Source organism: Oceanobacillus sp. CF4.6, assembly GCF_051262635.1.
Lineage (GTDB): Bacteria > Bacillota > Bacilli > Bacillales > Amphibacillaceae > Oceanobacillus.
Map to the genome: position 1 here is coordinate 1 of NZ_JBIMEX010000005.1, position 57,671 is coordinate 57,671.

The following is a 57,671-nucleotide window of genomic DNA, read 5'->3' on the forward strand; positions in this document are numbered from 1 at the left end:
CTTTCTTCCCGTTGGAGTCTCCGTATATTTCCCAGAGCTAGTTAGAAGATTGTTGACGATTACTACATTAACGGGGGGGGGGAGCTAAAATATCGTCATACAGCCTTACCAGTCCGGGTGAGCGGCGGGCGGTGACTCCTGCGGGAACAGCACGTGTCCGAAGACCAGAAGAGTGGTTTTCTCTTCGGGGCTGAGGCCGTGCCCGCGGAAAGCATCCGCCCAGAGCGATCCCGGACGGCGATAGAAGCACACGATTTTGGATAACAGCTAGTAGTTAGTTCGCAGTTATCTCAACTGCGAGAGTTCTATAGCAACAACCATCGCGTTAAGAGCCTTGCCTTAAATGCGCAGGCGACTCAAACAAAAAAACCTTTGAGAATCCATTTTCGATTCACAAAGGTTTAAATACCCATTTTATAATCATATTGCTTCGCTTTGTCAGGTTTAGCATTTTCAAAGTCAGTACGTATAAAAGGTTTATAGGATCTCTCAATTTTGGAAACAAAAGAATGCTTCATCATTTTCATTTCAACTTCCTCTATTTCTGCTTGATCTACATAAATGATTGCATATCTTAGTTTCTTGGAAGTATAAATTAAGTTTCCATATCTTTTCAATTGTTTTATGTTTTTCATATGTTGAAACCATACGACGATTCCCTGTCGATTCGTGTTCATCGCAATCCCCCGTTTCTTTTGGAATTTTAGTTCATACGTGAAAAAGCATCTACCTTCAGAAGCTTTCTGAAGGCATTTACTCTTCTTTTAATGCTATCAAGCACATCCGCAGGCTCCACCACTGCCACAACCGCAACCACTATCATTAAGAGCAGCTCCGTCTTTAGGTGATTTAATCTGTACGCTCACACTGTTAGCAACAAACTGACTTATTTCATCTAGTAATTTTTGGAGATTTCGCTCTGCTATTTTGAATGCAGCTACTTTATCGTTCATATCCATGTCCCTTTTCGTGGAACGGACATTTTTCATAATGTCATAGTAATCCGGGTGATACCTGCCAAATCGCTGTACATCATCATATTTGTCTTTCATATCTGAAAAAGCTTTGATAAGCTTTTGTGCTTCTTTATTTTCATCGAGTTCAACACGGGTTTTCTGATAAGCTTCCATAACGTCAGAATCCATAACCATCTTCCCTAGCTGCTCTGATTTATCTAGAATATCTACATATTCCAATGTAGCTATCATTTATAACACCTCCACTATTATATATACTATCATTTAATTACCGGAAAGAAAATATATTGTATTTAATCCTTCATTGCTTTTGCTACTTGAGCAAGCATGTTAATCATTTGGATTTGGCTATTTAAATTTCCGATTCTTTGTGGAAATGTTTTGCCATAAAAAAATTTGGCTTCCTTTTCCATCTCCTCTATTCTTCCCGGATTTCTTGATAAATAACGATACCAGACCGGATTATACCTCACAAATTCAGCAAGCTTTGGGTTTTCTGTTAAATATTCCTTAACGATTGGGTCCAATTATAATCACCTCAATCCCTCATCCAACTAAAAGGATCTTTCGGAAGCTGTTCCTTTTTTTGAGAACCTTTGAACTGTTCCATCATTTCCTGAATAGAAGCAATTGCTTTGCTTAATTGATCGACCTGTCCTTGTACTTTATTCATATCTAAATTGGATGTATATTTCAGCAGCTGACTAACCAACTCAGAATCCTTTACAGTACTCTTATCTACTTTTTCATTTATTGGTTCATCTTTGTATTTTTCCCAATGTGGATCGTCTTCTCCAAGTAGTGCCCATTGTTCATAATACTCCTGCCATGATCTTCCACTCTTTCTAACTTCTCTTAGCAAAAGTGGGTGTTTATTTATGAACTTTTTAAATGCAATTACTGTCGGATGTAATTCCTCCAATTTTTTCACCCCTTTTATTAGTCATTTATACGATTTAATTTATGCGAGATACCTACGAATGTGCAGAAGTACAATCACGTTAGAAAACTTGGCATCCGCCAAGCCTTTTCGGCGAATGCCTTAGTTGCACTTCTGCAAGTAAGAAAGTTTATACTTTCTTACTTGCAAAAAAACTCACTTGGTAAGATCACCAAGTGAGTACGTATTTCTTATAATGGTTTTCCAAGGAAATTCTGGGTGTAGTAAAAACGATATACACCTACTCCTATATGTGTGTATTCATCATTGAAAAGTGCTTCACGATGCCCTTCACTATTTAACCAGCCTTCCATAGCAGCAGGAGCATCAGGGTATTGTGCAGCAATATTTTCTCCGGCGGCGGTATAAAATACACTTTCCACTTCTAAACGTTCTTTAAGTCCGTTTCCATTCAAGCTATAATGGGAAAAGTAATTATTTTCTGCCATATCTTTACTATGTTGATAGGCAACATTGCTTACACTCTCTTCCCAATCGAGTTTATCTATTCCATGCTGATTCCGCATTACATTGGTAATATCAACTATTTGTTGCTCCATGCCCTTTTCTATCTTATCCCATTTATCTTCCGTTAGATCTGGCTCATTTGGCAGTTTTCCACGATATTCTATCTCATATGGTCGATGTTTTAACAACGTATTCGCCGAAAGAATTCGGAGCGAGGATAATTTACTTGTAAACGTATCGAAATAGAATTGAATAAAGGTATTATCATCAATTTTGACTAGTGGTCTCATCCTTAAATCCTCTTCAGTAAGACGAAAGGTATAGGATGATATTCCTTCATTGTATGTTACTTCGTTCGTAAAGTTGAAATGATGACGGATATCTTCATACGATTGGCCTACATGGACCGGTTTTGTTTCCAACTCTTCTCCAGTCCCATAAATTGTAATTATCTTATTATCTTCTATACCAAATTGAATATATTGGGTAGCTGTATCCCTGTAAACCCACCATTCATAGTCATAGGCACTTGGATCAACTCTACTAGGCTCCCCTAGATGACCTGCTAACTCCTGTTGTGTTTTACCTATCCAACTAAAAATATTTCCTTCCAGTGGAATGGATGACACCGTTTCTTCTGGTGCTATTTTTGATTGTAAAACATTTCTCTTCTCTTTAGCTACATTCGTTACATTGCTGACTAATTCTTTAGGAGAATTCTCTGCACTTTCGATAAAGTAAAAAACGACTAATGCGATCACTGTTAAAAATATTATATTCCGGATTATACGCATCGAATACTTTCCCCTTATCTTTTTTATTAGTATAATTTATACTATGAAATCTAACTGCATATATTCTCTTTTCCCTATTAATTAATATATCATCTCTTTACTAGGAGAATTAAAATGATAGTTTTACTGTTTTTAATTGCATATTAAGCGTTTTCGTACTATTATTAAAGTAATCAGGACTAATACATGAGGTGAATAAAATGAGATTGGAAAATACCGGTATTGAAGATTCGGTTGTTGAATTAAAACCTTTGGACCATTTAACTGGGAAACATGCTTTTATTCGTGCAGGACAATGGGATTATGAAAGGGTTACTTACGATTATAAGATTGGTTCAAAAGAAAAAAATATTACATATTACATCCGTATTCAAGGTTACGCTATCGAAGGAAATGTAGATACTGGCACTGCGGTTATTAAATTAATGACTCCACTATTAGGTAAGCATTATTATCCACATGGCGTTGAGTATGGCGAAGGCGAGAAATTCCCGGAGACATTGATTGAACGTGCTCAAACGATTCTTTTAAAAGTTGCTGAGGAAATACATCAGTATAAAAGATAAACAACCTTATATGTAAAAACCAACTGTCTGGTATCATCTTGTACAGTTGGTTTTTTTAAAAAGGCATTTAACCAACCACATTTTAAATAAAGTAACGAAAGGAGACAAGCTTCCCCTTGTTTCGGAATATAACCAAACGTCATTGGACCCTTATCTTTTTAGTAATCTTATTATTAATTTTTATCTTCTTTATCCTACCTATTTCAATTCCATTAGTAATTGCATTGATTACTGCCCTTATATTGAATCCTACCATTCGATTCATTCAACAGAGGTTAAGAATAAGTCGAAGGACATCTGTCATTTTCGTTTTCCTCTTATTTCTGATTTCAGTGGGGACTGTTGGTACATTTATTGTAACGAAGTCTGCTACTCAACTAGTAATTTTTGCAGAATCAGTACCTAGTTATGTCAACCAACTTAATAACATATACAGTAAATGGGAAGCTGATTTGTATCGGTATTCGAGCACTCTGCCGATCGAATTTGTTAACGAGATATCTGCAAGTATTGAGGGTAGTATAGCTTCCGTGAGTACTACCATTAGAGAAATAATCACACTGGACAACATTGCCAAGATTTTTGCTAAAATACCAGACTTTCTAATCAGTTTTATTGTTTACATGATTGCATTATTCCTATTCATGCTTGAATTGCCAATTATAAAATCCAATTTATACGGCTTACTTAGAAACGAGACAGCCGAAAAGGTATCGTTCATGAATACAAGATTAACTAGTGTGTTATTTGGATTCTTCAAGGCACAGCTTTTAGTTAGTATTGTCATTTTGGCAGCTTCGCTCATCGGTTTGTACTTAATTGTACCTGAGGTAGCATTAATCATGTCACTGATCATCTGGCTGGTTGATTTAATACCTATCATTGGTTCTATTATCATACTTGGGCCTTGGTCTCTATTTATGCTATTGACTGGTGACACTTCGACTGGGATTCAATTAGCTATTTTGGCTATCATATTACTAGCTATCAGGCGTACAGTAGAACCAAAGGTAATGGGTCAGCATATAGGGCTATCACCACTTGCAACATTGATATCGATGTTTATTGGACTTCAACTTTTCGGGATTCTTGGTTTCATTATTGGACCTGTACTTGTAATTGCATTTACGACAGCTAAAGAAGCCGGAATTATTAAATGGAATATAAAAATATAAAAAGGTGAGAGCAATATTTATTGCTCTCACCTTTTTATTGTAATCTTAAAAACCAAAAATTGCTTTCAACATACTAGTTGTTCCTCCGCCATCATAAATAACATAAAGCAGAAGATAAACCATAACACCGGTTATCGCTGTAAAGAACCAAATGACGCTTGTAACAGGGCCGATTTTTCTATGTTTTGCTATATTTCTTTTAAGTGCCAATGTTATTGTTACAATCCCAAAAACAGCACCAGTTGTTGCTAAAATAATATGAAAGACTAGGAAAATTGTATAGTAAATTTCAATATTATCTGGCCCACCAAAACTTGTATTCCCAACAAAAATGGTACGGGACACATATATAATAAAGAATAATATAGCACTTACAGCAGCAGAAAGCATCACCTTTTTATGTGCTTTCTTTTTCCCCTTAGTAATTAACACCCACCCTATCGCAACAAGAATTGCACTCAAAGCAATAAAGAAAGTACTAATTGTCGGTAAAAAAGGCATAATGTAAACAAATCCTTTCTAGGAAGTATCAACTTCCCCTCAAAATATTAGTTATTCAACTGATTCAGGAGCCGGATCAATTTTAAGACTCTCCTCGGAGAACCATCTAAAGAAAATGGATGCTAATACTACACCATACGTTATTTCCTGCATAATTTTCATGATAATACCACCCAATTGCTGGTCCTCAACAGTATCCATTGATGTAAACATTTCAGGACCTGATAGAGCCGAGGTCAACCCTTGAAGGACGTCACCAGGAACACACAAACTCAAGGCCTGAATCCAGGATCCATCCTGAGAATATGCAGCATACATCGGTTCTGATGCAAAAATAATCAGAACGCATGCAGGTGTAATCAATACACTATTTGCAAAAATATAACCAATTTTCAATAGCGGCTGTATTTTATCCAATTCTTTGATCGGCGCAATTAATGGAAACCAAACGATAAAGGAAGCAATAAATAAAATAATTGAAATAGATGTATGTGCAACTATCGATGATTTTGCGAAATCGAAAACAACTGGTATATGATACAGTGAGAAAAGTGTGTTGAACAGCAACAATGCAATAAGCGGCTTTGTCAGTAATTTAAAAACAGGCTTGATTACAGGAGCATTAACCACTTTCCTCCAAACCCATTCAGGAATACCCTTCAACATTAAAATAGGGACTACTAATAAATAAATGGCCATTTGAATCATGTGCGCAGTTAGTGTGATATGGGTGAGCAAATCAATTGGTGACCCTTTCACGAGATACAATAATAATAGGGATACATAAAACAGAACCTGTTGATTAGCCGTTGGTTTTTCCTCGCCACCAAATTTAGAACGATATGGCCCGGTAATGAAATAATACAATACTGCCAAAGCTAAGATAAAAACAAAGTAAAACGGACTCCATAAAGCACGAAAGCCAAAAATTTGTAATTCTAACCACATAATATTATCACTCCATATACCTGACTATCCTCACATTATACATTAAAATTTACTTGTTACTAACATAGAATGTGACGATTTAGCAAAAAAAGACCAGGAAACAAATCCTGATCTTTTTTCATAATTAACTTTTTAAAATCTTACCACCACGTAATTGCTACAAATGTAAGAATCACTAGGAAGCCAACAAAGATACCACCATACAACAACGATGCAGCTATTTCATGTCCTTTATCTTTCATATGCATAAAGTAGTAGAATTGAAATCCTACTTGTACAAGAGCCAATACAAGAATCAATGGGATCACAAAAGTAGAGCTGACTCCCATCATGACTGCAAAAAATGCAATCATCGTAAAGAAGATCATTAACGCAAAAGTAACAATTTGCTTTCTCATTTCATCTTTGTTCTTTTCTTTTTGGAACGAATTAATTTTGCTGGTATTCGTATTATCCGTCATAAATTAACTCACCATCCCCATCAAGTAAACAACTGTAAAGATAAATACCCAAACAACGTCGATAAAGTGCCAATACAATCCGAAAGTATTATATTTCGGAGCATTGTAAAGACTTAAACCTCGTTTCGCATTGCGTACCATAATCGCAATCAGCCAACTGAGACCAAAAACTACGTGACCTCCGTGGAACCCGACTAATGCATAAAAGGCTGAACCAAAAGCAGAAGATCGGAAAGTAAATCCATACTCATGAATATAATGAGCAAACTCATAAATTTCACAAGCTAGGAAAGAGATACCGAGTAATGCAGTAATACCAAACCATAGTTGCATCTTTTTAAAGTCATTATTTTTCATATGGTAAATTGCGTAAACACTAGTTAATGAACTAGTCAATAACAGAATGGTCATTAGAAAAACAAGTTCAAGTCCGAATAAATCCTGTGTAGATGGACCGCCTGCAGTTGAATTTCTTAAGGCAAGGTAAGTACCGAATAAACAGGCGAAAAGAACTGTTTCTCCTCCAAGGAAAATCCATAAACCTAAAAATTTATGTTTTCCTTCCATTGTTGCTTTGGAAGGATCCTGTGGCATTGTTTCCGGATTCAAGGAGTGATCATGACTCATATCAATCATCCTCCCTTTCAAGTTCTTCTTTTGTAATATGATGGCCGTGATCATCTTTCAATGATCTGATTAGCATCGTACCCAATGCGATAGCCATACCAACATAAACAACTAGTAACCATGCTTTATGATCAGACTGATAAATGAAACCTAAAGATGCGATAAAGAAACCAAATGTCATTATCAATGGAAGTATGGAACCGTTCGGCATATGGATTTCGTCCAATGGCTCTGCTGGTATCATTTTTCCATTTCCTTCTGTTTTTTCAATCCATAATGGATCAAGACCACGAACTAATGGCAATTGTTTGAAATTGTAATGGGCAGGTGGTGAAGAAATCGTCCATTCCAATGTACGGGCATCCCACGGATCAGCAGGAGCCTTTTCACCTTTGACAGCAGTGTAAACAACATTAATTAAGAATACAAGGACACCAAAAGTCATAAAGAACGCCCCAATTGTACTAATCAAGTTACCTGTATCCAACCCTTGATTTTCGAGGAATACCCAGTAACGACGTGGCATACCCATTAAACCAAGAAAATGCTGAATAAAGAATGTTAAATGGAAACCGATAAAGAATGTCCAGAATGCTAGTTTACCCATTCCTTCATGAAGCATTCTTCCAAACATTTTTGGCCACCAATAATGCATTGCAGCTAATATTGCAAATACTACCCCACCAACAATAACGTAGTGGAAGTGAGCAACAACAAAATAAGTATCATGATATTGATAATCCGCTACAGATGAGCCAAGCATTACCCCAGTCATTCCACCAATTGTAAATGAAGGAATAAAAGCAAGTGTCCAAAGCATAGCAGAGTTAATTGTAATACTCCCTCCCCATAAGGTTAAGAGCCAGTTAAATATCTTGATACCTGTTGGAACAGCAATAGCCATCGTAGCTACAGCGAAAATCGAGTTTGCTACAGGTCCGAGTCCAACCGTAAACATATGGTGAGCCCATACCATGAAACCAAGAAATGCAATGAGGAATGTCGCAAATACCATTGCAGTGTATCCAAATAATCGCTTTCTTGCAAATGTTGGTATGATTTCACTGAAAATACCGAATGCCGGCAGAATCAATATGTAAACTTCAGGATGTCCAAATATCCAGAATAAGTGTTGCCATATAATTGAATTTCCACCAAGCGCTACATCAAAGAAGGCTGTACCAAACATACGATCAAACATCATTAAAAATAGACCGACAGTCAGTGCTGGAAAAGCAAATAATGTAAGAATACTTGTCACGAACGTAGTCCATGAAAATAATGGCATGCGCATATAGGTCATACCGGGTGCACGCATTGTAACGATTGTTACCAGGAAGTTAATCCCACTCATTAATGTCCCTGCACCGGACAATTGGAGACCCATCACATAGTAATCTATACCATGTCCTGGTGATTGTAGTGAAAGTGGTGCATAGTTAGTCCACCCAGCATCTGGTGCGCCAGTAAACCAACTAAGGTTTAAAAGAACCCCACCAGAGAAAAATAGCCAAAAGCCAAGTGAGTTTAAAAATGGAAAAGCAACGTCACGTGCTCCTATTTGCAATGGCATAACATAGTTCATTAAACCAAATAATATTGGTGTTGCCGCAAAAAATATCATTGTAGTTCCATGCATTGTAATCATTTCATTGTACAAACCTGCACTGATAAAATCATTTTCAGGTTTTATTAACTGAATTCGTATAATAAGAGCTTCCAATCCGCCGAGCAGGAAAAAGAATCCACCACCAATTAAGTATAAAATACCGACCTTTTTATGGTCTACAGTAGTTAGATAATCCCATAGCACTGCGCCGAATCCTCTCTTTTGAGTAGTTGCAATACTCAAAGCATAAACCTCCCTTTTGTGTCTTTCATCCCATATATAATTTAGTTCCCAGCACTCTCAGGTGTTATTTCAGAGGGCTTTAATTGCATTAAGTATTCAGCAATACTATTAGCTTCTTCTTCCGAAATGCTAGGATAAGCGCCTGTCATTTTGTTACCAGGTTTAATGGACTCAGGGTCCATAATCCAATCGACAAGATTTTCTTTTGTTGGTTCAAGAATACCCGCTACAGTTGACCGATCACCGAAGTTTGTAAGGTTTGGTCCTGTTGCTGCAGGTGAAGATCCAATCGCATGACATGCCACACAACTGTTTGCTTCAAATAGTTCTTGACCTTCCTGTGCTACAGCATCTTCCGGAACTGCTTCCGGATCAACGCTTTGCATATCGGAAACCCATTGATCATACTCTTCAGGGCTTACGACGACTACTTTAAAGTCCATCAGAGAGTGTGAAGGACCACAAAGTTCAGCACATTTCCCCCAATAAACCCCTTCTTCATTCGCCTCAATATACATCGTGTTTACATTTTCTGGATTAACATCCATCTTACCAGCAATCGAAGGAATCCAGAATGAATGAATAACATCTGAAGATAGCATATTTAAGTAAACTCTTTCGCCAGTTGGAATATATAAGTCCTGACTAGTAACAATTTCTTCACCAGCATAATTAAAATGCCACCAGTATTGATTACCCGTAACTTCAACATTAATATGCTCACTTGCCTGTGAATCATCTGCTAGATCAAATGTAGCAAACACAGTTGGTACAGCAATGATCAAAACAAGAATAATAGGTATTACAGTCCAAATTGTCTCCAATTTGTGATTTCCTTCTACTTGTTTAGGGATGAAATCCTCCTGTCCCTTCTTCTTACGAAATCGCACTAGAGCAATCACATAAATAAGCATTACGACTATAAAGACTCCAATCATAATCAGTAATGGGAACACAATTAGATCCATCGAAACTTCTGCACCATATCCCTTTGGTTCAAGTGCGGTTAGATTTTCTTTACCACAACCAGCTAAAAACAATGCCAGCATTGTAAAGAGTAATAATGCTTTAGATTTTCCCATCCAACCTTTCATGTATTAATACCTCTCTTTCTTCATGTTGTTTCCTTATATATATATATTTTAAGGACAATAGTTAATTAAATATTGGCAATGTCACGATAATCATTAGTGGAAATAAAAGGATTAAATAGTTTAAAGAGTAAATGAATATCAAATTTGCCCATTTCAGATCATCTTTTATAAAGAACCCTCTAAAACCTAATACGAGCCATCCTATATTAAGCAAAGTTGCTATTACAGTAAACGTAATACCCAAAAATGGGGTTAATAATAATGGTAAAGGCAGTAAACATGCTATATATACAACAATTTGACGTTTTGTAAAGTCAAATCCATGTACAACTGGCAACATAGGGATTCCAGCCTCACGATAATCCTCTGTTTTTTTCATAGCTAATGCCAGAAAATGAGGTGTTTGCCATACAAACATAATCAGGAACATTACGATTGGAACGGTATGTATTGACGGACTTACAGCTGCCCAGCCAATAAGTGGTGGCATTGCACCTGAGAAGCTTCCAATTACAGTATTTAATGTATATCTCCGTTTTGACCATATCGTATATAAAACTACATAAACAAACCAACCGAGAAACGCAAAAAGTGCAGCTTGTATGGTTGTAAACATTAATAGAATAATTCCAGCAATCGTCGTTGCCAATCCAAATACTAAAACCATTTTAAGTGAGAAGAACCCCGTTACGGTGGGACGGTTTTTTGTTCTTTCCATTTTAGGATCGATATCGACATCGTACCAGTTATTAAGTATACATCCGCCGGCGATAACCATCGCACTCCCAATAATTGTTAGCAAGAACGTACCCCAATGATTTATAAAGGAAGTATTCGTAAAATGAACGGCTAACAAGAACCCTGCTATGGTTGTTATTAGATTAGAGTTCACAATTCCTATTTTTATAAGTGCTTTTATTTCTGAGATGATCATGGAATATTTTTGCTTATTGGAAATAGTAGTATCTCCTATCATTTCAGAATATGGCGTTTCCACTTTATTCATTTTATCCCCCCTTTAAACCCAGGCAAAAAGACATGATAATAAACAGAATACCACTTATTATTTAGTATTCTGATATCCATTCTAATTGTATCACGGATCTAATTTACAATCTAATTAATTTACTTGTAATATTTTAAAACATATTCACCATTTATATATGTCTAAAATGTGAAAGAATAACAAGCTTTAATAGAATGTACTAATATGTATTATTATCCAATAAGATCGGACATGCATGGAATATCATAGTCGTCCCATATACTATTTCTAGCAAACAAAGTACATTATTGCAAGCTTTTTTTTAATTTGCATAGTGAAAACATGAATAAAACATGATACTATTACAATTATGTGTCCAAACGTATTTTTGGAGCTAGTTTCATTGCATTCGGTATCGCACTAATACTATTATTAAACTATTGAAAAGAAATCATGAAATTTTAATCATCAAAAGTGAGGCTATATGGAATGATAAAATACTTAAAAATCCTTTCCGTTATTTCAACGATTGGGATGTTGCTGATCCTGCTAGGCGGGGCATTAGTTACAAAAACCGGTTCAGAGGATGGCTGCGGAGATAGTTGGCCATTGTGCGAAGGGGAAGTTGTACCTTCTGAATTCACTTTCGAAATGGTAATAGAATTAAGTCACAGAGCAGTAACAGGTGTCGTTGGTATTGTTGTGGTAATACTTGCGATCTTGGCTTGGGTTAAAATCGGGCATGTGCGTGAAGTGAAATTTCTATCATTCTCTTCCGTATTTTTCATTGCACTGCAGGCTTTGATAGGAGCTGCAGCTGTTATGTGGGGACAATCAGACTTTGTACTGGCTGCCCATTTCGGAATTTCACTCGTATCCTTTGCTGCTGTATTTTTACTTATGCTCCTAATTTTTGAAGTGGATAAGAAATTGGATACGGAAGTGCTACATATTAGAAAACCCCACCGTATTGAGATTTATGCAATATCCATTTACACAATGATAGTCGTATATACAGGAGCATTAGTACGACATACGGAATCAAACCTCGTATGCCGTGATTGGCCTTTTTGTACGAATACATCGCCATTGGCCCTTGCTGATTACAGTTTTAATCAGTGGATTCAAATGGGACATCGTTTATCCGCAGGAATCCTGTTTATTTGGACACTGCTGCTTACAATTAGAATGATTAAAAACTATCATCATAATAAAGTGATGTACTGGGGTTGGATCGTTACTTTCTCACTTATCTTATTGCAAGTTTTCTTCGGGGCAATGATTATTTTTACATTATTAAATCTTGGTGTAGCATTAATGCATGCGTTAGTTATATCGTTATATTTCGGTATGCTTAGCTATTTTATCCTCTTATCCACCAGAAGTTCAAAACATGAAAAAACAGGAAGCAATATATAATTGCCTCCTGTTTTTTTATTTTATTCAAATTCGATTAATAAATCATTTACTTCTATCGTATCTCCGCTGCCAACATGAATTTCCTTGATTACGCCAGCGTATGGAGCTTGAACAGTGGTCTCCATTTTCATAGCCTCATTCGTCAACAAATGCTCGCCCTTTTTAACAGAATCACCTTTAGAGCAATTTACTGATAGTACGGTCCCCGGCATTGTCGCACCAATATGCTTTTCATTAGACTTATCTACTTTCGGTCGTACTGAAATCAGTGACTTTATGCTTTCATCTTTCACAGTAATTTCACGTGTTTGACCATTCAAATCAAAGTAGAAAACGCGTGTACCATCTTCTTTTGGCTCGGATATGGATACGAGTTTAACGATAAGTGTTTTCCCTTTTTCAATTTCCACTTCTATCTGTTCTTCCAGTTTCATTCCATAGAAGAAAGTTGGTGTATCCAGTACAGACATATCGCCGTATGATTCACAGAACTCGGTGTAATCCATAAACACTTTTGGATACAGTGCATGAGAAATCAAATCGAAACTAGTAATTTGACGGTTCAAGGTCTCATATAATGAATTTCTCAATTCTTTGAAATCGATTGGATCCAACAGTTCTCCTGGACGTACTGTAATTGCTTCCTTGTCTTTAAGTATTACTTTTTGCAGTTTTTCAGGGAACCCTTGATATGGTTGTCCAATATATCCTTGCGCAAATTCAATAACCGAGTCAGGAAAATCTATAGATTCTCCTTTTTCGTAAATCGCTTCTTCTGTTAAATCATTTTGGACCATAAACAATGTCATGTCACCGATTACTTTTGAAGATGGTGTCACTTTCACAATGTCTCCGAACATATCATTTACTTGACGGAACATGGTTTTAACTTCATTCCATCTACTTTCGAGTCCTACTGCTTTCGCCTGCTGTTTTAGATTACTGTATTGGCCACCCGGCATCTCATGGAAGTAAATTTCCGTATGAGGTGCTTTCATTCCACTTTCAAAATCCTGATAATATTCTCTAATACCTTCCCAATAATGGGAAATCTCTTCATACGCATCGATATTAACCTTAGGTTGTCGACTCTTCCCTTCAAGTGCATGGAACAAAGTTTGTGCACTTGGCTGAGAAGTCAAACCGGCCATTGGGCCAGCAGCCACGTCAACGACATCGACTCCGGCATCTATCGCTCTTGCATACGTAAAGATACCATTTCCGCTTGTATCATGCGTATGAAGATGAATTGGTAAATCCGTTGATTCCTTCAAGGTGGAAATCAATTGATAGGCAGCTTCAGGTTTTAACAATCCAGCCATATCTTTAATACCTAAAATGTGTGCACCGGATGTTTCCAGTTCCTGTGCCATATTCTTATAGTATTTCAAATCATATTTTTGGCGACCTACATCAAGAATATCGCCGGTATAACATATCGTAGCCTCAGCAATCTTATTATTTTCACGTACTGACTCAATCGCAAGTTTCATTCCTTCAACCCAATTTAAACTATCGAAAATCCTAAAAACATCTATACCAGCATTGGAACTTTTTTCAACGAATTCTTGAATTAAGTTATCCGGATAGTTTTTATACCCAACCGCATTACTTGAACGCAACAGCATTTGAAATAGAACATTTGGCATTTTATTTCGTAACTTTAAAAGCCTTTCCCAAGGATCCTCTTTTAGAAATCTATACGCTACATCAAATGTTGCTCCGCCCCACATTTCTACAGAAAATAAATTAGGCAACATGTGTGCTGTCGGTTCAGCGATTTGAAGCAGGTCATTTGTTCTTACACGGGTAGCAAGTAACGATTGATGAGCGTCTCGGAAGGTTGTATCTGTTAGCATGACTTCTTTCTGATCCTTTAACCATTTTGCTAACCCATCCGGACCTTTCTCATCTAATATTTGCTTTGTACCTGACTGCAGCTTCTGACTATGATCCACTTCAGGAATCAACAACGGCGAAAACGACGGCTTGTCCTTACTAGGCATTCCTTCTCCACCATTAAGTGTTGTCTGTGCGATATAAGTAAGCATTTTTGTTCCACGGTCTTTTCTTTTTGGAAAAACAAAAAGTTCGGGAGTTTTATCTATAAAGGTTGTATCATACTGACCTGATAGGAACTTTTCATGCAAAATTACATTTTCCAGGAAATGAATATTGGTTTTAATGCCTCTTATTCTAAATTCCTTCAAATTTCTAACCATTTTGATTGCAGCTTGCTCAAATGTCAGAGCCCATGTTGAAACTTTAACGAGTAGGGAATCGTAATGTGGGGAGATTACGGCTCCTTGATAGCCATTCCCTGCATCAAGTCGAACTCCAAAACCTCCACCAGTACGATATGCATTAATTTTACCAGTATCTGGCATAAAATTATTCAACGGATCCTCAGTGGTAACCCTTGACTGAATTGCGTAACCGTTGATTTTAATATCTTCTTGTTGTGGAATACCAACTGACTCACTATGCAAATTGAAACCATCAGCTATCTTCAATTGAGACTGTACGATATCTATACCAGTAATCATCTCTGTAATGGTATGTTCTACTTGTACTCGCGGATTCACTTCAATAAAATAAAATTCATCTTTGGTAACTAAAAATTCAACAGTTCCTGCATTTATGTACTCCACATTTTCCATTAACGTAACTGCAGCAGTACAAATTTCTTCACGAAGTTCATCTGTCAACGATAGACTTGGTGCAACTTCAATTACTTTTTGATGCCTGCGTTGAACAGAACAGTCTCTTTCATGTAAGTGAACGATGTTTCCATGCTTGTCACCAAGAATCTGTACTTCCACATGTTTTGGATTTTCGATGAATTTTTCTAAATAGATTTCATCATTTCCAAAAGCTGCTTTTGCTTCTGATTTTGCTCGATTGTATGCTTCAGATACCTCTTCTTCCGCTCGTACAATCCGCATTCCACGTCCGCCGCCACCCAAAGATGCTTTAATAATAATTGGGTATCCATTTTCTATACCAAATGCTTCAACTTCTTCAATCGTTGTTACAGCTCCGCCGCTACCTGGAATAATAGGCAGGTTCGCTTTAACAGCCTGTTCTCTCGCCTTAACTTTATCCCCAAACATATTTAAATGTTCACTAGTCGGTCCAATAAATATAATACCTTCTTCTTCACAACGTTTTGCAAAGTTTATATTTTCGGACAAAAATCCATAACCTGGATGGATGGCATCGACATTTACTTCTTTAGCAAGTTCGATGATTCCTTCAATATCCAAATATGCATCGATAGGTTTTTTACCTTTCCCTATTAAGTAAGCCTCATCAGCTTTAAACCGATGAAATGACACCGTATCTTCACTTGAATATACTGCAACTGTTCGGATATTTAATTCTGTACATGCGCGAAATACCCGTATAGCGATTTCCCCACGATTTGCTACTAGTACTTTATTAATGTTGTTTAATTTTGCCATCTTTTTCCACCCCTATTATTATAAATAGTATTGCTATTGTTGCTGTTTTCATATGGCTTTGTTTCTACAGTTTCATTTTCCCGTTTTTTAACTGTCATAGCTATATTATTCAGTATACCCATTGAAATGAGCATAATGAGCAGTGATGAACCTCCATAGCTGACAAACGGAAGCGGAACCCCAGTTATCGGTAAGATACCACTAATAGCACCTAGGTTTATAAATGCTTGTATACCTACCATGGAAGATATACCAATCGCTAGTAAAGCTCCAAAACTATCATTACATTTTCTAGCTATAAAAATACCGCGCAATACAATGATTGCGAGCATCCCTAATATAAGGATTACACCTATAAAGCCTAATTCTTCTGCTATTACTGCCATAATAAAATCGGTATGGCCTTCCATCAGATAACCAAGCTTCTGGACACTTTGACCAAGGCCTTCACCAGTCAATCCCCCAGCCCCAATTGCCACGTAGGATTGGATTAACTGATATCCATCTGAATCGGGTGTCTCAAAAGGCTGATAAGCTCCAGTAAAACGTGAAAGCCTTTCATCCGTAATCATATAAGGAACTACTAGCAAAACCAGCACAACTCCAATACCGATTAAGACAGATAAATGCTTTATGCGAATTCCTGAGCTGAAGATTACTGAACATGCAATCAGAAAAATGATCGAAGCAGTACCGATATCTGGTTGCAACATGATCAATGCCAATATAATTGCTGTTAAAACTAATGGAGGTAATACACCTTTATTGAATTCATTAATATATGCCTGCTTTTTAGAATAAACAGAAGCAAGATACATAATCAGACCAAGCTTTGCAAACTCTGCTGGTTGCATCGTTAGGGGACCAATTTGAAACCATGATTTGGCATTATTTACTGAATTACCAAAAGCCAAAACTGCTATTAGAAGCACAACGATTGCTAGGATAATATACTTCATAAACTTTTGATAATATTTATAGGGAAACAGACTGCAAAAAATAAACCCTATCAATCCTATGCCAAACCAGGTTAATTGCCTAAACAAATAATGTGTACTCTCATTTCCTTCAACAACAGCGGTTACCATACTGGCGCTATATATCATTACGATTCCAAAGCCAGCTAAAAGTAAAGGTGTGATGATTAAAGTAAAATCATAATCTTTTAATTTTTGTATCATCATGTTTCTCCCTACCATATGTAATAATTAGTGTACCATATTTTTTAGCTCATTTCAGAATATTCTTCTAGTTAATTATTCAAAATATTGAACCGCTGTAAATAAAAAAACCTCGCCAAGTGTATGCTGGCAAAGTTTTTGCTCCATAGTACTATAACGCCAAAACAGAAGCCCTAATCATAAAGTATTTTGAGATGCTTCATGTAATATATTAAGCTTCTTCTCCAAATTCTCAAGAAGTGCTTTACCATCATTTTCGCTGATTAAGTTCAGACGTACAGCAAAATCAATTTCCCTTGACAGACCGAACATTTGAGTATCCAGCACATCTTCATAAACTGGACATTGCGGCATCGTTAGATTTTCTATTTGAACTTCAATGAGTCGTAAAATGTTGTCAGCGTCAGCCTTAAGAAGGGCATGGGCTTTTTCACGATGATCTATGGTCACCTCAGGCATCAATTGAATCCCCTCCACTAAAAGACTTTCTTTTATATTATATTATCGTTAGCCATTGAAAAATGCAAATAAAACCGAAAAAAATTTATAAAATTTAATTCATTAGATGAAATAATAATTAATGTCTGATATTCTAAGTTAAGATACATACATAATTAGGGGTGAAAAAATGATTGTACCAATTACCGGAAAAGTTTCCTATTCTATAACATTGGATCCAACAGTATGGATTTTTGATGATAGAAAAATTTTATTAAACGATGCGTTTTCTAAAAAGGTAGAGGAAATAGAAGAAATGGATGACTTGGAAAAAGTTTCCGAGCGCTTTAATAGAGAGGTTTTAGAAACAAAAATGAATCGACCTCCTGTTAACAAGAGTATTTCCAAGATCGAAGGAGAAGAAATACTAAAAAATTCTTATGTGATGCCGCTACATGATTTCATAACCAATGCAGAGATTAAATCGGATGCTAAGAATGCAACATTTATTACAGATGGTGAAGAAGATGTAACCGTTACATTGTCCGAACTTGAAGATGGATATTTCCTATTCTCCCTCAACGGCAAGCCATTAAGAGAAGATGGACCCGTACATTACTTTTATAGAGACGGTTCCAATAAAGATAATCCTGTTAAAAATATTAAAAAAATAGTTATTAACTAATCAAAGTCTGCTAATAGCAGACTTTTCTTTTTCCCAATATCCTGTATATTTTTACGTAAACTATCCAAAATAGGTTTATCAGCTACTATAATTAGGAGGAATGCTGAATGAACTTGCAATTAAATATATTAATACTGGCTGTAATTCTATCCTTAGCAGCATGCGGTCAAGAAGAAGAAACTCCTTTAGCTGGAGAAGAAAAGGATTCAGATCGAATTGTTCAAGTGAAAAATTCAGATCCGACAGAACTGGAAGATCTGGATAACGAACAAATTGCTAAACGTCTGGCAAACCTTGCAACAGACATTCCAAATGTAAATGACGCTTCGGCAATCGTCGCTGGACCGTACACCGTAGTTGCTATTGATGTAGATAAGGATCTCGATCGCTCACGTGTTGGCACAATTAAATACTCTGTAACAGAGGCTTTATATCATGATCCCTATGGTAAAACTGCAGTTGTTGTAGCAGATGCGGATGTTGTGGAGAGGATAAGAGGAATGGGTAACAAAATCAGTCAGGGGCATCCGGTTCAAGGAGTTGTAGATGAACTAGCAGCTATCGTCGGACGATTCATGCCTGAATTCCCAATCGATGATGACCGCGCTGAAGAACCAGACCAAAATAAAGAAACAATTGATGAAGAAGATCAGCAGAAGTTAGATGATATCGAAGGCGATCAATCATACCAGCATGATGAACGCCAGAAATAGGATGGAATTGGTAAATATCGTTCATTTTAAGTAAAAAGGTTTCTGAATCAATCAGAAACCTTTTTTACATTAATCTTGTTGATTTGCTAACTTATTTTCGTCTTTCTTATCATTGTAATATTGAACGCCGAATTGTGATCCTTCAGAAACCATTTTAGAATTTTCTAGTTGAGCAATGTCACTTGTTTCTGATGATTGATCAGGTACACCTGCATTTTCAAAAGTACTATCTGTTTTCCCTTTTATCTTACCAGTTACCCCATTTGAAACCTCTTTAATCTTGTTGCGATTTTTTTCATCCTTTAAGTAATATCCAGCAACACTTGCTCCCATGACTCCTACTGCAGACAATAAATATCTTTTTTTCATCGAATCGTCCTTTCATAGCTTTAAAGTGTATTGTATATACCTTATTCCCCTCTATTTTTTTATCAAACATGTAGCAACACCTTCTAATCGCTACCATTATTATGATATACTATTACATAGTAATAAATTATTTATTCCCATGTTGAGGTGATATTATGCAAGTTAAATGTACTCTTTGCGACAAAATTGAAGATATAGAGGATTATTCTTTAAAAGCAAAAAGATTGAGAAATAGAAGAATTTATATGTATCTATGCACTCCTTGTTATGAACGAGTCGAGCATAAAACCAAAAAACGCCTAGATACAGGGAAATTTAGATTATACCGTGAAAATAAAAAAGTCGATCAATACTTATAATATCAAATAAAAAACGCCTCCTGGGCGTTTTTTATTTGATTCCCTATTTGATTGCTTTCCGTTGCCTATGAAGTCTGATTCTGTATATGGCAAGAACCAAGATAATTACTAGAAGACTTTCCACCGTTGGCATCCTCATCACTGTGGTAAAGATGGTTAAAATATATGTACCAATCAACAACATCAAATATACAAAAATTGCTTTCCCTATTGGGAGTTTCCTCGCAAATCCCAATTCATATGCAACGGCACATAAAACGAAATTCATTACAAAGAATATCCAAAATATGTTCTCAATACCATTTATCTCTACTACCAAATCAAACACAAATCTAAAGCCATCCATATCTATAAGTCCCCCATTATTTAAATAAAACTTTCTACTATCATACTAAAACTTAAAGGTTCTTGCCAGTACGATGAATAATCTTTTAAATGGTTATTTTTGTAGATTTCCAGATTTTGATTTATACTATATCTTGATGGAAATAGAGGTGCTTTTATGAAAAATGTGAATTTCCCAATGCTTTTGTTAGCCATTCTTGTAATTATTTTGTTCGCACTTGTTGGAATAGCTATTGCATTCCGTAATTTATGGCTCATTTTATTATTTCTAATTTTGGGATTCGGAACTTTTGCCTACGGAATAACATTAAAGAAAAGAAGAAAGTGACATAGAAACATGTCACTTTCTTCCTTTTTTTAAGTATTTGAGAATATCTTTTTGAAATGATGTGTTACACGTAAGTATAGCTGATTTTTCAAGCATATTTACTGGTCTACCATCAATGTCTGTTGTACTTCCTCCGACCTCATTGACAATGATAATACCTGCTGCAACATCCCAGGGAGATAACCCCATGGAAATGTATCCATCTACAATTCCCTCAGCAGTAAAGGCAAATTCAAGTGCTGCAGAACCATATGTTCTCGTTCCACGAATATCCTTAACAAAACTTTGCATTACCTGCTCATCTATGAATCTGTTTTCACATAGCCAGAAATGATTCATTCCTACGATTGCTTCGTTTATATTTTTCTTCTTTGGCAATGGTTGTAATTTTACATCATCCTTGTAAGCACCTTGACCCTTTTTTGCATGATAAAGCGTATTGGCCATTACATCATAAATTAATCCAATTTCGCCAACACCGTCATGATAAATCCCAACTGAAATAGCGAAATTTCTTTTTTGGTGCACAAAATTCATCGTGCCATCGATCGGATCAATAATCCAAATGGTTCCATCTAAAGATGTAGGATTATCACCATATCCTTCTTCACCATGAATGAAATGGTCTTTGTATTTTTCTTTAATTTTAGCGACGAAAAACTGTTCTGTTTCTTTGTCCAACTTCGTTACAAGATCATTTGCATTGGATTTAGTTTCGATATCCAATGGATCATTCATTTTATCTCTAATCGTATTCCCGGCTTCCATTACCCATTTTATTGCCTGTTTAAATATATCTTCCCGAAGTAATGAATCCATATATATTTACCTCCATTTTTCATCGACTGTATATATGATTGTATCAAAATGGAGTATATACGTCATTGTATTTGAATGACCCCAATATGTATTCGAATATTATGTTAATGCTCCAATACATATTGGGGTCAGCTATTATACTTGTTCATTGTCTATTTGAAGCATCTGCTTTCTTAAGACCTCTAATCGTTCTTTAGCTTTGATTATCATTACTTTATCATCTGCTTTCATTGCATCAAAGAGGGTTACTAATTCATAATCGATTTCCATACGAATCACAGGTAATTTTTCCTGGGCCTCTTTTCTTCTTAATGCCTCCACAACGTATTTCATCTTTTCACTCCCTTTCCAAGAGCTTGTTTAGCCAATTCCATCTTTTTCTTTATTCTATGACTTTGTTCGTTTTTGTGTTCTTTACATTCTTGTCTTATTTGATTTATTTTATAATCATTTCCCAAATTGTATCCTTTTTAAACATAACCAAAGAATTAGAAGTCAATTTCTCATAAATCCATGACTTGACTTCCATTCAATTTTACTTAATAATAATTATTATAATCTAATCTTTTAAGAAAGGATGAATCCCTTGGCATTTCGAGGATTTGATCAGAAGGATTTTCATACATTTACCATAGAGGGTTTGGATGCAAGAATGGAAGCTATCCAAACTAGAATACAGCCTAAATTCCAGGAAATAGGATCTGATATTGTTGATTATTTGGCAGCAAAATTAGGAAATGAAGTTTATTTACATATTGCTAAACATGCAAGAAGAACAGTAAATCCACCAAAAGATACATGGATGGCAATTGCTGACAACAAACGAGGGTACAAGAAACATCCCCATTTTCAGTTAGGATTATTCGATGATCATGTTTTTATCTGGCTTGCGCTCATATATGAATTACCAAATAAAAAGGAGATTGCCGAAACATTTATAACTAAATATGACGATATAAAGCAGCTTCCAAATAATTTTGTTGTCTCCCTGGACCATATGGAAAAAAATTCCATACAGATGAACGACTTGGAATTGAAAGATTTAGAACGATTTAGAGATGTAAAAAAGGCTGAATTTCTAATTGGTCGCCACTTTAGTTCAGAAGACCAATTATTGGCTGACGGAGATAAGTTTTTAGATACAGTCAAAGAAACCTACGATAAACTCATCCCATTTTATCAACTGGCATTACATTCGAGGAATTATAGGTAAGCTATTTTATCCATAAAATAAAGGCAGCACGATTTCGTACTGCCCCTCTTTTTTACATCTTAATAACGTCCTCTTTGGTTTCTTTTGCCTTTTTAACGGTTTTATAACTTGAGTAGCCTGAAACAGTTTCAAATTGAGCAAACAAGGTCTTTTCCTCACTTTTTGATGGCACAATTTGTTTAAAACGATTATATAGCATAAGAATTTCCTGTCTTTGAACCTGCTTTTCGTGTGCCTTTTCTACAAGGCTAAAGAAATTGACGACATCAATTATTTCCTCCGTACTCCAAGTTTCATCAATCGGATATTCATAACTCATCTTTTTTAGTACACCTCATTTATTCCATTTTTCTTTTATTTCCTCTGCTTCAATTACAATATTTTGAATCAAATCACGAACCATCGGTATATCTTTAATTCTAGCAGCTGATTGTCCTGCCCAACCATATCCTTCATTGGGGTCGCCATTTTCAATGTAATGTTTATTGACTTTTCCGCTTATGTAAGCTTTCAACGATTCGTATCCTGCTTTCTCTTGTTCCATTTCCAAAATACGTGCTGTCCATGGTCCTCGTAAGGCTCTTGCAGGTGCTCCAATAGATCGTTTGATGACTACGGTGCTATCTTCAGTTGCATCAAGTATTGCCTGTTTATAATTCATATGAACCTGTGCTTCCTTTGTCGCAATAAATCTGGTTCCCATCTCAATTCCTTCGGCTCCAAGACTTAAGGCAGCCATGAGACCACGCCCATCAACAATACCTCCTGAAGCAATAACTGGAATGGATACATGGTCAACAACTTCAGGAGTTAATACAAATGTACCGACATCCCCTCTTCCAAGGTGACCTCCACCTTCCTGGCCAACAACCATTACCGCATCTGCCCCTAATTCCTCCGCTTTTTCAGCCTGTCTGGTCGCAGCGACAAGAACGAGCTTTTTAATATTATATCCTTCTACGCGGTCCATTACTCCTTTTGGATTTCCTCCTGTAACCGATATCACCGGCACACTTTCTTCAATTGCTATATCAACCATATGTTCAAATGGTCTCCCATGTTGACCGATTGCAAAGTTGACTCCAAAAGGTTTATCCGTCATTGATTTCACACGCCTAATTTCATTCCTCAGTTCTTCTGGAGTTTCTAAACTCATTGCCGTAATTTGACCAAGTCCGCCAGCATTGGAAACTGCTGCAGCCAAATCTGAATATGCCAGGTGTGCAAGCCCCCCCTGAATAATTGGATAATCAATATTTAAAAGTTCCGTAATACGAGTCTGTAGTCCCATACACGCTCATCCCCTTTTATGATTCTTATAATAAGCGTAGCATTTTTCCGTGAATAATACTATAATTGAAATCCCTTACATACTTTAAAGTGAATGCGGAGAATAAGTAAAAAAACAAAAAATAGAGCTGCATCAGCGTATGCAGCTCATCGTAAATTATTTATTTTTCATTACAACTAGGACATGTACCGTAAAGAGTTGTTACTTTCTCTTCTTCATAATGTTCAATAACGTGCTGACAATCCTGACAAATTATTGTACCCATTAAGCCATCTCCTTTTGATTGATTATGATAACGTATTCATATTATAATATGTAACATTAAAAGAATCAACCCCTAAATAGTATAACACATTAAAAAAATATATTTTTTTAATGAACTAATAAAACAGCCTGCTAAGAATTATTTAGCAGGCTGTTTTCTAAAAGATTGGGACTGTGGTCGTCCCACCGAAATGAATTGTTATTATAAACTGAGAAGTAACTGCTAGCCCGCCGTCCGGGATCGCTGCGCGCGAACCGCAAGTATATGTCCCGGAGCGGTTGCTGAAGTAACTTACCCTATTTCGCAATGTATCTCAAATCTGCGAGATTTAAAAGCAACAAACATTACGAGAATAGCCTGATTTAATTCGTTTCGATTAAGCTAGGATCAAGCATTTCATACCCTTTATCTCTTAAGCCCTCAACGATGCCAGGAAGTGCTTCTGCAGTCCATTCCCTGTCATGCATCAAAAGGTTAGCACCTGGTTTAAGTAATGAGTATGGTACATCCACTTCCGGGCCTTCCCCAGTAACCATTGCATTTGTTAGTTTTTCGGCATCCATATACGGCTTAAAATAGTCATAACCATAACTCCAGTTCATTACTGTCATACCTTCCTCTTCGGCTACTTGGGTCGCATAGTCTGTATTTGCCCCATGTGGCGCACGAAAGAATAATGGTCGTACTCCTATAATTTCCTCAATGCGATCGTTTAGGCTTACAATCTCTTCTTTTTGTTCCTCCTCGGATACTTCGGGGATGGTGACATGATTAAATGTATGATTCCCTATGAAGAAGCCCATATCGTGAATTTCTTTTAACATTTCCTCTTCCTCAGGTGTATCAAGAAAATGACCATTCACAAAAAAAATAGCGTTGGCATCCAATTGTTTTAGTTTTTTTGCCATTTCTACGGCATGCTGATCGGGAGCGTCATCGATTGTCAATAATACCACGTTTTCATTCGTTCCTTTCTCAATGGGCGCAAGTGACCAATCTTCTGCTACTATGTATTTGGCTTCTTGTTCTTGTGCTTCTTTTTCTTCCTCAAAGTTATTGTCAATTTCATCCGCTTCGTCGTCTGCATTATTTTGAACGTCTACTTCTTCCGATTTTGTATTACTAGATTCTGATTTTCCTTGACTTGTAGATTCAGTATCACTTGAACACGCTGATAAAACGAAAACACAAATCAAAAGAAAGCTAAAGAAAACGCTTTTCATATCTTAATTCCCTCCCTGATGACTTAAATAGATTACTAGATTTATTATAGGGGAATATGTTACTGTGGGCAATGTTGTACGATGGCGCAATCTTAGTATGTATACCTTTTTCATGGTAAAACTACACATATTAGTCCAAAAATTAACGCTGTGCCTTTAAACAAATTCTAACTTGTACGATTCGTGAAATAACAAAAGGGAGGAATTATCTTGGAAAAAGCAAGTAAAGTATTTTATATCTCTGTTTCAATTGTACTTTTATTTATTCTATGGGGATTGATTCCCGAGACTATCTTGCCAAATGGAAATTTAGACAGTGTTACTGCAATTATTCAGGCATTCATTGTAGATAACCTGGGATGGTTTTATTTAATAAGCAGTACCGTATTCTTATTTTTTGCACTGTATCTGATATTTTCTAAATACGGGAAGATTAAACTAGGGAAACCTAATGATAAACCTGATTTTTCCTATTTAACATGGTTTGCAATGCTGTTCAGCGCTGGAATGGGAATTGGTTTAGTATTTTGGGGAGCTGCAGAACCATTATCCCATTTTAATAACCCACCATATGGAGAAGCCGGTACCCCAGAAGCAGCAAAAACAGCTATGCAGTATAGTTTCTTTCATTGGGGATTACATCCTTGGGCAATATATGCCATTGTTGGCCTTGCATTAGCATATTTTAAATTCCGCAAACAATCTCCCGGCCTCGTAAGCTCCATTTTGGAACCATTGTTTGGCGATCATGTTAAAGGGAAATGGGGGACTGCCATAGATAGTCTTGTTGTTTTTGCTACGATATTTGGCGTAGCAACTTCACTGGGATTTGGAGCAATTCAAATTAGTGGTGGACTTTCCTTTGTTTTTGGTATTGAACAATCTATTTCATTACAGCTAACAATCATTGCAGTAGTGACGATATTGTTTATGATTTCTGCTATGACAGGATTGAACAAAGGAATTAAGTATCTTAGTAATACTAATCTAATATTGGCAATTGTGTTAATGTTGTTTGTGCTATTCTTAGGACCGACAAACTTTATTATGAGTCTATTTACAAATACCATTGGCAGCTATGTTCAAAATCTGCCGAGTATGAGTTTTAGAATGGCGCCATTCCATGATGAGAACGCTACATGGATTAATGACTGGACAATATTCTATTGGGCTTGGTGGATCGCTTGGGCGCCATTTGTAGGTACCTTTATTGCACGTGTTTCCAGAGGTAGAACAATTAGAGAATTTGTATCAGGCGTATTATTGGTACCTACCATTTTCGGTGCCTTATGGTTTACCATTTTTGGTGGCACTGCAATACACATGGATCTATTCCAAGGCACAAATATAATGGAACACGTAAGTAATTCAGGCGAGGAAGTTGCATTGTTTGCATTACTGGAAAATTTTCCTGGCGGCACACTATTATCGATTGTTTCCATTTTACTAATTAGTACGTTCTTTATTACCTCTGCAGACTCTGCCACCTTTGTTTTAGGGATGCAAACCAGTGGAGGAAGCTTATACCCTACAAATCGAATTAAATTTATATGGGGAGTAATACAATCTGCAACCGCAGCAGTTCTCTTATGGCAAGGTGGACTGGCTGCATTGCAGACGGCTTCCATTATTGCTGCTTTACCATTTACAATAATAATGATATTGATAATTATATCCTTAATGAAATCATTGAAGCTAGAAGTTAAGTTAATAGAAAAAAACAGAAAATAATTTTAAAAGGTTAGATCCCAATTGTCGGTGTCTAACCTTTTTTTTGCACATTTATCCGGTAAGAAACCGAAAAAAGAAATTATCGAAAAATTGCAATTTACTTTAGATCATAATAAAAAGGATGTCCCGAATGAAGGAGCATCCTTTTTATTATATAGAATATTATTTCATCATATGAATTGGTGTACCGATTGCAACTTCTGCTGCTTCCATTGTAATTTCTCCCAAAGTAGGATGTGCATGAATTGTTAAAGCAATATCCTCAGCAGTCATGCCAGATTCAACAGCAAGTCCAATTTCAGAGATCATGTCACTTGCATTAGGTCCGGCAATTTGACCACCGATTACTAATCCATCTTCTTTGCGAGTAATTAGTTTAAGGAATCCGTCGCTATTATTCAATGATAGTGCACGGCCATTTGCCGCGAATGGGAATTTACCAACTTTCACATCATAACCTGCATCTTTAGCTTCTTTCTCGGTTAATCCAACAGTTGCAAGCTCTGGTTCAGTAAATGCTACTGCTGGGATACCGATATAATCCACTTCAGATTTTTCTCCACTAATTACTTCAGCAGCAATTTTACCTTCATAAGATGCTTTGTGTGCAAGTGGTGGTCCTGCAACGATATCCCCGATTGCATAAATATTTTCTATATTTGTACGGCTTTGTTTATCAACCTTGACCAAACCTCTGTCATCAAGTTCAATCCCAACTTGTTCAAGACCAATTTCACTTGTGTTCGGACGACGGCCAACAGTCACCAATACATAATCTGCTTCGACAGTTTCTTCTTTCCCGCCTGCCTCATAAGTTACTTTCACACCATCTTTTGTTTCTTCTACACCTTTAGCCATTGCTTCCGTAACGATGGTTGCGCCTTTGTTTTTCAAACGTTTCTTAACTAATTGAGTCATTTGTTTTTCAAATCCACTTAAAATATCTTTAGCACCTTCTACGAATACAACCTCAGTACCGAAGTTTGCATAAGCTGATCCTAATTCACTACCAACATAACCTGCACCAATAACTACGAGTTTCTTAGGAATTTCTTTCAAATTCAATGCTCCAGTAGAGTCTAGAACACGATCAGAAAATTTAAATGTTGGAATTTCAATAGGTGTTGATCCTGTTGCAATAATACAGTTATTAAACTTGTAAGTTTGGGAAGATTTCTCATCCATAACTTTAGCAGTGTTTTTATCAACAAAGTAAGCTTCACCTTTTACAATGTCCACTTTATTACCTTTAAGAAGGCTTTCTACGCCTGAAGTTAATTTGTTAACGACAGTGCCTTTCCATTCCTGAACTTTGGCAAAATCAACAGTTACATTTTCTGATTTTATACCAAGATCTTCAGAACCATGAGCACTTTCAGCTAAATGTCCAGCCTGGATTAGTGCTTTGGAAGGAATACATCCAACATTAAGACATACACCACCCAATGTTCCTTTATCTACGATTGTTACCTTTTGCCCTAATTGTGCTGCTCGGATTGCAGCAACATATCCACCTGGGCCTGCCCCAACGACTAGTGTATCTACTTCTACCGGAAAATCTCCTACTACCATTACCTACGCCTCCATCATAATTAGTTGTGGATCATTCAGCAATCGTTTAATTTGGTTTAATGCTAGTTGCGCAGTGGCGCCATCAACGATACGATGATCAAAGCTTAAAGATAAAGCGAGAACAGGTGCAACTACAATTTCTCCATCACGAACAATCGGTTTTTCAGCTATTCGACCAATTCCTAGGATTATAGCTTCAGGATAATTCAATACAGGTGTAAACCATTGTCCACCAGCTGAACCAATGTTTGAAATTGTATTTGAAGCTCCTTTCATCTCGTCTGGTTTTAGTTTACCATCACGAGCTTTTCCTGCCAATTCATTGATTTCCTGAGAAATTTCAAAGATGGATTTTTGATCTGCATTCTTAACTACAGGAACCAATAGACCCTTATCTGTATCAGCAGCTATACCTATATTATAATAATGTTTTTGTACAACCTCGTCTGATTTCTCATCAATATAAGAGTTGATGATTGGGAATTTCTTGGATGCCGATACAAGTGCTTTAACTACATACGGCAAATAAGTAAGCTTGATTTCCTGCTCTGCAGCAATAACTTTAAATTTCTTGCGGTGTGCGACAAGCTCTGTTACATCGATTTCATCGTGCAATGTAACATGCGGTGCCTTCGTTTTAGAGTTAACCATTGCTTTAGCAATTGACTTACGGATATTAGTCATTTTTTCACGTGTTTCTGGATACTGCCCTTGTGGAGCTGCAGTTGGTTGTGACTGAGTTTCAGCAGACTCATTCGTCGTTTCCACTTGTTCAACTGGCTGATCGCCATTCATATAGTTTTCAATATCTTCTTTTAAAACACGTCCATTTTTACCAGAACCTGACACAGATTCAATCTTCACATCGTTTTCTCTTGCAAATTTCCGAACGGACGGCATAGCAATAATACGACTACCGTCTGTCTGTGTCTCGGGCTCAGTTTGTGATGCTTCTTCTTTTGTACTCTCAGCAGTTTTTTCTTCTTCTTTGGGAGCTGATGCTTCTTTTTTCTCTTCAGCAGGTTCGTCATCAGATTCATAACCTTCTGCATCGAATGAAATTAGAGTATCACCAACGATTGCTACTGTTCCCTCTTCAACATGGATTTTTGTAACCGTACCATCCACTTGAGATGGGATTTCTACAACCGATTTATCATTTTGAACTTCACACAGTACGTCGTCCTCTTTTACTACATCGCCTTCTTTTACGAACCACTTAACTATTTCACCTTCGTGGATTCCTTCACCAATATCGGGCAGTTTAAAATTAAATGCCATAGTTAGAAAACCTCCTTGTCTTTTTTTAGAAATTAATTACATCATTTACCTTTTCAACGATATCATTATGGTTTGGCAACCAAACTTCTTCAGCATCCGAAAATGCATAAACTGTGTCTGGTGCAGTTACGCGTAATACAGGTGCTTCAAGATGAAGAATTGCTCTCTCCTGAATCTCTGCAACAACGTTGGCTGCTACACCAGCTTGACGTTGTGCTTCCTGTACAACCACAACACGACTTGTTTTCTTCACTGACTCTATAATTGTTTCATAATCGATTGGTGATACAGTGCGAAGATCGATAACCTCTGCATCGATACCATCTTTTTCAAGCTCTTCAGCAGCTTTTAATGATGCATGCACCATAGCTCCATAAGAAATTAGGGTTACATCTTTACCTTCTCTTTTGATATCAGCTTTCCCAATTTCAACTGTATAACTTTCCTCTGGAACCTCACCACGGAAGGAACGATATAGTTTCATATGTTCTAAAAATACAACCGGGTCGTTGTCTCGGATTGCTGAAATCAAAAGCCCTTTTGCTTCATATGGTGTTGAAGGAATTATAACTTTGATACCTGGTTGTTGTGCAATTAGCCCTTCAAGAGAATCTGCATGAAGCTCAGGTGTATGCACACCCCCACCAAACGGTGCTCGAATTGTAATTGGTGCAGTATGATGCCCACCAGAACGGTAACGCAAACGTGCCATTTGTCCACTAATGGAATCCATTACTTCAAAAACGAAGCCGAAGAACTGAATTTCTGGAACTGGACGATACCCTTGTAAAGCGAGTCCGATAGCAAGTCCGCCAATTCCTGATTCAGCTAGTGGTGTGTCAAATACTCGATCTTCACCGAATTCATCCTGTAATCCTTCCGTAGCTCGGAAAACACCACCATTTTGACCAACGTCTTCACCAAATACAAGCACGTTTTCATCGTTTTTTAATTCTGTGCGCATTGCATCAGTGATTGCTTGAATCATTGTCATTTGTGCCATGATTTACTTCGACTCCTTTTCTTTATATATTTCCATTTGCTCCTGCAGATTGGATGGAAGTTCTTCGTACATATTACCAATTAAATCAGTAACTTTTTGTTTTGGTTGCTCTTCTGCTTGTTTAATAGCTTTTTTAATATCATCTTTCGCTTCATCAATCACTTTGTTTTCATCTTCTTCCGACCACAATTTCTTGCTTTCCAGGAATTTACGGTAACGTACAAGTGGATCTTTTTTCGCCCATTCATTATCTAATTCTTCAGTACGGTAACGCGTTGGGTCATCACCAGACATTGTGTGTGGACCAAAACGATACGTTAGTGTTTCGATAAGTGTTGGACCTTCACCAGCAATCGCACGATCACGAGCGTCTTTCGTAGCCGCATAGACAGCTAAAACATCCATTCCGTCTACTTGAATTCCTTCTATTCCAGCAGCAACTGCTTTTTGAGCTAATGTTTTTGCTTTCGTTTGTTTTTCAACAGGTACAGAAATTGCAAAACGGTTATTCTGTACAACAAAGATTGCGGGAGCTTTATACGCACCTGCAAAGTTCATTCCTTCATAGAAATCTCCTTGAGATGTTCCACCGTCACCTGTGTATGTTATAGCTACATTATTTTTGCCGCGTTTTTTCATTCCTAATGCAACACCTGCAGTTTGAACATATTGCGCACCAATAATAATTTGAGGGCTCATTGCATGCAGGTTTTCCGGGTATTGGTTACCATGAAAATGCCCTTTTGAAAACAGGAATGCTTGATATAATGGAAGACCTTGCCAAATCAACTGAGGTACATCACGGTAACCAGGTAAGATGAAATCTTCCTGTTCCAATGCGAATTGACTACCTAATTGAGATGCCTCCTGACCAGCTGTAGGTGCATAAAAGCCTAAACGACCTTGACGATTCAAAGCAATTGAACGTTGATCAAGGATACGTGTATACACCATTCGACGCATAATTTCCTTCAAATCCTCATCCGATAAATCAGGCATATCATCTTTATTCACAATCTTTCCATCTTCATTAAGAATCTGGAACATTTCGAACTGACTTTCAATATTTTCAAGTACATGTTTCAAAATTGTTCACCTCTTCCTTTCTTTATACCTTTTTTATTATTGTCTTTCCTAGCTTACCCAGAATACAAAAATTCCGTATAAAATATCACACATATTTGTTGTACCCTATTTCAGTTATTAATAATCACTACTTAAACTAAATGGTAACCTGTTATATTAATTATGTAAAGTATATTAGTACAATAACTAATTTAGTTAAATAATAGCTTACTTTTTTCTAATGGTCAATTAGTTTACAACTTTAACTCCTCAAAAGAAGGGAATTATTTCGGTGTTTTTGCTACTCATAACTTTTTGGCAGATAACTGTTATATTCCTATCTTGTATCTGTATTAATCGGGATACAGGCGGGCTTATAAAAGAAAACAACAAAAAAGACTGAATCATAATAAAGATTCAGTCGTTATCATATTAGTTCTGTTCATAGGATACAACCAATTCAGCAGCTTCATAAAATTCCTTTTTTAATGCATTGTATTCCAAAGTATGATTATTAAATTGTTCGTTCAAGTTAAGAACTTGTTCATAACTTTCGTTTATAGAATTAATATGTTCGGTTAATTCTTCCTGTTCAATCTCTTCCTGCTGAAGCATGGTATATAGCGCCCTCTCCAACTCAAGCGAAGTCACATAGGCTTTATTTAGTTTTATATAGGCGCTATATCGATCATCCATTACACCATACATCGTTTCTGCCTTTTCTTTTACTTCTGTATCTTCAAGATCTGAAATTAAATCCTCGATTTTTGCAAACTCTTCCTGAGACGATTCAATACTCTGTTTCTCAAGTTCTATTTTTTCTTCACGCTGATCAATAATGGATAATGCCTCATTTGATAGTTCCGTTATTTGTTCGAAGTCTTCCATACCTAAATCAATGATTTGATTATATATTTCCTGTTCTTGTACTTCCAAGTCTGTTATCGCGCTTTGTTGGTTTTCAAATTCCGCTTCAAGTTCTACAGCCTGCTCTAAATGGCTATGTATCTGTTCTTCAGTAGATTGACTACTGCATGCAGCTAATAATACAATCAGGATGGTAGGTAAAATAAATAATAAGTTCTTAATACGCACATTTCTTCCTCCTATGTGTTCTATTATCGGTAGTGTGTTTTTAAAGTATATCATAAAGTACGTCTCATAAATCAATGATAACCTTGTATAGAGCTCGCCTCTTTTAAAAATTTATGATTAATTCCTTCAGTATATGTTAAAATGTTAAATTGAAATAGTTAATTTAAAGAAACCCATTTCATATTCATATAGAGACCAACACTACTTGGTCATCTATTAAATACCCGCTATTATAGATATTATAACCAATAAGGAGTAATGCATGATGATAACAATGAAAGACATCGTACGTGAAGGACACCCTTCCTTGGGAAAAAAGGCAGAAGAAGTAGGTCTTCCAATAACCAGTGACGAAAAAAAATTACTTGAAGATATGTTAGAATTTCTTATAAACAGTCAAGATGAAGAGAAAGCAGCAAAATACAATTTAAGAGCTGGTGTCGGAATAGCTGCTCCTCAACTTGGAATTGAAAAGAGACTTATTGCGATTCATTTTGAAGACTTCAAGGGAAAGTTATATAGTTACGGGCTTGTTAACCCAAAAATTATTAGTCATTCAGTTGAAAAATCCTATTTAGCGTCGGGGGAAGGTTGTCTTTCTGTTGATCGTCCTGTGGAAGGATATGTTCCAAGGAATGCGAGAATTACGATAAAGGCAACAGATGTGGATGGGAATCCTTTAAAATTAAGATTGAAAGACTACCCAGCCATCGTATTTCAACACGAAATCGACCATTTGAACGGTATTATGTTCTACGATCATATAAACAAAGATAACCCATTTGAAATACCAGAAAATTCGACTGCAATTGAATAATTCACTGGGGTGTCTATCGTTCACAGACAGCTTTTTTACTTCCCGAGCGCAATTACAACGGGCAAATGTATAAGATTAATCTCCATGTAAAAGCTAAATATACGAGTAGCATTTGTAAGAGTTTATTACTATTTTTTTATAATTGATGTGTTTTTATTTAAATATTCCTCATTTCGTACTATACTGTATATAAGAGGATTGGACGGTAGAGAATTTTTGTTGCTTTTTTAGATATCTGAAAGGAGACGTGTGTCCTCATGCTGAAGCGCCTAAGAGAAAAGCTTAAGAAACGGTGGAGAGACTTTTTAGGCAAAGAAGGACGTGTACCTACTACATTTAAATAAGGCTACCAAGGATACAACCAATCACACCAATGAAGTAATCTATAGATTATCTGGTATTGCTACGGAAACATACTGGACGATGGTTCTAACGGAGAACAAATAACATCTAAAACGGGAGACAGTTATCGCCTGTATTTTTTGGCATAGCTTATTTCCTTGAACATAAAAAGATACAAAAATTAGATAGGAGAGATGAAATGATTTTTAAAGTTTTATATCAAGAACTTCAAGATGAAGTTCCAGTACGGGAACGTACACAGAGTATTTACGTTGAAGCAGATTCAGTTAGAGAAGTAAGAAAAAAATTAAGTGACCGGAAATATAACATCGAATATATCCACGAATTAGATGAGGCACATCTGAATTATGAAAAAGAAACCGGTAAATTAGAAGTGGAGAATATATAAAAGATGAAATTTGTAAAGAATGACCAAACAGCCGTTTTTGCACTAGGTGGATTAGGTGAAATCGGTAAAAATACGTATGCCGTTCAATTCCAGGATGAAATTATTCTTATCGATGCAGGGATTAAATTCCCTGAGGATGAACTTCTTGGTATCGACTATGTTATTCCTGATTATACGTACATTGTTCAAAATCAGGATAAAATCAAAGGTCTTTTCGTAACTCACGGTCACGAAGACCATATTGGTGGAATTCCTTACCTCCTGCGTGAAGTTAATGTGCCTATTTATGCAGGGCCTCTAGCAATCGGATTAATCAGAAATAAATTAGATGAGCACGGTCTTTTAAGAAGTGCTAAATTAACTACCATTCAAGAAGATGATGTTATTAAATTCCGTAAAACTTCCGTTAGTTTTTTCCGTACTACACACAGTATTCCCGATTCATATGGAATTGTCGTCAAAACACCACCAGGAAACATTGTTCATACTGGTGACTTTAAATTCGACTTTACACCTGTGGGCGAACCAGCTAACCTAACAAGAATGGCTGAAATTGGTAAAGAAGGCGTGCTTTGTCTCCTTTCCGATAGTACAAACAGTGAAGTGCCCGGCTTTACAATGTCAGAAAAAGTTGTAGGTCAAAGTATTGATGAAGTTTTCAGTCGTGTAGACGGCAGATTAATATTTGCTACTTTTGCATCCAATATTTATCGATTACAACAAGTAATTGAATCAGCAGTGAAATATAATCGTAAAGTTGCTGTATTTGGACGCAGTATGGAAAATGCAATTAATATCGGTTCGGAGCTAGGATATATTCAAGCACCAAAAGGAACATTTATAGAAGGAAATCAGATCAACAGATATCCAGCAAGTGAGATCACCATTCTTTGTACTGGTTCGCAAGGTGAGACAATGGCTGCATTATCACGTATTGCAAATGGTACACACAGACAAATTCAAATCATTCCTGGCGACACGGTAGTATTTTCTTCATCTCCAATCCCTGGAAATACAGTTAGTGTCAGCAGAACAATTAATAAATTATATCGTGCAGGCGCAGACGTGATTCATGGTAAATTGAGTAATATTCATACTTCCGGACATGGTAGTCAAGAAGAGCAAAAGTTAATGCTACGACTAATCAAACCGAAATTCTTTATGCCTATTCATGGTGAATATCGTATGCTTAAAGAACATATTAAACTTGCAGAAACATGTGATGTTGACCCGGCTAATTCATTTATTATGGATAACGGCGATGTTCTTGCATTAAGCAAAGATCAAGCAACAGTCTCAGGTAAAGTACCTTCAGGATCTATCTATGTGGATGGAAGCGGAATTGGTGATATTGGCAATATCGTATTACGCGATCGCCGTATTCTTTCTGAAGAAGGACTCGTTATTGTTGTCGTAAGCATTAATATGAAGGAATTCAAAATCGCTTCAGGTCCTGATATCATTTCAAGGGGATTTGTATATATGAGAGAATCCGAGGATTTGATTAACGAAGCACAAAAACTAGTTTCCACTCATTTGGATAAAGTGATGGATAGAAAAACAACGCAATGGTCTGAAATTAAAAATGAAATTACAGACACAATAGCACCATTCTTATATGAGAAAACAAAACGCCGTCCGATGGTATTACCTATCATAATGGAGGTTTAAAAGCTAATAAAAAGACCAGAAAGAGTGATCAATTCCTCTTCCTGGTCTTTTTTTATTCTTAATCGTCATCAATTACAAGTCTTCTTTCAAATCTTGATATATCCTTATCTGCTCCAATAACAATGAGTATATCTTCTTCTCGCAGTGCATCTTCCGCACTTGGAGATACGTTGATATCGCGTCCGCGCTTTATTGCTACAATATTACACCCGTAATTTGCACGGATATCCAAATCAATCAAGGATTTTCCAATCATTTTTTTTCCTGCTTTTACCTCAACGATACTATGTTCATCCGATAATTCGAGGTAGTCCAAGATATTGTTTGAAATAATATTATGAGCCAATCTTCTTCCCATATCACGCTCAGGATGTACTACTTGATCAACACCTATTTTATTCAGTATTTTTTCATGATAATCATTTTGAGCTTTAACTGTAATTTTTTTTATCCCAATATCCGTTAGAATTACTGTCGTCAAAATGCTAGCCTGAATATTTTCCCCGATCGCAACAATCACATGATCAAAATTCTTAATTCCAATTTCCCTTAACGTATCTTCATCTGTGGAATCTGCAATCACTGCATGATATGCGATGTTTTTATATTCATTAACTCTATCCTCATCAGAATCGATGGCCAGAACCTGCATTCCTTCTTGACTTAGTTCACGGCAAATACTTCCACCAAAGCGACCAAGACCGATTACAGCAAAATCTTTTGTCATAGTTTATCCCCCATTAAAAACGTACTCTCTTACAATAATACTAATTCATAGGAAAAGGAGCAACCTTCAGTAGGAAGATTGCTTCTTCATTTATGCATATCTACTAATTATATAGCATCGAGCATTGTAAACTGTGATTTTACAAGATCGAAGTATTTACCATGCTGCTTCATCAGTTCCTCATGATTCCCCCACTCTAAAATACGACCTTGTTCCAAAACAAAGATATTATCAGATTCGCGGATCGTTGATAGTCGGTGTGCGATGATAATTGATGTTCTTCCTTTTAATAACTTACGTAATGCTTTTTGTATTTTTACTTCTGACTCCGTATCTATACTTGCTGTTGCTTCATCGAGAATAATGATACTAGGATTAGCAAGCAGTGCTCTCGCAAACGATAGAAGCTGTCTTTCTCCGGCAGACAATATATTTCCACGCTCTTCTACTTCTGTCTCATATTCACTTGCCAGACGTTGAATAAAATCATCTGCGCCCACTACTTTTGCTGCCTGGATAACCTCTTCATCGGTTGCATCTGGACGGCCAAAACGAATATTCTCCATAATCGTACCTGAGAAAATAAAGGTATCCTGCAATACAACACTGATTCGTTGACGTAAACTATCCAACTTAATATCCCTTAAATCATGGCCATCGATTTTTACGAACCCCGATGTTGGATCATAGAAACGGCTGATCAAATTAGCTATCGTCGATTTTCCACTACCTGTATGACCGACTAGCGCTATCGTCTGACCTTCTTTAATATCAAGGGATATATCATGCAAGGCAATACGATCTTTGTTATATGAAAAACCAACATGATTAAATTCGATATGACCTTTCATATCTTTAAACACATAGCTATCTTTTTTCTCTTTTACATTTGGTTGTTCATCCAAGAATTCAAATATCCGTTCAGAAGAGGCCATCGCCATCAACAGTTGATTGTACATCTGACCAAGCCTTGATATCGGCTCCCAGAACATACCAAGGAAAAACGCAAAAGATACGAAGGTACCAATTTCGATCGTACCATTTAGTATCAAGTAAGCTCCAAAAGCAATCAGAATAATTGTCCCAGCAGCATCACATATGTCTACCAGCGGACGGAACAAAGCACTTTTTCTTGATGCATCTTTAAAACTGTTGAAATAACCTTTATTAATTCCATCAAAAAACGCAGCATTTTCATCTTCCTGTGAGAATGATTGTGTAATTCTTATTCCCTGAATACCCTCATTTAAATGGGAGTTTAAGCGTGATTGATGGAGACGAACGTCCTGCCAGGAACGTCTGATTTTTTTTCTAAGTTTCGTTGAAATAAAGAACATTAGCGGAATCACTATTATAACAGCAAGAGCAAGTGGCGGACTTAATACAAAGAGAATAACAATAATTCCGAAAAGCATTACTGCATCCATTAACAGATTAATGATTCCGTTTGTGAACAGCTCTTGCAAGGAATTAATATCATTTAAAACCCGAACTAATATAGACCCGGCCGAACGGGTATCAAAAAAACGATGTGATAGTCGTTGTATATGTGAAAATAATTTCTGCCTGATATCATAAATAACATTTTGCCCTAATATATTCACCCACTTAATTCGAAATGTATTAGCAACAAAATTGACTAAGTACATGATTGCAATTCCGAGTACTAAATATCCGAGCAACGGCCTATCTTCTCCTAATATTGCCATATCAATTGCAACCTTACCAATTAATATAGGTACAGTTAAACGTATAACGGTTGATATTAGCATGGCGATTATTGCAGCAGGTAAATATGTTTTTGAATATGGTTTTACAAATTGAAGCAACCGCCCCATTTGTGACCAATTAAATGGCTTTTCAATTACCTGGTCTACGGTATAGGAAAACCGCTTTAAGTGCCTGCTTTCTTCTTTCTTTTGTGCATGTGCCATGAATAGACACCTCCTTATTAACCTACTGTGTTCATAATTGCTTCACGATCCTGATACTGGATATTGTAGATGCGTTCATATGGTCCATTATGCTTCAATAAGAAATCGTGTGTACCACGCTCTACAACTTTTCCTTCTTCTAAAACCAATATTTCATCCGCATGTTTTAAAGAAGATATACGATGTGCAATAATAAATGTTGTTCTACCTATCATAACTTCCCTTAATGCCTTTTGAATTTTAAATTCTGTCTCCATATCAACCGCAGATGTTGCATCATCAAGAACAAGAATACTCGGATTGATACATATTGCACGAGCAATGGCTATTCGCTGTTTTTGACCACCGGACAGACCCATTCCACGCTCACCAAGCATTGTATCGTAACCATCAGGTAATTCCATTATAAATTCATGTGCCTGCGCTCTTTTTGCAGCAGCGATAATTTGATCGTCAGAAATATCTGGACTGCCGTAAGCAATATTTGCTTTAATTGAAGTAGAAAATAAAAATGGCTCCTGCAATACAAACCCGATATGACTTCTCAATGCTTTTAGTTTATAATCAGCTACTGGTCTGCCATCAATGAGTACATCTCCAACCTGTGGTTCATAAAATCTTGTAATTAACTGTGTAATACTTGTTTTTCCTGCACCTGTTGCTCCAATCAAACCAATTATTTTTCCTGGCGGTGCATCAAAACTAATATCCTTCAACGCTGCATCATCATCTTCCATATAATTCAGTGAGACATTCTTCAACGTAACGTGACCCTGGATTGGAACATCCACCGCATTTTCTTTTTCGATAATATCTTCTTCCGCTTCGAGAATTTCAATTAATCTTTCTCCAGATGCTTTTGCCTGGGAAAATTGGTTCACAATAAATCCAAGATTCATTAATGGCCCAAGGATATACCAAACAAGGCTGAAAAAGGCAACAAGCTCACCTAACCCCAGTCTCCCTTCCATAACCAGGAATCCCCCATATGCCAGTAATGCAACGACACAAACATTACCGATGAATTCCATGAACGGAAAATACTTAGCCCAAAGTTTAGAAGTTTTAAGATAGTTTTGGCGATAATTATCATTGCTTGAAGAAAACCTTCCAATCTCAAATTCTTCTCTCGACAACGATTTCACAGTATTCATACCACTTATGTTCTCCTGCACTCTCGTATTGAGCTTACCAAACGATTTTCGAATCTCCCTAAAGGCTGGATGCACCCGTTTATCAAACTTGAATACGACGATAGCCAGAAACGGAATAGCAGCCATTGTTACGAAAGCCAATGGAATAGAATAATAAAACATGATACTTAAACTAATCGAAATCAGTAATACTACTCGAATCAACTCTGCAAATCCTACGGAGAGAAAGAATCGGAATCCTTCTACATCGGCAGTTAAACGTGACATGATATCCCCTGTCTTCGCATTATCATAATAGCTGAATGCCAATGTCTGGAGTTTGTCATATAACGCTCCCCGTATATGATAAACGGTGGTCATCCCAAAAATATCCCCTAAATATTGGAATGAAAATGTCGATAAGCCCTTGAAAACCATTAATCCAAGAAAAGTGATACAGATCCATGGTATCAATTCATACCTATCCTGAAGAACAACTTCATCTATCGTAACCTGCAAAATAATTGGATAAACCACCGTGATAACTGTTACAAATAATAAGAAGAATAATGACCATAGAAAGTACTTTTTATGGGGCCAATAAAATAATTTTAATTTTTTAAATGTATCCATTTAATTCCTCTCCCTCTTTTGTACTTTTACCGTAATTATTAATATAACGGTTTCCGAAATAAAATGCTATACTTATTTCCAATTTTTCTAAATATTATTTAAATTATTAAGTTCTAAAGTAAAAAGCACGCTTACTATCTCAGTAAGCGTGCTTTTTATCAGTAGTTTGTTTAAGATTATGCCTTCAATACACGATTTAAACGTCTCTGGAGTGTCTGGATTCCATTTAGACCGGATTGAAAATATCTTAATTGGCCTTCCTCATCAAAAATAAAATAAGCTGGAACGAATTTTACTTGGAATGTTTGAGATAGGATTTCATCCTGGTCCACAAATAGTGGTTCGGTTAAGTCAAATCTTGCTGCTTCTGATCTAATACTATCAAGGTCATTATCCTCTTTGTTTAAAGGGGTGTGAATACTTATGACATTTAATTTATCTCTAAATTCATTACGCATTTGATTGATAAGTGGCATCGCCCTTTTACATAAATGGCAACTGACTGACCAGAAATAAATTAATGTAGGTTTTTTCCCCATTAGTAGGTCCTCTGTTTTTATCTCCCTTGAATTAATCCACTGTCCACTTGCTTTAAGGTCCGGCATACGATCCCTTATTCTCAAATTAAGAACCTCCTCGATTTCAAAGAATCCATATAGGAATCTTTTATAAGTTCTTATTTTATATATGTGCACAATACGTATTATGACACAAAAAAGCAGAGTGCCCTTTTAAGGACTACTCTGCTTATGCTTTGTTAAATATTCAACTTAATTTCGCATTCACCATTTGGCAAACTTCTTCAGCATTTTGCCCTTGAGCATTAATTACTGGGCCTTCTATGCTTGTGGATTGCATACCCATAACATCTTTATCCTGCCCGGAAATAACACAACAATCACAATTAGCTGCATCGTTTTCAGTGCGGAGGTCAATAATCTCGTGACCCATTTCCATTAATGCAGTTTTTACATCGGTTAATGTTCCTTCAACACCAATTCGCGCCATACGTATTTCCTCCTCTGAACATGTACATTGACAATCGTAGTTTATACTAAAATATAAACAATATACACATTAGTTCGTGAGGGTTTTCAACGTACTGATAACGGATTTCACACCTATTTCAAGTGCGTCTTCATTCGGATTCAGCTTCGCATGGTGTAAGCCGTATGGAGAATCAACTCCGAGCCAGAACATAAATCCAGGAATTTCTCTAAGCATATCCCCAAAGTCTTCTCCAGTCATGGCTGCATTGGCTTCCTTATAAGTGATATCATTTTCATCCATCGTTTTTTGAAATAAATCAACATAATTCCCTTGATTGTATACCTGATAATAGTTCGCACCATAATCCACCGTGATACGACAGTCGTGACTGATTTCAAAGCCTCTCATGAGCTTCTCCAATTTTTCTTTAATTATCCCAATTGTCTCTGGATTTAATGTCCGAATCGTACCTTCCAATCGTGCTGTTTCTGCAATCGCATTTTGGACAAAGCCACTTTCCATCTTTCCTACCGTAATCACGGCACTGTCCAAGGGATTTAAGCTTCTGGAAATAATTTGTTGCATTTGTACGATAAAAGAACTCGCAGCAACCGTCATATCATGTGATAAATGCGGGTATGCAGCATGTCCACCAAGACCTTTAAAGTCGATAAACAATTCACTTGTATTGGCGAAAAGTAATCCTTCTCTTGAAGATACGGTTCCTACTGGTAGTTCAGGAGCAATATGCAATGCAAATAAACAATCCGGTTTCCATTGCCGAAATTCATCCGATTGCAACATAGGTAAGGCTCCACCTGGGCCTTCCTCTGCCGGTTGAAAAATAAATAAGACGTCATCATTAATTGGTTCGGTAATTATTTGCTTCATAACACCAAGGGCAATTGTCATATGAAAATCATGACCACAAGCATGCATTCTCGCATCATGAGTCGATTGGAAATCAAAATCTGTTGCCTCCGTTATTGGCAGACCATCCATATCACTTCGATATCCAATTGTTTTTCCTGGTGATAAACCATCAATTTTAACAAGAATTCCTGTTCTCCATAATTTTATGGAAACACGATCCGTTTTCATGCTCTCAACTTTCTCCATTACATATTGTTGCGTTTTAAATTCCTGAAACCCCAATTCCGGTATTTGATGTAACTCTCTTCTAATTTCTTGTAATTCCTTTCTATCCATAGCCATCTTACCCTTAGTTATCCAGTTTGCGAAGCTCTTGTTTAATTTCTGTTTTTGATTTTGTTTGTTCATCAATTTCTTTTAGAACTCTTGCTGGTGTTCCACCAACAAGGGTATTCGGTGCAACATCTTGTGTAACAATTGCCCCTGCTGCTACAATAGCACCTTTTCCGATTGTAACTCCCTCAAGTACAACAACATTTGCACCGATAACTACATCATCTTCAACAATAACCGGCTTAGCAGATGGTGGCTCAATTACACCCGCAAGTACTGTACCTGCACCAATATGGCAATTTTTACCAACTGTAGCACGTCCACCTAAAACAGCGTTCATATCTATCATTGTACCTTCGCCAATTACTGAACCAATATTAATAGAAGCTCCCATCATGATAACTGCACCATCACCAATCACCACTTGATCACGTATGATTGCGCCTGGTTCAATTCTTGCATTGATTTTTTTCAAATCAAGCATAGGGATGGCCGAATTTCTACGATCATTTTCGATAACATAATCCGTTATAACCTCTTTATTTGTTTCCAAAAAAGTTTGAATCGCATTCCATTCACCAAATAAAACACCACTATTCGTTTCAACAAAGGATTTAATCGAATCATCCAATTTTAAATTATTTAAATCCCCTTTTATGTATACTTTAACCGGTGTGCTTTTTTTACTATTTGAAATAAAGCTGATAATTTCATTCGCATCCATCATTTTCATGTCTATTCCTCCTGATTTTATATAATCTCTTCCTTACTTTAGCAGACCGCATATTTACTCGCAAATATTTTAACAGTTAGTAGGAACGAACGATCAAAAAACAGCCTAACCATTGATATGGAAAGGCTGAAATTTTTTACTTTTTATACGAATTAATATAAATGTTTTTTTTAATTTCTTTAAGGATGGCTCTTCTCGTTAAAATTCCATCAAAGAATCCTTCCTTGTCAACGAGACAAATAAACGTATGATCAATAACCGCATTCAAACCATCAAGTAACGTATTTTCTCTTGTTAGCGTTGGGGTATTTCTGTCCATCACTTCTTTTACCTTCATCTCTGAAAGTTTTTCGATTTCAAAATTTTCTAATCCTAATATTTGATTTAAAATAACAGTTTTGCCAATAATACCAACAAATTTATAAGAAGCATCCAATACTGGAACGGCTGAATAACCTGATTTAACCAAAACTAATAACGCATGTTCCAGCGGATTATTCAATTGAACATGGGCTACTTTTTCAGAGGGAATCCTCAATTCATCTATGGATATCTCAACTAATTTTCTATCTTGTATGACACTCATTCTAACACACTCCTTTAAAGAAACTTTCAAACTAATCACTATTTAAAAAGACACAACTTTACCTATATATTACCATATCGCAAATTTTGATACATCATTTACGCTAAAACCATTGAAAAACCGATGCACATATTTTATAATATGAACATATGCTCATATATTAGAGAGGAGTAAACAACTTGCAGAATCATTCCATGGACGAACAATTAATTGAACACACATCTCAAATATTTAAAGCTTTATCCGACCCTACAAGAATTAAAATCCTACAGGTACTTCTTCACAAGGAATGTTCTGTTAATGAAATCGCACAACAACTAAATATGAACCAATCGACCATTTCACATCAATTAAAATATTTAAAACAATTGCATCTCGTGAAAAAGCGCAGAGAAAAAACAATGCTCTACTATTCGCCAGATGATGATCACGTGATGAACTTGTTAGAACAAACAATTGAACATACTAAACACACCCGTTAGGAGGTAACGTATGACACATCACCACCATCACCCAGATGAACATGGACACAATCATGGACATCATCACCATACAAATAATACCCGTGTACTGTTCTGGAGTTTTATTTTCATTTTTACTTTTATGATTATTGAGGTAATCGGCGGTATAATGACAAACAGTCTTGCACTGTTATCGGATGCCGGTCATATGCTAAGTGATGCTGCAGCGTTAGGGCTCAGTTTGCTAGCTTTCAAAATTGGCGAAAAAAAGGCTACAGGAAATAAAACTTTTGGCTATAGAAGATTTGAAATTATAGCTGCTTTTATTAATGGGATTACACTAATTATCATTTCGCTTTATATTTTCTATGAAGCTTTTCACCGGTTTGCCAATCCACCAAACGTAAGTGGAAATATGATGATTATTGCCTTCATCGGGCTTTGTATCAATATCGTGGTAGCCTGGATGCTCATGCGTGGTGATTCGAAGGAAAACCTGAATATACGCAGTGCATTACTTCACGTTTTTGGTGATTTACTTGGATCAGTTGGTGCCCTCATTGCAGGTCTTCTTATTATTCTTTTTGGTTGGAATATTGCGGACCCGATTGCCAGTGTGATTGTCGCTCTCTTAATCGTTATTTCCGGGTACCGGATTACAAAGGATTCGTTGCACATCTTAATGGAAGGAAAACCACAAAATGTTAACATGGATTCCATGATAAAAATCCTTGCCACGATCGAAGGAGTTGAGGATGTGCATGATGTTCATATTTGGTCAATTACTTCTGAGTTTTCATCCATGAGCTGCCATCTTGTTGTCAATGGCTCAATTAATCGTGATGAATTATTAACAAGAGCGAATAAACTCATTAAAACTCAATTCGATATTTCACATTGCACCATACAAATGGAGGGTATTCATTCAGGTTACCATAATGATTGTGATTCCTGTAATTGATGTAGTAGGTTGCTTACTATCATAATATGCTAACTATCCATGATTCAACTAATTAAAAGGCCCAATTGTCATCCGGCAGAAAAAAACAAACTAAACGTATTAACCTATTATCGGTTCGTACGTTTTCTCTATTCCCCTGTTATTTACAGCACCATCTGTCTTTTAGGATAATAGCAACTGAATATAAAGTCAAGTATTTTACTGATTATTTAAAATACAAAAACAATTGTTATTTTAGAATATGAATTCATGAATTTTATACATCTACACGTCTACATTCTAATCTTCTCATTAGGCTCTTTCCCTAATCTTTGTTACTTTATAATCCTCCCAGTTGAGATAAACTGCGAAGTAACTTCTATCTTTATTAGATCCTATCCACCGCCGTAACTTCTGGGTGATGTTCTAAGATGTGTGCTATTGCTACCGTCCGTGATCGCTCTGGGCGGATGCTTTCCGCGGGCACGGCCTCAGCCTCCTCGCGGAAAACCCACCGCTGCGGGGTCTTCGGACACGTGCTGTTCCCGCAGGAGTCACCGCCCGCCACTCACCCGGACTGGTGAAGCTGTATGCTGCTATTTTAACTATCATAAGTGCAGTAATTGTCAGCAACCTTCTAACCAGCTCTGGGAAATATACGAAGACTCCTGTGGGAGGATAGGCATAGGTGAGACACTGAAATGCGTCAGCATGAAGGGGCTCACCAGCCGCCCGCGGAAAGCGAAGTATATTTCCCAGAGCGGTCGCCGAAGTTACTTTTCTTGTTTCGTAGTTTATACATTTTATGACAAAAACAAAAATTTATTTCGGGGGGGATGAGTAACCGCTGTCCTAATTTTCTAGAGAACAGCCTTCATTAAATAGAAATACACATAGATTTTTATATAATATAAACTGCATTTCATGCTATACTCTAACCATCTGTTTTTTATTATCTGAAAGGTATGAGTAAGATGAATCGACGCGTTTTTTTGAAGAATACTCTCGGAAGTCTGATGGCTTTTATTGGCATCAGTGGTGGTACTTATTATTATTCCAGAAACATTGAAACTACTTTATTAAAAATTACAGAAGAAACGATTTCTTCTCCTAAAATAAACTCAGCATTTAACAATTTTAAAATTATACAATTTTCCGATACACATATTGGTTTTCATTACTCTTTGGAGCAATTACAGGAATTGGCAAATAAAATAAATCTTCAAAATCCAGATATTATTGTCTTTACAGGGGATTTGGTTGACGAACCAAATCATTATAATTGGGATTCCAGATTGACAACTATCCTGCAATCGATGAAAGCAAACCATGGTAAATATTGGATATATGGCAACCACGATCATGGAGGATATGGTACAGATATTGTGCATGACGTGATGGAAAAATCTCACTTCCATTTATTGCAAAACAATCATGTTTCTATAGAACAAGATGGATCAACGATAGTTATTGCAGGGGTCGATGATGTCATGCTCGGAAAACCTGATTTAGATGCAACATTGCAGCACACGGATCCAAATCTCTTTACGATACTCTTGGCCCACGAACCTGATTTCGTGGAAAAAACTTTCTCCTATCCCATTGACGTGCAACTTTCCGGACACAGCCATGGTGGTCAGGTACGTTTTCCTTTTATAGGAGATTTGTATACACCAGCTTATGCTGAAAAGTACGTTCAGGGTAAATACATTTTAAACGACGAAAAGCTATCCTTGTATGTGAATAGCGGAATTGGAACGACAAGACTTCCATATCGTTTTCTTTGTAAACCTGAACTGCATGTCTATACACTAAAATCTCAAATGTCATAAAGATTTCAAGGTTCAGCAAATAAATGTATGTTGTATTAATGATATAATAGCCTTGAAACCATTGAACGACCGTAATAGATCATTTAGAAAGGAAGATAGAATGAAGTACTTATTTTTGATATTTACGCTTAGCATTTTTTTGACAGCTTGTGGGGATTATCCAATTGAAACAACGATGTCACAAGATGTCGAAGCATTTGAATTTACTACACAGGATAATGATCAGTTAAGTCTTACTGAGTTAGAAGGAGAATGGTGGATTGCAGACTTCATTTTCACTAATTGTACAACCGTTTGTCTACCGATGACATCCAATATGGCCTCCTTACAAACGAAATTGAATGAAGAAGATATTGATGCACAGCTCGTATCCTTCAGTGTTGATCCTGATTATGATAGCCCAGAAGTTTTAAAAGCTTACGGGAAGAGTTATAATGCTGATTTTAGCAACTGGACATTCCTGACAGGGTATGACTTTAACACAATTAAAGAACTTTCCATTACGTCTTTTAAAAATTTAGTTGCGGAAGCGCCAGATGGAACTGATCAGGTAACACATGGTACTTCATTCTTCCTCGTAAGTCCGGAAGGTAAAGTTATTAAAAATTATAGCGGAGTGGAATCAGCAGCAGTTGATACGATTGTCCAAGATTTAAAGGAAGTTCAATAATAAAATAAAGAAGAGTTGAATTATTATTATTTTCACTCTTCTTTTAATTTCTATTTGCCAGAGGACAAGCTTTACGATACGATAGAAACAGAACAATTTTATAGAAAGGAGACGAGAACATGAAACGTGAAAATTCACTGCGGGATTTAGCACAAGCTATATTTACAATTAATAGACATGCGAAGACTGCTCCAGAACCACAGCATTTATATCAAATAAAAAAAGACGCCATTAGTAAGCTATTGAATGAAAAGAAAGCCAAAAAAATCGGACTGCATTTCTCTGACCATCCAAAACTTAGTAATCAGCATTCTACATTACTTGTTAAGGTCGATGATTATTATTTTCATATACCTCCATCCAAAGACGACTTCAAAGCACTGAAACATCTCGGTTCCCTTGATCAAAATTATCGGAATCCCCAAACAAAGATGTCATTGTCACAGGCCAAAAGAATTGTCTATCAATACATTGACTGGAAACCGGATAAGAAACCACAGACCAGACAAAAACGACAAATTTCTTCCTATTATACTCCTTCCTCTCTAGGAAAAATGGAATGGCCTCCTAGTAGATCACATCGAAATTATTAATTCAGCTGCTTCTCTCTTTTGCATGTTTTATTACCTTGTTATTTAGGGTAATGTACAAATAAAGGAGGCTATTAAATGAATTTATAAGATTTCATTTATGAACTTCATCGATATGCCGAGCAGACCCATGTTTTAAAGGATAAATTTGAGAAATTATCTAAACGGAGAAAGCTTTAATAATGGATAGAGATAAAAGCGCATACAGTCTAGGCTGTATGCGCTTTTATCGTCAATTCGTCTTTCTAATAAATCGTTGAATCAGAATCCCAACCGAATATAAAATACCGTAAACAGACATACTCTGTAAGGTTATTTTCATAACTACAAGCTGACTCATGTTTTCAGCAAAAAAAGAAATACTTAAAATTGCAAGTATCGCAAAAATACTACTGATTAAATAACTTAAAAATTTTCGGAGTTTAAATCTGATTGCCCACTCTACCATAGGCTTTGCAGCGTAAGAAATGATGATAATGCTTGCCAAACCACAAAAAATGTATAAATAATCTTCCTCTATACCAACGTTTCCTATATGTATGAAGTCCATTAAAATAAACGTTCGCAAGACAAAATCCCTTCCTTCTCGATGCATTACTCTGTAGACAAACCATTTTCGTACAATCATTCCATTCCAACAGCTTTAGCATTCTCTCCCTCTAATTATTGAATTATACCTTTATCTTTCCACTTATTTGGTATAATTACATTTAAATACGATGCTAAGGAGGCCGAAGTAGTTTGAATATCTATTATCTATTAATTATATTGGGAGCCACACTCTGGGGGACGATTGGCTGGTTTGTGAAACATCTGTATGAATTGGGCTTTACTCCAATGGAAGTTGTCACATTGCGGGCATGGACTTCTGCAATTTTACTGATTACATATATAATTATTGTTTCACCCAAGGATATGAAACTACAATCAATTCGTGATTGTAAATATTTTATAGGAACTGGCATTTGCAGTATTATATTTTTTAATTATTGTTTGTTTACAGCCATTGAATTATCAACCATTCCTGTAGCAACAGCTTTATTATATACTGCTCCTGCATTTGTAACAGTTATCTCCTTTTTTCTATTTAAAGAACCCCTAACTCGTTTAAAAATGATTGCACTTATTCTAACAATAATGGGAACCTGTCTGGTAGTAGGGATCACTCCTAACAGTATTCATAACTTGGAATTTGCCAGTATTATATTAGGACTTGGATCAGGGCTTGGATATGCACTCTACAGTATAATTAGTAAATTTGCTTTAAAAAAATACTCAAGCTTAAGCGTAACAACCTTTACTTTTATCGTTGCTGCAGTTGCACTTGTACCATTTTTTCCTTATTCAGAAAAATTTCTGTTGCTGTTTAATCCTACCGTCTTGTTTTATGCACTAGGACTAGGATTTCTACCAACTGCTGTAGCTTATATTGTTTATACTTATGGGTTGATGTATACAGAAGCTTCAAAAGCCTCTATTTTATCTACAATTGAACCAGTAGTAGCAACACTCATTGGTATTTTCGTATTTACGGAGCCTTTTACAGTTGTACAAATGTTGGGAATGGGATGTATTATAGGAGCTGTACTATTGATTCAACTATTTGGAAGTAGAAAGCTCATGTACAAATAGAAAAGCAGAAATGATTAAAATCATTCCTGCTTTAATGAGTTAATTTTTATATTCAAGTTCTTTTCGTTGAGCCAAAGCTATTGCTTCCTGTTTCTTTTCTAAACGCAGCTCTATTTGTGTTATACTTTCTTCATCATTTAGAAGCTCCTGTCTATTTTGTTTAACTAATTGTTCAAAGTTTAATGATTTTGGTCGCATATGTGACACTCCTTCTTATATTCTAATTATAGTATACCCTATTTTTCGCACTATAAATCGAAATTGTTTGAACATTTTATTAAGTTTTTGTCACATTTAAGGAAATATTTAAGAAAAGGTGGTTATTTTGTGGAAAACTTGTTGAATGAACAGGTAAAAAAGATACAAATTTCGGGAATACGGAAATTTTTTAATATGGTTGCTGAGGAGAAAGATGTTATTTCGCTTACAATAGGACAACCTGACTTCCATACACCTGACAATGTAAAAAAAGCAGCAGCTGATGCATTATTTTATAATAAAACGACATATACAAATAATGCCGGTATTATAGAATTAAGAAAAGCAATTGCAAATTTCAATGAAACCCACTATGGAATTAGTTATAATCCAGAATCAGAAATTATTGTCACAACCGGTGCTTCTCAGGCAATAGATATTACATTCCGAACTATTCTTTCCCCTGGGGATGAGGTTATTCTCCCAGGTCCGATTTATCCAGGCTATGAACCGTTAATTACACTGGCTGGAGCAAAGGTAGTTTATGCGGATACGACAAATACAGACTTTAAATTAACGAAAGAAACCCTGATGAATCATATAACATCCAAAACCAAATGTGTTGTCCTCCCCTACCCTTCCAATCCGACAGGCGCATCTTTTTCGAGGGAGGAATTACAGCAGCTTACGGATGTATTAAAGGATAAGGATATCTTTATACTAGCTGACGAGATATACAGCGAGCTTGTATTTGACAGGAACCATACTTCAATTGCAGACTTTGATTCTGTAAAGAAGAAAACCATTGTTATCAACGGTGTATCAAAATCACATTCGATGACCGGGTTCCGTATTGGATATGTACTTGCTCCTAAATGGTTGTGCAGACACCTACTGAAAGTGCACCAATATAATGTATCTTGCGCTTCATCAATCAGTCAATACGCAGCCTTGGAAGCATTGACAGGAAACACGGATAGTACTACTCTTATGCGGGAAGAATATCGAAAAAGAAGAGATTATGTATATAGTCGTTTAATTGGAATGGGATTGCAGGTTAATAATCCAGAGGGGGCTTTTTACTTTTTCCCTAAATTTCCAATTAAAGAAATGACCTCTTTTGAATTAGGTCTGGCTCTTGTGCGTGAGGCTAAAGTAGCTCTCGTTCCAGGTGATAGTTTTTCTATGCTTGGTGAAGGCTATATGAGACTTTCATACGCCTATGATATGGATACGATCACACAGGGGTTAAATCGTTTAGAAACGTTTCTACAAAATGCATCTTTACGTTAATCTTTCATATCTGATTTAGATTTACCTTTGACTTCCTCATAAAGATTTAATAACAAGTCAAGTTCCTGGCTGATGTGGACAGACTCGATATTGGTAAAACCTTTTTCCATGGCCACCTCAGTCATCTTTTTCCTGAGGAATTCAATGCGATTAAGAATATTTTCTACTGTATACATATAAAATAAGCCTCTCTATATTCTAAGATTAAATTCTGTGCTACTATTAAAGTGAAACCTGTAGAGGAAGGATGACTTCTGTGCCGGAAGTAAAAATCAAAAACGAATGGTATGAATGGGCAAAAGCAATTATAATTGCAATTTTAATCGCTCTTTTCCTTAGAACATTTATATTCGCTACTTCCATCGTTGAAGGTGAAAGTATGGACCCTACATTGGAAGATGGAGAAAGAGTAATCTTTAATAAACTCATTTATATACTGGATGAACCGGATCGTGGGGAAGTTGTCATCATTCAGAGACCAACAAAAAACTATGTTAAGAGAGTTATAGGTTTACCAGGTGAAACAATTGAATTGAATGGAAATAATTTAATGATAAATGGTGAGGAATATAGCCAAACATTCCTATCTGAGGAAGCGCAATACAAAACAGGCAATTTCGGACCGATTAGTATACCGGATGACAGCTATTTTGTAATGGGTGATAATCGTGCAATAAGTAAAGACAGCAGAAATGGGCTCGGACTTATTAACAAGGAAGAAATCATTGGCAGATCTGAATTAATCATCTATCCATTTAGCGAATGGGAACTAACAAAGTAATGTGAAGGGGTGGCTTACAACTGCCACCCCTTCTTATCTACTCATGATCAAGAACACAGTATCCTATGTTAACTACAAGAATCCCAAAACAAACTACACCAAGCAATAACTCCATGTAAGTGGCACCCCTTTCATTTTCCCTAGTGCGAAAAGTCATTAATTTCCTTTTACAATATCCAACACCCTCTATCATACCAATATCCCCACCCTAAATAAAGCAAAATATGATAAAATGAGTAAGAAATGCTGAGGCGACTGTTTAGGGGCGTATGAGCTGGACTGAACCGCAGGAGCCCAAATGGTTTTGGAGGTTAGTAAAATGATTCACTGCCCTTATTGCGGAATGAACGTAAAGGAAGAAGAACAGTATTGTATTAAATGTGGAAAACCACTACCTAAAGACATAATGGATCGTATATATAACAAGAAAAAAATAAATAAATTCTGGTATCTACCACTAATAACTGCAGTATTAATTGCTGCTTCTGCTGGCGTTTTTCATTTATTTCTAAAGAGTGAATCAGCTGATGCAAAAAACCTCTACATGCAGGGTGAACAACAACTCGTAGATGGTAACTATAAAGAAGCCAGAGACTTATTTTCGCAGGCATTGGACAACCATAGCCATTTCACTGCGGCAACAACTTCAATGGAATTCGTGGAATTGGCTATAAACATTGATAACTCCCTAGATAAAGCAAGACAATTTGAAGAAGAGCAGAATTTTCAACAAGCTACCTCTTTAACATCTGAAGCTTCAGCAACTTTAAAAAATTATGATGGAGCAGCTGTTGACCACATCATCAAAGATATTGAAGGTCTTCGAAGCAATATAAAAGTGGATGAGCTAAACTACAAGTTAGAACAAGGTCCGCCAATTGAGGAGTTAAAACTAATGCTTTGGGATGCAGAATCTGTCAACCATGAAGATGCAGAAGTAATTACCCAAAACATTCGTAAACAGATTATAGATTTTTATTTTTCAAAAGCCAGTGAACAACTTAACCAAAAACAGTTTAATGATGCCCAGCTATTAGTTGAAGATGGTTTGAAATATGCTCCTCAATCAGAAAAACTGGAGAGCCTTCAAACAACAATTGATAAAGAAAAATCAGCATTTGAAACAGCACAACAACAAAGAATTGAACAAGCAATTAATAGCGCAGCCGAAGAACACGAACTAAACGAGAATGATGCTATAAATCTCGTATCTTCAAGTTTGAAAAATAACGATCAAGGTAATCTCGTCGTGAATGGGGAAGTACAAAGTGTTGCCACTGTTCCAATCACTTCTGTTGTTGTGGAATATTCGATTCTCTCTGAAGGTGGAGTGGAAGTGCTTTCCAATGAAGTCGTCATCTATCCGGATACACTGTACCCCGATGAAGTCGGGAAATTTGAGTTTACACATTTTGATTTGGACACCGAACCTGAAAATCTCACATTGGAAGTAAACAAAATATCTTGGTATACAGAATAATAAATACAACTGGTTTCAGTAAAGAGGAGCTCATCATGAGAAATAAACGATATCCCCCCATTATCATAACTCTCATACTAGTATTGATTGGTATCATTCTAGCCTTACAAATCTATGATAATTGGCATTCCGAGGATATAACCATAAATAATCCTGTTGTTAACGAAGTAGCAACCGACAATACTTCCTTGGATCTTAAATCAATTATTCATAAGGTGGAAAAAAATGTCGTTCAAATCGAAGGCCAAAATGAGGTCAGTAAGATTACTGGATCCGGTTTTCTTTATAATGAAAAGGGCGATATTATCACGAACGCCCATGTTATACAAGATGCAGAAGCGATTCACATAAGAACAGCAAATGCTCAAATTTATCCAGCAGCTGTGATTGGGATTAGTGAGGATGTCGATATCGCTGTAATAAGAGTCCCACAGCTCGCTGGACTTTCTCCCCTTCCGATTGCTGAAGAAACAAATGCGGAAATAGGAGATGAAGTAATTGCCTTAGGAAGTCCACATGGCTTTCAAAATACGGTCACACTAGGGATTATTTCAGGTACAGAGCGTAATTTTTCTGTTGATGGCTATGATTATTCAAATGTTTATCAGATATCCGCTCAGATATCACAAGGAAATAGTGGAGGGCCTCTCATCAAAAGAGAAACGGGTGAGATGATCGGAATTAACTCTGTTGGCACCCAGGATGGGACAATCGGTTTTAGTATCCCCATCGTCGAGGTGTTCGACCAGGTAACCAAATGGTCAAATGAAGCACAGAATGAGCAATTGGATTTTTCAAGCGTTACAGATATCATTGGTTTCTCTGATCCTGATCAGGTTTTAGAAGGAGCAGAATATTTAACTACCTATTTCCTTGAGAACCTGTCTATCAGGGATTATGTTGGAGCATATACGTTACTCGGCAGCTCACTGCAGTTGGAATTAAGCTACCAGGAATTCAGAAATCAATATATCAATATTATAAATCTTGATTTTTCCGAATTAAGCAGTACAATGCTGGAAAACAACCACATTGAGACAATTGTAGAAGTTACGATTGAATCGAATATCCCGAATGAACAGGATACGATAAAAGAAACTTTTCAATTTGAGTTTGTTATTGGGTATGAAAACGATCAGTTGAAAATTCTTGATTATACCGACCCCGAAAGCTGATTAGGCTTTAACTGCCTGTGCGAGAGTTGAGTTGTTTCCAATTATATTTTCTAGTTAAAACGTCTATACACATTATCACCAGATGCATACAGTATTAATGTACCATCGGGAGGTGAAAAAGCATGGGCTATGGATATGGCGGATATGACTGTGGAAACTACGGCGGTTACAGCGGTGGTGGATACAACAACTTTGCATTAATTGTTGTGCTTTTTATCCTATTGATTATTGTAGGAGCAGCATTTTACTGCTAACAAAACAGGCTTGTGCTAAAAATATAGCACAAGCCGTTTTTAATTAACACTTATCCAATAATAATTTTTTCCTTTGGATAATGGTAATTTCGTTTTTCTTTCTTTCCTTTAAATATGAGCAAGAATGTTATGATACCGACCCTACCAATAAACATAAGGAACATGAGCAACATTTTACTCACCGTCGTTAAATCCTCCGTTATACCCAGAGAAAGTCCTACAGTCCCAAAGGCAGAAGTTACTTCAAACAAAATTTGTTCCAAAGAGAACGGTTCAATCACCTTTATGAATAGTACAGAACTAAATACCAAAAAGATTCCAACTAAAGTAACTGCAACTGCTTTTGCTAAATCTTCATCGTAAATTTCCCGATTAAAAATACGAATACTTTTACCTCCACGAATATATGTAAAAACATAAATGGCCGCTAGTGCAAATGTGGTGGTACGAATCCCTCCACCAGCACTGCTCGGAGAAGCTCCAATAAACATTAGAAATGACATAAACAACTGATTAGGTTCAGAAAGTAAACTAACATCCATGGTGGATAGACCGCCACTTCTCGTTGTTACCGATTGAAATAAGGCATAAAAAAAAGATTCATGCCATGATTTATCTGCAAAAAAGGCATTCATATCCAAGAGGTAAATGCCCATCGTACCCACCACGATTAAAATAAAAAATGTGGATGTTGTTACTTTTGTAAACAAAGTAAATCGAAATAAGCTACGTGATTTATTCTTCATAAACAAATATTCCTTCACTTCAATCAGCACCGGAAAACCAATTGCACCAAAGATAATTAGCAGTATATTGATAAACTGAACAAAGTAATCATCCCGAAAAGGAATAAGTGATGCACCGGTAATATCAAATCCCCCATTCGTTATTGCACTGATTGTACCAAAAAATCCATGTAAATAGGCTTCACCTGCTGTCGGAAAATATTGCAGAAAATATGTTCCCAGAATGAGGAAACCAATCAGCTCAATAACCAATAGTACGTAGACAATACCTTTTACTAAACGAACCATCCCTTCAAAACTGGTCTGATTCTGATCTGTCATAATGAGACTTCTTTCCTTCAGCCCTATTTTTTTGCCTAGTAAAAGCCAGATTAACGTACCCATCGCCATAATCCCAACTGCGCCCAATTGCATGATTAGTGCGAGCAATATGATTCCTGTTGTACTTAACGATTCTGCAATTGAAATGGTACTCAAGCCTGTTACACTGATCGCACTTACTGCTGTGAATAATATATCAATAAAAGGAATTTCCACTCCATCCTGATGTGCTACTGGCAAAGCAAGAATGATGGTGGAAAAAAGAACGGCTAAGAGGTAGAAAGACAGTAACATTTGAACTGGTGTTAATTTATTAATCCATCGGTATTTCGCGTAATACAATTTCATATAATTGCTCCTAGCTACTAGAATATTCCGTTTCTATCATTATTAAGCCAATTCTTTAAACTTTTCAAGTAGTTCCTTCCCCTGGAAGCCTTGATTTATTAAATCGGTCAACAAATCTTCAACGATGTTTTTTCTTCTGTCGATAATTTTCCCCATAAATAATACATTCATATCGTCACCAATTTCATTTACACCAAGTACTGTTGTAATAAATGTAGCTGGCTCATTGCTCTCTTTTGTTATCGTAGCCTGCACCATAATTTCATCCTGTTTTTCATATAGCTTACTGAAATATTCGAAGTTTGATTTATCAATATATGCTTCAATAAGCCATTGACTATTGTCGTCTTCTCTATTTATGATGAGTCCATCAAGCAACGTAATATTTTTCTGCTCGATATCCTCGTTGTGATCTACTATTTCCAATTTCTTCAGCTTAAAAGTTTTCAACGTATTCCCCTCGTTCCTCCATATATTTCAGCTAACTAGAGTGTACCAAAAAAAGAAATAATTTAATATGGA

General features: G+C 36.4%; 63 protein-coding genes and 1 pseudogene. 23 read left to right on the forward strand and 41 right to left on the reverse strand.

From position 1 onward, the window contains the following. Positions 1–401: 401 nt before the first annotated feature. The 5 genes from ACHABU_RS09355 to ACHABU_RS09375 form a co-directional block, all read right to left on the reverse strand. Positions 402–677: a YlbG family protein gene (locus tag ACHABU_RS09355; RefSeq protein WP_435764571.1), complete on the reverse strand. Its 276-nt coding sequence runs from the start codon at positions 675–677 to the stop codon at positions 402–404. A gap of 96 nt (positions 678–773) precedes the next feature. Next, positions 774–1,208 carry a YlbF family regulator gene (locus ACHABU_RS09360; protein WP_435764572.1) on the reverse strand — a complete coding sequence of 145 codons (435 nt, stop codon included), beginning with the start codon at positions 1,206–1,208 and terminating at the stop codon, positions 774–776. 62 nt (positions 1,209–1,270) lie between these two features. Further along, positions 1,271–1,504 carry a YlbE-like family protein gene (locus ACHABU_RS09365; RefSeq protein WP_435764573.1) on the reverse strand — a complete coding sequence of 78 codons (234 nt, stop codon included), beginning with the start codon at positions 1,502–1,504 and terminating at the stop codon, positions 1,271–1,273. An 11-nt stretch (positions 1,505–1,515) separates the two neighbouring features. Continuing rightward, positions 1,516–1,899 (reverse strand): YlbD family protein, encoded by a 384-nt coding sequence (locus tag ACHABU_RS09370; RefSeq protein ID WP_435764574.1) that lies wholly within the window; start codon positions 1,897–1,899, stop codon positions 1,516–1,518. Positions 1,900–2,108: 209 nt separating this feature from the next. Beyond that, the gene (locus ACHABU_RS09375) at positions 2,109–3,179 is read right to left on the reverse strand and encodes a CAP domain-containing protein (protein WP_435764575.1); all 1,071 of its coding nucleotides are present in this window, start codon (positions 3,177–3,179) and stop codon (positions 2,109–2,111) included. Positions 3,180–3,379: 200 nt separating this feature from the next. Between ACHABU_RS09375 and ACHABU_RS09380 the strand changes: the two genes are divergently transcribed. Then, complete coding sequence (locus ACHABU_RS09380; protein WP_435764576.1) at positions 3,380–3,745, forward strand: YugN family protein; 366 nt, start codon at positions 3,380–3,382, stop codon at positions 3,743–3,745. 116 nt (positions 3,746–3,861) lie between these two features. Further along, the gene (gene ytvI, locus ACHABU_RS09385) at positions 3,862–4,920 is read left to right on the forward strand and encodes a sporulation integral membrane protein YtvI (protein WP_435764577.1); all 1,059 of its coding nucleotides are present in this window, start codon (positions 3,862–3,864) and stop codon (positions 4,918–4,920) included. A 45-nt stretch (positions 4,921–4,965) separates the two neighbouring features. Here ytvI and ACHABU_RS09390 read toward each other — a convergent pair whose 3' ends face one another. From ACHABU_RS09390 to cyoE, 7 genes are all read right to left on the reverse strand, one after another. Next, positions 4,966–5,421 carry a DUF420 domain-containing protein gene (locus ACHABU_RS09390; RefSeq protein ID WP_435764578.1) on the reverse strand — a complete coding sequence of 152 codons (456 nt, stop codon included), beginning with the start codon at positions 5,419–5,421 and terminating at the stop codon, positions 4,966–4,968. A gap of 51 nt (positions 5,422–5,472) precedes the next feature. Further along, entirely contained in the window at positions 5,473–6,369 is an 897-nt protein-coding gene (gene ctaG / locus ACHABU_RS09395) for a cytochrome c oxidase assembly factor CtaG (protein WP_435764579.1), read from the reverse strand. 140 nt (positions 6,370–6,509) lie between these two features. Beyond that, positions 6,510–6,830 (reverse strand): cytochrome c oxidase subunit IVB, encoded by a 321-nt coding sequence (gene ctaF / locus ACHABU_RS09400; RefSeq protein WP_435764580.1) that lies wholly within the window; start codon positions 6,828–6,830, stop codon positions 6,510–6,512. Positions 6,831–6,833: 3 nt separating this feature from the next. Then, positions 6,834–7,457: a cytochrome (ubi)quinol oxidase subunit III gene (locus ACHABU_RS09405; RefSeq protein ID WP_435764581.1), complete on the reverse strand. Its 624-nt coding sequence runs from the start codon at positions 7,455–7,457 to the stop codon at positions 6,834–6,836. 1 nt (position 7,458) lies between these two features. Beyond that, positions 7,459–9,309: a cytochrome c oxidase subunit I gene (ctaD, locus tag ACHABU_RS09410; RefSeq protein ID WP_435764582.1), complete on the reverse strand. Its 1,851-nt coding sequence runs from the start codon at positions 9,307–9,309 to the stop codon at positions 7,459–7,461. 41 nt (positions 9,310–9,350) lie between these two features. Further along, the gene (gene coxB, locus ACHABU_RS09415; protein WP_435764583.1) at positions 9,351–10,403 is read right to left on the reverse strand and encodes a cytochrome c oxidase subunit II; all 1,053 of its coding nucleotides are present in this window, start codon (positions 10,401–10,403) and stop codon (positions 9,351–9,353) included. A gap of 61 nt (positions 10,404–10,464) precedes the next feature. Then, a complete protein-coding gene (gene cyoE / locus ACHABU_RS09420) occupies positions 10,465–11,409 on the reverse strand; it encodes a heme o synthase (RefSeq protein WP_435764584.1) in 945 nt (314 codons plus the stop codon). A 468-nt stretch (positions 11,410–11,877) separates the two neighbouring features. Here cyoE and ACHABU_RS09425 point away from each other — a divergent pair, with 468 nt between their 5' ends. Next, the gene (locus tag ACHABU_RS09425; protein WP_435764585.1) at positions 11,878–12,807 is read left to right on the forward strand and encodes a COX15/CtaA family protein; all 930 of its coding nucleotides are present in this window, start codon (positions 11,878–11,880) and stop codon (positions 12,805–12,807) included. Positions 12,808–12,827: 20 nt separating this feature from the next. On the opposite strand, the gene pyc is transcribed toward ACHABU_RS09425, so the two are convergent. The 3 genes from pyc to ACHABU_RS09440 all read right to left on the reverse strand — a co-directional run bounded on the left by pyc (position 12,828) and on the right by ACHABU_RS09440 (position 17,911). Beyond that, entirely contained in the window at positions 12,828–16,271 is a 3,444-nt protein-coding gene (gene pyc, locus ACHABU_RS09430) for a pyruvate carboxylase (RefSeq protein WP_435764586.1), read from the reverse strand. After that, on the reverse strand, positions 16,259–17,452 hold the full coding sequence (ftsW, locus tag ACHABU_RS09435; protein ID WP_435764587.1) for a putative lipid II flippase FtsW: 1,194 nt from the start codon (positions 17,450–17,452) through the stop codon (positions 16,259–16,261). The genes pyc and ftsW overlap by 13 nt, the downstream gene beginning before the upstream one ends. 177 nt (positions 17,453–17,629) lie before the next feature. Beyond that, positions 17,630–17,911: a YlaN family protein gene (locus tag ACHABU_RS09440; protein ID WP_435764588.1), complete on the reverse strand. Its 282-nt coding sequence runs from the start codon at positions 17,909–17,911 to the stop codon at positions 17,630–17,632. Between the two features lie 169 nt (positions 17,912–18,080). On the opposite strand from ACHABU_RS09440, the gene ACHABU_RS09445 reads away from it, so the two are divergent. Together ACHABU_RS09445 and ACHABU_RS09450 are read left to right on the forward strand one after the other, a co-directional pair. Beyond that, on the forward strand, positions 18,081–18,575 hold the full coding sequence (locus ACHABU_RS09445) for a hypothetical protein (protein ID WP_435764589.1): 495 nt from the start codon (positions 18,081–18,083) through the stop codon (positions 18,573–18,575). 107 nt (positions 18,576–18,682) lie between these two features. After that, the gene (locus tag ACHABU_RS09450; protein ID WP_435764590.1) at positions 18,683–19,288 is read left to right on the forward strand and encodes a YhcN/YlaJ family sporulation lipoprotein; all 606 of its coding nucleotides are present in this window, start codon (positions 18,683–18,685) and stop codon (positions 19,286–19,288) included. A gap of 69 nt (positions 19,289–19,357) precedes the next feature. Here ACHABU_RS09450 and ACHABU_RS09455 read toward each other — a convergent pair whose 3' ends face one another. Next, complete coding sequence (locus tag ACHABU_RS09455) at positions 19,358–19,657, reverse strand: hypothetical protein (protein WP_435764591.1); 300 nt, start codon at positions 19,655–19,657, stop codon at positions 19,358–19,360. Between the two features lie 155 nt (positions 19,658–19,812). Between ACHABU_RS09455 and ACHABU_RS09460 the strand changes: the two genes are divergently transcribed. Then, the gene (locus ACHABU_RS09460; protein WP_379497921.1) at positions 19,813–20,016 is read left to right on the forward strand and encodes a YlaI family protein; all 204 of its coding nucleotides are present in this window, start codon (positions 19,813–19,815) and stop codon (positions 20,014–20,016) included. Between the two features lie 43 nt (positions 20,017–20,059). On the opposite strand, the gene ACHABU_RS09465 is transcribed toward ACHABU_RS09460, so the two are convergent. Next, a complete protein-coding gene (locus ACHABU_RS09465) occupies positions 20,060–20,362 on the reverse strand; it encodes a YlaH-like family protein (RefSeq protein WP_435764592.1) in 303 nt (100 codons plus the stop codon). A 156-nt stretch (positions 20,363–20,518) separates the two neighbouring features. Between ACHABU_RS09465 and ACHABU_RS09470 the strand changes: the two genes are divergently transcribed. Next, a complete protein-coding gene (locus ACHABU_RS09470; RefSeq protein WP_435764593.1) occupies positions 20,519–20,689 on the forward strand; it encodes a DUF5325 family protein in 171 nt (56 codons plus the stop codon). A 12-nt stretch (positions 20,690–20,701) separates the two neighbouring features. Here the strand turns inward: ACHABU_RS09470 and ACHABU_RS09475 are convergent, their stop codons facing one another. Continuing rightward, positions 20,702–21,508 carry an inositol monophosphatase family protein gene (locus tag ACHABU_RS09475; protein ID WP_435764594.1) on the reverse strand — a complete coding sequence of 269 codons (807 nt, stop codon included), beginning with the start codon at positions 21,506–21,508 and terminating at the stop codon, positions 20,702–20,704. A 135-nt stretch (positions 21,509–21,643) separates the two neighbouring features. Continuing rightward, the gene (locus ACHABU_RS09480; protein WP_435764595.1) at positions 21,644–21,841 is read right to left on the reverse strand and encodes a hypothetical protein; all 198 of its coding nucleotides are present in this window, start codon (positions 21,839–21,841) and stop codon (positions 21,644–21,646) included. A 253-nt stretch (positions 21,842–22,094) separates the two neighbouring features. Between ACHABU_RS09480 and ACHABU_RS09485 the strand changes: the two genes are divergently transcribed. Then, positions 22,095–22,721, forward strand: a complete 627-nt coding sequence (locus ACHABU_RS09485; protein ID WP_435764596.1) for a YktB family protein — start codon at positions 22,095–22,097, stop codon at positions 22,719–22,721. Between the two features lie 52 nt (positions 22,722–22,773). On the opposite strand, the gene ACHABU_RS09490 is transcribed toward ACHABU_RS09485, so the two are convergent. The 4 genes from ACHABU_RS09490 to ACHABU_RS09505 all read right to left on the reverse strand — a co-directional run bounded on the left by ACHABU_RS09490 (position 22,774) and on the right by ACHABU_RS09505 (position 25,500). After that, entirely contained in the window at positions 22,774–23,040 is a 267-nt protein-coding gene (locus ACHABU_RS09490) for a UPF0223 family protein (protein ID WP_435764597.1), read from the reverse strand. A gap of 15 nt (positions 23,041–23,055) precedes the next feature. Next, positions 23,056–24,012: an NAD(P)H-dependent flavin oxidoreductase gene (locus tag ACHABU_RS09495; protein WP_435764598.1), complete on the reverse strand. Its 957-nt coding sequence runs from the start codon at positions 24,010–24,012 to the stop codon at positions 23,056–23,058. Between the two features lie 160 nt (positions 24,013–24,172). Continuing rightward, positions 24,173–24,277, reverse strand: coding sequence for a GapA-binding peptide SR1P (locus tag ACHABU_RS09500; protein ID WP_379497913.1), 105 nt, complete (start codon positions 24,275–24,277; stop codon positions 24,173–24,175). 362 nt (positions 24,278–24,639) lie between these two features. Beyond that, a complete protein-coding gene (locus ACHABU_RS09505; RefSeq protein ID WP_435764599.1) occupies positions 24,640–25,500 on the reverse strand; it encodes a polysaccharide deacetylase family protein in 861 nt (286 codons plus the stop codon). A 210-nt stretch (positions 25,501–25,710) separates the two neighbouring features. On the opposite strand from ACHABU_RS09505, the gene ACHABU_RS09510 reads away from it, so the two are divergent. Next, complete coding sequence (locus ACHABU_RS09510; protein WP_435764600.1) at positions 25,711–27,231, forward strand: glycine betaine uptake BCCT transporter; 1,521 nt, start codon at positions 25,711–25,713, stop codon at positions 27,229–27,231. A 162-nt stretch (positions 27,232–27,393) separates the two neighbouring features. Here the strand turns inward: ACHABU_RS09510 and lpdA are convergent, their stop codons facing one another. The 5 genes from lpdA to ACHABU_RS09535 all read right to left on the reverse strand — a co-directional run bounded on the left by lpdA (position 27,394) and on the right by ACHABU_RS09535 (position 33,247). Beyond that, entirely contained in the window at positions 27,394–28,803 is a 1,410-nt protein-coding gene (lpdA, locus tag ACHABU_RS09515; RefSeq protein ID WP_435764601.1) for a dihydrolipoyl dehydrogenase, read from the reverse strand. A gap of 3 nt (positions 28,804–28,806) precedes the next feature. Then, complete coding sequence (locus tag ACHABU_RS09520) at positions 28,807–30,084, reverse strand: dihydrolipoamide acetyltransferase family protein (protein WP_435764602.1); 1,278 nt, start codon at positions 30,082–30,084, stop codon at positions 28,807–28,809. A gap of 25 nt (positions 30,085–30,109) precedes the next feature. Further along, positions 30,110–31,087: an alpha-ketoacid dehydrogenase subunit beta gene (locus ACHABU_RS09525; protein ID WP_435764603.1), complete on the reverse strand. Its 978-nt coding sequence runs from the start codon at positions 31,085–31,087 to the stop codon at positions 30,110–30,112. 3 nt (positions 31,088–31,090) lie between these two features. Next, positions 31,091–32,173, reverse strand: coding sequence for a pyruvate dehydrogenase (acetyl-transferring) E1 component subunit alpha (pdhA, locus tag ACHABU_RS09530; protein ID WP_435764604.1), 1,083 nt, complete (start codon positions 32,171–32,173; stop codon positions 31,091–31,093). 411 nt (positions 32,174–32,584) lie between these two features. Then, positions 32,585–33,247: a YkyA family protein gene (locus ACHABU_RS09535; RefSeq protein ID WP_435764605.1), complete on the reverse strand. Its 663-nt coding sequence runs from the start codon at positions 33,245–33,247 to the stop codon at positions 32,585–32,587. Positions 33,248–33,512: 265 nt separating this feature from the next. Between ACHABU_RS09535 and def the strand changes: the two genes are divergently transcribed. The 3 genes from def (at position 33,513) to rnjA (ending at position 36,486) form a co-directional block, all read left to right on the forward strand. Continuing rightward, positions 33,513–34,064 carry a peptide deformylase gene (gene def, locus ACHABU_RS09540; RefSeq protein WP_435764606.1) on the forward strand — a complete coding sequence of 184 codons (552 nt, stop codon included), beginning with the start codon at positions 33,513–33,515 and terminating at the stop codon, positions 34,062–34,064. Positions 34,065–34,605: 541 nt separating this feature from the next. Continuing rightward, positions 34,606–34,815, forward strand: coding sequence for a DNA-dependent RNA polymerase subunit epsilon (locus ACHABU_RS09545; RefSeq protein ID WP_379497906.1), 210 nt, complete (start codon positions 34,606–34,608; stop codon positions 34,813–34,815). Between the two features lie 3 nt (positions 34,816–34,818). After that, positions 34,819–36,486, forward strand: a complete 1,668-nt coding sequence (rnjA, locus tag ACHABU_RS09550; protein ID WP_435764607.1) for a ribonuclease J1 — start codon at positions 34,819–34,821, stop codon at positions 36,484–36,486. A gap of 58 nt (positions 36,487–36,544) precedes the next feature. On the opposite strand, the gene ACHABU_RS09555 is transcribed toward rnjA, so the two are convergent. The 8 genes from ACHABU_RS09555 to cbpB all read right to left on the reverse strand — a co-directional run bounded on the left by ACHABU_RS09555 (position 36,545) and on the right by cbpB (position 44,428). After that, a complete protein-coding gene (locus ACHABU_RS09555) occupies positions 36,545–37,213 on the reverse strand; it encodes a potassium channel family protein (protein WP_435764608.1) in 669 nt (222 codons plus the stop codon). A 107-nt stretch (positions 37,214–37,320) separates the two neighbouring features. After that, positions 37,321–39,147 (reverse strand): ABC transporter ATP-binding protein, encoded by a 1,827-nt coding sequence (locus tag ACHABU_RS09560; RefSeq protein ID WP_435764609.1) that lies wholly within the window; start codon positions 39,145–39,147, stop codon positions 37,321–37,323. Between the two features lie 17 nt (positions 39,148–39,164). After that, positions 39,165–40,913 (reverse strand): ABC transporter ATP-binding protein, encoded by a 1,749-nt coding sequence (locus ACHABU_RS09565; protein WP_435764610.1) that lies wholly within the window; start codon positions 40,911–40,913, stop codon positions 39,165–39,167. A 176-nt stretch (positions 40,914–41,089) separates the two neighbouring features. Beyond that, a complete protein-coding gene (locus ACHABU_RS09570) occupies positions 41,090–41,536 on the reverse strand; it encodes a TlpA family protein disulfide reductase (protein ID WP_435764611.1) in 447 nt (148 codons plus the stop codon). 142 nt (positions 41,537–41,678) lie between these two features. Further along, positions 41,679–41,921, reverse strand: a complete 243-nt coding sequence (locus tag ACHABU_RS09575) for a YkuS family protein (protein ID WP_435764612.1) — start codon at positions 41,919–41,921, stop codon at positions 41,679–41,681. Positions 41,922–41,990: 69 nt separating this feature from the next. Beyond that, positions 41,991–43,112: an N-acetyldiaminopimelate deacetylase gene (locus tag ACHABU_RS09580; RefSeq protein ID WP_435764613.1), complete on the reverse strand. Its 1,122-nt coding sequence runs from the start codon at positions 43,110–43,112 to the stop codon at positions 41,991–41,993. 13 nt (positions 43,113–43,125) lie between these two features. Continuing rightward, the gene (gene dapD, locus ACHABU_RS09585) at positions 43,126–43,842 is read right to left on the reverse strand and encodes a 2,3,4,5-tetrahydropyridine-2,6-dicarboxylate N-acetyltransferase (RefSeq protein ID WP_435764614.1); all 717 of its coding nucleotides are present in this window, start codon (positions 43,840–43,842) and stop codon (positions 43,126–43,128) included. A gap of 136 nt (positions 43,843–43,978) precedes the next feature. Next, positions 43,979–44,428, reverse strand: a complete 450-nt coding sequence (gene cbpB, locus ACHABU_RS09590; protein WP_435764615.1) for a cyclic-di-AMP-binding protein CbpB — start codon at positions 44,426–44,428, stop codon at positions 43,979–43,981. A gap of 194 nt (positions 44,429–44,622) precedes the next feature. Between cbpB and ACHABU_RS09595 the strand changes: the two genes are divergently transcribed. The 5 genes from ACHABU_RS09595 (at position 44,623) to ACHABU_RS09615 (ending at position 48,924) form a co-directional block, all read left to right on the forward strand. Continuing rightward, positions 44,623–44,910, forward strand: a complete 288-nt coding sequence (locus tag ACHABU_RS09595) for an ArsR/SmtB family transcription factor (protein ID WP_435764820.1) — start codon at positions 44,623–44,625, stop codon at positions 44,908–44,910. A 10-nt stretch (positions 44,911–44,920) separates the two neighbouring features. Then, positions 44,921–45,850, forward strand: coding sequence for a cation diffusion facilitator family transporter (locus ACHABU_RS09600; RefSeq protein WP_435764616.1), 930 nt, complete (start codon positions 44,921–44,923; stop codon positions 45,848–45,850). Positions 45,851–46,803: 953 nt separating this feature from the next. Next, positions 46,804–47,661, forward strand: coding sequence for a metallophosphoesterase (locus ACHABU_RS09605; protein WP_435764617.1), 858 nt, complete (start codon positions 46,804–46,806; stop codon positions 47,659–47,661). Between the two features lie 100 nt (positions 47,662–47,761). Further along, the gene (locus ACHABU_RS09610; RefSeq protein ID WP_435764618.1) at positions 47,762–48,331 is read left to right on the forward strand and encodes an SCO family protein; all 570 of its coding nucleotides are present in this window, start codon (positions 47,762–47,764) and stop codon (positions 48,329–48,331) included. Between the two features lie 119 nt (positions 48,332–48,450). After that, the gene (locus ACHABU_RS09615) at positions 48,451–48,924 is read left to right on the forward strand and encodes a YkyB family protein (RefSeq protein WP_435764619.1); all 474 of its coding nucleotides are present in this window, start codon (positions 48,451–48,453) and stop codon (positions 48,922–48,924) included. Positions 48,925–49,153: 229 nt separating this feature from the next. On the opposite strand, the gene ACHABU_RS09620 is transcribed toward ACHABU_RS09615, so the two are convergent. Beyond that, on the reverse strand, positions 49,154–49,489 hold the full coding sequence (locus ACHABU_RS09620; RefSeq protein ID WP_435764620.1) for a hypothetical protein: 336 nt from the start codon (positions 49,487–49,489) through the stop codon (positions 49,154–49,156). A 173-nt stretch (positions 49,490–49,662) separates the two neighbouring features. On the opposite strand from ACHABU_RS09620, the gene ACHABU_RS09625 reads away from it, so the two are divergent. Further along, positions 49,663–50,553, forward strand: coding sequence for a DMT family transporter (locus ACHABU_RS09625; protein ID WP_435764621.1), 891 nt, complete (start codon positions 49,663–49,665; stop codon positions 50,551–50,553). 39 nt (positions 50,554–50,592) lie between these two features. Here the strand turns inward: ACHABU_RS09625 and ACHABU_RS09630 are convergent, their stop codons facing one another. Further along, entirely contained in the window at positions 50,593–50,751 is a 159-nt protein-coding gene (locus ACHABU_RS09630; protein ID WP_379496766.1) for an FbpB family small basic protein, read from the reverse strand. Between the two features lie 129 nt (positions 50,752–50,880). Here ACHABU_RS09630 and ACHABU_RS09635 point away from each other — a divergent pair, with 129 nt between their 5' ends. Beyond that, positions 50,881–52,044, forward strand: a complete 1,164-nt coding sequence (locus ACHABU_RS09635) for an aminotransferase A (protein WP_435764622.1) — start codon at positions 50,881–50,883, stop codon at positions 52,042–52,044. Here the strand turns inward: ACHABU_RS09635 and ACHABU_RS09640 are convergent. Next, positions 52,041–52,220, reverse strand: coding sequence for a Spo0E family sporulation regulatory protein-aspartic acid phosphatase (locus ACHABU_RS09640; RefSeq protein WP_435764623.1), 180 nt, complete (start codon positions 52,218–52,220; stop codon positions 52,041–52,043). The genes ACHABU_RS09635 and ACHABU_RS09640 overlap by 4 nt on opposite strands. Before the next feature lie 71 nt (positions 52,221–52,291). On the opposite strand from ACHABU_RS09640, the gene lepB reads away from it, so the two are divergent. From lepB to ACHABU_RS09660, 4 genes and pseudogenes are all read left to right on the forward strand, one after another. Beyond that, entirely contained in the window at positions 52,292–52,825 is a 534-nt protein-coding gene (gene lepB / locus ACHABU_RS09645; protein WP_435764624.1) for a signal peptidase I, read from the forward strand. Between the two features lie 319 nt (positions 52,826–53,144). Further along, the gene (locus tag ACHABU_RS09650) at positions 53,145–54,305 is read left to right on the forward strand and encodes a zinc-ribbon domain-containing protein (RefSeq protein ID WP_435764625.1); all 1,161 of its coding nucleotides are present in this window, start codon (positions 53,145–53,147) and stop codon (positions 54,303–54,305) included. Between the two features lie 35 nt (positions 54,306–54,340). Further along, positions 54,341–55,480 carry a S1C family serine protease gene (locus tag ACHABU_RS09655; RefSeq protein WP_435764626.1) on the forward strand — a complete coding sequence of 380 codons (1,140 nt, stop codon included), beginning with the start codon at positions 54,341–54,343 and terminating at the stop codon, positions 55,478–55,480. 170 nt (positions 55,481–55,650) lie between these two features. Continuing rightward, positions 55,651–55,734 (forward strand): annotated as a pseudogene (locus ACHABU_RS09660) (YjcZ family sporulation protein); the annotation flags it as partial. A gap of 50 nt (positions 55,735–55,784) precedes the next feature. Here ACHABU_RS09660 and ACHABU_RS09665 read toward each other — a convergent pair. Together ACHABU_RS09665 and ACHABU_RS09670 are read right to left on the reverse strand one after the other, a co-directional pair. Then, the gene (locus ACHABU_RS09665; protein WP_435764627.1) at positions 55,785–57,149 is read right to left on the reverse strand and encodes a TrkH family potassium uptake protein; all 1,365 of its coding nucleotides are present in this window, start codon (positions 57,147–57,149) and stop codon (positions 55,785–55,787) included. A 42-nt stretch (positions 57,150–57,191) separates the two neighbouring features. Continuing rightward, positions 57,192–57,599, reverse strand: coding sequence for a YwpF-like family protein (locus ACHABU_RS09670; RefSeq protein WP_435764628.1), 408 nt, complete (start codon positions 57,597–57,599; stop codon positions 57,192–57,194). Positions 57,600–57,671 lie beyond the last annotated feature (72 nt).

Bases quoted from the DNA above. Each gene is read 5' to 3' on its own strand.
- ACHABU_RS09355 (WP_435764571.1), bottom strand. From the start codon at position 677: ATGAACACGAATCGACAGGGAATCGTCGTATGGTTTCAACATATGAAA.
- ACHABU_RS09360 (WP_435764572.1), bottom strand. From the start codon at position 1,208: ATGATAGCTACATTGGAATATGTAGATATTCTAGATAAATCAGAGCAG.
- ACHABU_RS09375 (WP_435764575.1), bottom strand. From the start codon at position 3,179: ATGCGTATAATCCGGAATATAATATTTTTAACAGTGATCGCATTAGTC.
- ACHABU_RS09380 (WP_435764576.1), top strand. From the start codon at position 3,380: ATGAGATTGGAAAATACCGGTATTGAAGATTCGGTTGTTGAATTAAAA.
- ACHABU_RS09390 (WP_435764578.1), bottom strand. From the start codon at position 5,421: ATGCCTTTTTTACCGACAATTAGTACTTTCTTTATTGCTTTGAGTGCA.
- ctaG (WP_435764579.1), bottom strand. From the start codon at position 6,369: ATGTGGTTAGAATTACAAATTTTTGGCTTTCGTGCTTTATGGAGTCCG.
- ctaF (WP_435764580.1), bottom strand. From the start codon at position 6,830: ATGACGGATAATACGAATACCAGCAAAATTAATTCGTTCCAAAAAGAA.
- ACHABU_RS09405 (WP_435764581.1), bottom strand. From the start codon at position 7,457: ATGAGTCATGATCACTCCTTGAATCCGGAAACAATGCCACAGGATCCT.
- coxB (WP_435764583.1), bottom strand. From the start codon at position 10,403: ATGAAAGGTTGGATGGGAAAATCTAAAGCATTATTACTCTTTACAATG.
- cyoE (WP_435764584.1), bottom strand. From the start codon at position 11,409: ATGAATAAAGTGGAAACGCCATATTCTGAAATGATAGGAGATACTACT.
- ACHABU_RS09425 (WP_435764585.1), top strand. From the start codon at position 11,878: ATGATAAAATACTTAAAAATCCTTTCCGTTATTTCAACGATTGGGATG.
- pyc (WP_435764586.1), bottom strand. From the start codon at position 16,271: ATGGCAAAATTAAACAACATTAATAAAGTACTAGTAGCAAATCGTGGG.
- ftsW (WP_435764587.1), bottom strand. From the start codon at position 17,452: ATGATACAAAAATTAAAAGATTATGATTTTACTTTAATCATCACACCT.
- ACHABU_RS09440 (WP_435764588.1), bottom strand. From the start codon at position 17,911: ATGCCTGAGGTGACCATAGATCATCGTGAAAAAGCCCATGCCCTTCTT.
- ACHABU_RS09445 (WP_435764589.1), top strand. From the start codon at position 18,081: ATGATTGTACCAATTACCGGAAAAGTTTCCTATTCTATAACATTGGAT.
- ACHABU_RS09450 (WP_435764590.1), top strand. From the start codon at position 18,683: ATGAACTTGCAATTAAATATATTAATACTGGCTGTAATTCTATCCTTA.
- ACHABU_RS09455 (WP_435764591.1), bottom strand. From the start codon at position 19,657: ATGAAAAAAAGATATTTATTGTCTGCAGTAGGAGTCATGGGAGCAAGT.
- ACHABU_RS09460 (WP_379497921.1), top strand. From the start codon at position 19,813: ATGCAAGTTAAATGTACTCTTTGCGACAAAATTGAAGATATAGAGGAT.
- ACHABU_RS09465 (WP_435764592.1), bottom strand. From the start codon at position 20,362: ATGGATGGCTTTAGATTTGTGTTTGATTTGGTAGTAGAGATAAATGGT.
- ACHABU_RS09470 (WP_435764593.1), top strand. From the start codon at position 20,519: ATGAAAAATGTGAATTTCCCAATGCTTTTGTTAGCCATTCTTGTAATT.
- ACHABU_RS09475 (WP_435764594.1), bottom strand. From the start codon at position 21,508: ATGGATTCATTACTTCGGGAAGATATATTTAAACAGGCAATAAAATGG.
- ACHABU_RS09480 (WP_435764595.1), bottom strand. From the start codon at position 21,841: ATGAAATACGTTGTGGAGGCATTAAGAAGAAAAGAGGCCCAGGAAAAA.
- ACHABU_RS09490 (WP_435764597.1), bottom strand. From the start codon at position 23,040: ATGAGTTATGAATATCCGATTGATGAAACTTGGAGTACGGAGGAAATA.
- ACHABU_RS09495 (WP_435764598.1), bottom strand. From the start codon at position 24,012: ATGGGACTACAGACTCGTATTACGGAACTTTTAAATATTGATTATCCA.
- ACHABU_RS09500 (WP_379497913.1), bottom strand. From the start codon at position 24,277: ATGGGTACAATAATTTGTCAGGATTGTCAGCACGTTATTGAACATTAT.
- ACHABU_RS09505 (WP_435764599.1), bottom strand. From the start codon at position 25,500: ATGAAAAGCGTTTTCTTTAGCTTTCTTTTGATTTGTGTTTTCGTTTTA.
- lpdA (WP_435764601.1), bottom strand. From the start codon at position 28,803: ATGGTAGTAGGAGATTTTCCGGTAGAAGTAGATACACTAGTCGTTGGG.
- ACHABU_RS09520 (WP_435764602.1), bottom strand. From the start codon at position 30,084: ATGGCATTTAATTTTAAACTGCCCGATATTGGTGAAGGAATCCACGAA.
- ACHABU_RS09525 (WP_435764603.1), bottom strand. From the start codon at position 31,087: ATGGCACAAATGACAATGATTCAAGCAATCACTGATGCAATGCGCACA.
- def (WP_435764606.1), top strand. From the start codon at position 33,513: ATGATAACAATGAAAGACATCGTACGTGAAGGACACCCTTCCTTGGGA.
- ACHABU_RS09545 (WP_379497906.1), top strand. From the start codon at position 34,606: ATGATTTTTAAAGTTTTATATCAAGAACTTCAAGATGAAGTTCCAGTA.
- rnjA (WP_435764607.1), top strand. From the start codon at position 34,819: ATGAAATTTGTAAAGAATGACCAAACAGCCGTTTTTGCACTAGGTGGA.
- ACHABU_RS09555 (WP_435764608.1), bottom strand. From the start codon at position 37,213: ATGACAAAAGATTTTGCTGTAATCGGTCTTGGTCGCTTTGGTGGAAGT.
- ACHABU_RS09560 (WP_435764609.1), bottom strand. From the start codon at position 39,147: ATGGCACATGCACAAAAGAAAGAAGAAAGCAGGCACTTAAAGCGGTTT.
- ACHABU_RS09565 (WP_435764610.1), bottom strand. From the start codon at position 40,913: ATGGATACATTTAAAAAATTAAAATTATTTTATTGGCCCCATAAAAAG.
- ACHABU_RS09575 (WP_435764612.1), bottom strand. From the start codon at position 41,921: ATGGCGCGAATTGGTGTTGAAGGAACATTAACCGATGTAAAAACTGCA.
- ACHABU_RS09580 (WP_435764613.1), bottom strand. From the start codon at position 43,112: ATGGATAGAAAGGAATTACAAGAAATTAGAAGAGAGTTACATCAAATA.
- dapD (WP_435764614.1), bottom strand. From the start codon at position 43,842: ATGAAAATGATGGATGCGAATGAAATTATCAGCTTTATTTCAAATAGT.
- cbpB (WP_435764615.1), bottom strand. From the start codon at position 44,428: ATGAGTGTCATACAAGATAGAAAATTAGTTGAGATATCCATAGATGAA.
- ACHABU_RS09595 (WP_435764820.1), top strand. From the start codon at position 44,623: ATGGACGAACAATTAATTGAACACACATCTCAAATATTTAAAGCTTTA.
- ACHABU_RS09600 (WP_435764616.1), top strand. From the start codon at position 44,921: ATGACACATCACCACCATCACCCAGATGAACATGGACACAATCATGGA.
- ACHABU_RS09605 (WP_435764617.1), top strand. From the start codon at position 46,804: ATGAATCGACGCGTTTTTTTGAAGAATACTCTCGGAAGTCTGATGGCT.
- ACHABU_RS09610 (WP_435764618.1), top strand. From the start codon at position 47,762: ATGAAGTACTTATTTTTGATATTTACGCTTAGCATTTTTTTGACAGCT.
- ACHABU_RS09615 (WP_435764619.1), top strand. From the start codon at position 48,451: ATGAAACGTGAAAATTCACTGCGGGATTTAGCACAAGCTATATTTACA.
- ACHABU_RS09630 (WP_379496766.1), bottom strand. From the start codon at position 50,751: ATGCGACCAAAATCATTAAACTTTGAACAATTAGTTAAACAAAATAGA.
- ACHABU_RS09640 (WP_435764623.1), bottom strand. From the start codon at position 52,220: ATGTATACAGTAGAAAATATTCTTAATCGCATTGAATTCCTCAGGAAA.
- lepB (WP_435764624.1), top strand. From the start codon at position 52,292: ATGACTTCTGTGCCGGAAGTAAAAATCAAAAACGAATGGTATGAATGG.
- ACHABU_RS09650 (WP_435764625.1), top strand. From the start codon at position 53,145: ATGATTCACTGCCCTTATTGCGGAATGAACGTAAAGGAAGAAGAACAG.
- ACHABU_RS09655 (WP_435764626.1), top strand. From the start codon at position 54,341: ATGAGAAATAAACGATATCCCCCCATTATCATAACTCTCATACTAGTA.
- ACHABU_RS09665 (WP_435764627.1), bottom strand. From the start codon at position 57,149: ATGAAATTGTATTACGCGAAATACCGATGGATTAATAAATTAACACCA.